The sequence below is a fragment of the Glutamicibacter sp. genome, from assembly GCF_050701915.1.
Classification (GTDB): Bacteria; Actinomycetota; Actinomycetes; order Actinomycetales; family Micrococcaceae; genus Glutamicibacter.
In genome coordinates, this window is the sequence record NZ_JBOGEG010000002.1 from 287,700 (window position 1) to 332,032 (window position 44,333).

The window sequence follows — 44,333 nt, forward strand, 5'->3', positions numbered from 1 at the left end:
GTCCATCATCCACTCGATGGTGGAGTTCATCGACGGTTCGGTGATTGCCCAGGCATCGCCGCCGGATATGCGCCTGCCTATCGCTTTGGGCATCAATTGGCCGCATCGGGTTGCTGGTGCTGCGAAGGCTTGCGATTTCTCCACCGCAGCAAGCTGGACCTTTGAACCACTGGATGAGGAGGTCTTCAGCGCTGTTAAGCTTGCCAAACAGGCTGCTGCGTCGTCGGGAACGCATATGGCTGTCTATAACGCTGCCAACGAGATTGCAGTGGATGCCTTCCATGATGGAAAGATCCGCTTCACCGACATTGTTGAGACCGTGGAACGCGCCTTGGATGAGTACACCCCGGTGAGCGCCGCGCTTTCGGTCGAAACAGTGCTGGAAACGGACCGTTGGGCCCGCGCCCATGCAACGAAGATCATTGGGGCGAAAGCATGAGTGCATTGCTGTTCATCGGCGGCGTCCTATTCATGGTGGTAGCCGTCGGGCTGTCCATTGCACTGCATGAAATCGGGCACCTGGTACCCGCGAAATTGTTCAAGCTGCGCGTTCCGCAGTACATGATCGGTTTTGGCAAAACGCTGGTTTCCTTCAAACGAGGTGAAACCCAATACGGCATCAAGGCCCTGCCCCTGGGCGGCTACATCTCGATGGTGGGCATGTACCCTCCACGTGACCAGGTCGCCTCGGGTGCTCCGGGGAAGAAGCCGAATCTCTTCCACAAGGTCTTCGGCCAGATGGTCGATGACGCGCGCTCCCAGGCTAACGAGAACGTCCTGCCAAGCGATGAAGGCCGATTGTTCTACCAGCTGCCGATCTACAAGCGCGTCATCATCATGCTCGGTGGCCCATTCATGAACCTGGTCATCGGGTTCGTGGTCATCGCCATTGTGCTGACTAGCTTCGGCCAGGCCACGCCGACCACCACAGTCTCCGAGGTGTATCAGTGCATTGCCAGCGCACAGGACGCAGAACAGACCGAATGCACCGACAAGGATGTCCCGGCGCCGGCCTATGAAGCCGGTCTCCTGCCAGGGGATACGATTACTGCCGTAAACGGCACGGCTGTCGCAGAGGCTGAATGGAATAAGCTCACCGATGTCATCCGCGATCATCCAGGAGAACCTATAACCCTGGAGTATGCTCGCGACGGGCAGAACCGCACTACTGAGCTGACCCCGTACCTGACGGAACGCCCGGCGACTGACGAAAATGGTTACGTACTGCTCGACGAGCAGGGCGAATACATCATGACCAAGGTCGGTTTCGTCGGGATGGGCTCCTTGCAGCGGGACCTGACCCAGCCCCTGAGTGCGGTTCCCGGCGTGATCGGGGATCAGCTGCTGAGAATTGGCGATGTCATCTTGCACTTGCCCCAGCGCATGGTGGATGTCGCCCAGGCTGCCTTTGGCAGCGAGGAACGCGATCCCAACGGGCCGGTGTCCATCGTGGGCGTAGGACGCATCGCCGGAGAGATCAGTGCGGAGGAATCCATCTCGGTAGCTGATAAATTCGCAACCTTGCTGTCACTGGTAGGCGGTTTGAACTTGGCCTTGTTCGCCTTCAACCTGATCCCGCTGTTGCCGCTGGATGGCGGGCATGTGGTGGGCGCGCTGTATGAGGGACTGAAGCGCACGGTTGCCCGGATCTTCAAGATCAAGAAAGTCAGGCCCGTCGACACGGTCAAGCTCTTGCCGCTGACTTATGTCGTGGTGGTAGCGATGCTGGTCATGGGCGGGCTCTTAATATACGCGGATATCTTCAAGCCGATACAGCTGTTCTAAGCAGGGAGAAATATGCTGTAGGCATGACTGTTTATGCTGTTGAATACGCGTACGCCGAGAACTCCACCGAGCTGCGCAATGAACACCGTCCAGCACACCGCGAGTACCTCAGCGGTTTCCTCGGCGAAGGCGCGGTACGCCTTCTTGCTTCGGGGCCAACCCCGGTCAACGACGGCGCGCTGCTGGTCTTCGCGGCAGAATCGCAAGCGGCGTTGAACGAAGTGCTTTCCAACGATCCGTTCCAGAAGGTTGGCGGAGTCGGCTCGGCCACCGTCACCGAATGGAACCCGGTAATGGGCCTGCTAAAGGATTTCGCGTCCTAGGCGATAGTTCCCTTGCGCCAGCCTCTGCTGTTCTTCTCCAAGAGCGGCGGAGGCTGACTGCATTAAACGGCTTGGATGGCTCAGACTGGTAGGGGAGAGGAAGTGGAAACCATCATGGATGTGCAGATCACGTCAGCGCTGGCGATCCCTGCAGCAGAGCTGAACTGGCATTTCTCCCGTTCCTCGGGCCCCGGCGGGCAGCATGTGAATACCTCTGACTCCCGGGTGGAACTTTCCTGGGTCATTGGCGCTTCACGGGCCTTGTCCGACTGGCAGCGTCAGCGCTTGCTGGGGAAACTCGGCCCTCGCTTGGTGGCAGGGGCTATCGTCGTGACTGCCGCCGAAGAACGATCGCAATGGCGCAACCGCCAGCTCGCCCTAGAGAAGTTGGGGCGCATCGTAGAAAGAGCGCTGGCACCGGATGCACCGGCGCGCAAGGCAACAAAACCTACCCGCGGATCTCACCGGCGCAGGCTGAATGCCAAAGCTAATCGCTCGGCCACGAAGCAACTTCGTCGCAAACCAGGGATGGATTGATCCCCAACGCTCAGCGGATGTGCCTCATGTCACTTTGCTGTGCGGAATGCTTGGGGTGGTGAAACGGTTGAAAGTAGGTGAAGCGTCAGCTTTCTATTTTTTCTGCCTTTAGGAGAACACCCTATGACCACCAAGGTCCTCACCCTCGTCGGTTCCCTGCGCAACGGTTCGACCAACCAGCAGCTGGCCGAAGCAACTTCGCACAACGCACCTGAAGGCATGGAAGTTTCCGTGTTCAGCGGCTTGGAGAACATTCCTTTCTACAACGAGGACCACGACGTGGAAGGTGGCGTTCCTGCCGCCGCCCAGGCCCTGCGCGACGCGGCAGGCGACGCCGATGCGCTGATGCTGGTCACTCCGGAGTACAACGGCACCATGCCAGCTGTCCTGAAGAACGCCATTGACTGGCTGTCCCGCCCCTTCGGTGCCGGTGCACTGAAGGACATGCCTACCGTGGTCGTCGGCACCGCCTTCGGACAGTACGGCGGCGTCTGGGCGCAGGACGAAGCGCGCAAGGCACTGAACATTGCCGGCGCCAACGTGCTGGAAAACGTCAAGCTGGCTATCCCTAACTCGGTAGTACGCTTCGCTGAACTGCACCCAAAGGATGACGCTGAAGTTGTCGAGCAGGTCTCTGGCGTGCTGAGCAGCATCAAGGAAATCGCCGAAGCCAACTAGGCTTTCGCAGCCCCCCAGCAGCTCAACAGTGCAAGAAAGGCCACGGTAACCGTGGCCTTTCTCGCATGAGTACCCGCTCACCGCGATACGGTGACATACTTGGACTAGAGAAATACCCACAACCTATTCGGAGGCGTCCATTGACTTCGGTCAGCCTAGGCATGCCGGCAGGCCCACCGCCGGTACTCGCACCACGTCGCAAGACTCGCCAGTTCCAGGTTGGATCCGTAGGCGTCGGCTCCGACTCGCCGATTTCGGTTCAGTCGATGACCACCACCAAGACCTACGACATCAACGCCACCTTGCAGCAGATCGCTGAGCTGACCGCTGCCGGCTGTGACATCGTGCGTGTTGCCTGCCCAACGGACAAGGATGCGGAAGCGCTGAAGATCATTGCGATGAAGTCGCAGATCCCGGTGATCGCAGATATCCACTTCCAGCCAAAGTACGTCTACGCTGCCATCGAGGCAGGCTGTGGCGCGGTGCGCGTGAACCCAGGCAATATCCGCCAGTTCGATGACCAGGTCAAGGAAATCGCACAGGCCGCCAAGGACCACGGCACCTCCATTCGCATCGGCGTCAATGCTGGCTCGCTGGATCGCCGCTTGCTGCAGAAGTACGGCAAGGCCACCCCTGAGGCGCTGGTTGAATCGGCTGTTTGGGAAGCTTCCCTGTTTGAAGAGCACGGCTTCCATGACTTCAAGATCTCGGTAAAGCACAACGACCCTGTGATCATGGTCCGTGCCTACGAGATGCTGGCAGAACGTGGCGACTGGCCACTGCACCTGGGCGTGACCGAAGCCGGTCCAGCGTTCCAGGGCACCATCAAATCCGCCACCGCTTTCGGTGCACTGCTCTCGAAGGGCATTGGCGACACCATTCGCGTATCGCTGTCCGCTCCACCGGTAGAAGAGGTGAAGGTCGGCAACCAGATTCTGGAATCGCTGAACCTGCGCCCTCGCAAGCTGGACATCGTGTCTTGCCCATCCTGCGGCCGTGCCCAGGTGGATGTCTACACCTTGGCCGAGCAGGTTACCGCTGGGCTCGAAGGCATGAAGGCTCCACTGCGCGTGGCCGTAATGGGCTGCGTTGTCAACGGACCGGGCGAAGCCCGCGACGCTGACCTCGGTGTTGCCTCCGGCAATGGCAAGGGGCAGATCTTCGTTAAGGGTGAAGTCATCAAGACCGTCCCAGAAGATCAAATCGTCGAGACTTTGATTGAAGAAGCCAACCGTTTGGCAGCAGAAATGGGACTGGACAATGACGAGAATCCTTCCTCGGGTTCTCCCGTGGTCTCCGTCAGCTAGAACTAGCCGACGAAGCGTCGAGGGAGAGCCGCGCATCTTGGGCCGTCGTGATACGACCGCCCTCATTGAGCTGCTCGATCGTGACCCCGTCGCCAATATATTCACCCGTTCGCAGGTGAGCATCCACCGGTCAGCGGTCCCAGATGGGTTTGCCCATATCGTTGGCTTGGACGGCAGCGAAGGCCTTGAATCGGCATGCTGGGTGGGCGCCAATATGGCGCCCACCGCCATGCCGGAGTCCGATGCCCAGAAATACGCTATGCATGCCATCGATTCCCGACAGCGATTCGCCTCGGTATTCGGACCGGCAGAAACCGTTCTGGCCATGCATGATGTCTTGCGGGACGGTCCGCAAGAAATTTTTGATGTCCGGGAAAATCAGCCATTAATGGCCATCACCCAAAACCCTGCGGGAATTCGCCGTAACCGGCTTCGCCCGGCTCAGGTACAAGAATTCGATCTGGTCTTGCCCGCCAGTGCTGCCATGTTTGAAGAAGAACTTGGATATTCACCGTTGGAAAACGGGGGAAGCTTCTACCGCAACCGTGTACGCCAGTTAATTCGTGAGGGGCACACGCTGATGGACTGCGACCAGCGGGGCAACGTGATTTTCAAGGCTGATTTAGGCACCGTCACCGAGGAAGTAGTGCAAATCCAAGGTGTTTGGGTGAACCCGATGTACCGCGGCCAGGGCTTGGCTGCCGGCTATATGGCCTCCACAGTGGACTACGCGATGCAGTTTGCGCCAGTCGTGAGCCTTTACGTCAACGACTACAACACCGCTGCAATCAAGACTTATCAGCGCATCGGCTTTGAACAGGTCGGCACCTTCGCGACGATCCTGTTCTAGCGTACCGCTGGTTAAACGTCCCTGAGGCTTCTTAATACGCGGCATGCGCACCCGAATCTCATAGACTCGTAGGTGTTGTAACCACGGACAGGGAGAATAGTGCCAGCAGCGATCGCTACCAAGAAGATTCTGGCCGTGCTCGCGTTGCTGGCAATACCGATGCTGGCATCGTGCTCCGGTGGAGGAGAAAGCTCTGCATCTCCAAGCCCGCTGCCCGTGGTGCAAATGGATGCCCAGCAACTTAAGGCCAAGCTTGCCGAATTCGGAAAGGGCTTGCCCAAGGCCAAAGTCTTCGATGACCGGGCGCTCCGTTCCAGCATTCCCGCAGCGCAAGAATGGATGGAAAACATGGAAGTCACGCCCAGCAAATGCGGCGTGACCTTTGCAGCTCCGATTACAGAGCAGTTGAAGAACTCCACGATGGGAGCCATCGAATATCAAGATGGCTATTTGACCGTGGCCCTGTTCAAGGACGAGGAAACCTTGAAGGAACAGTGGGAAGCCAAGTTGGAAGAGAACGCCGGATGCTCCCGGTACACCGTGAAATCCGGCAATGAATCGCGAGCCTACCACCTGGCGAAGCAGCCGATCGATTCTCCAGCCGAGATGAATGAAAGCTATGTCGTAACGAGCAGCAACGGCTCGTCGACGGAACAGCAACTGATTGTCCGTTCGGCAACGTCGAACGTGTTGATCGGCCTGCAAGAACCGACTTCGAAGGACTCGGCGGCCGAGCAGCTGAAGGCGGCAACTGAGACCATGCAGGCGTTGCTTGAACAATTGAACTAGAGCGCCACGCTGATCTTCACACGGATGTGCCGGACGGCAACGACAGGAAGAAAACTATGATTAAGCGTTCAGCCTTCTGGGCACTGCCTTTGGCCACTGCGATGGCTTTGACCGGTTGCTCTTCGGGATCGAGTCCAGAGCCCTCCGCCTCCCTGGAATCGCAAGCACCATCGGCGGATCCCAGCCAGCCAGCGGAGCAGTCCGTCGGGGATGCGCTGTCGGCAGAGGAAGTTGAGAGCATCGCCTCCCAGATTGTAGAAGGCGACAAGGCTGTGCAAGTCATTGGCAACGAGCAAATGCAAAAGCAGTTGGCTGTTGCCAAGGATGCGAACTTGCCGAGCGGCATCAAGCCTGAGAAATGCGCCGACATGAATGCCGAATATTCGGTCACGGATCTAACTGGCTCTGTCGCAGCCACTGCAACCAGTTCCTCGGAAGCAGTGGGCAAGGTGGTGCAGGTGTTTTCCCTGACGGACGAGGCGACGCGAAAGAGAGTAGCCCAGGCCTTGACGCTCGATGATCTCGAAGACTGCAAGACGGTCACCATCGATCAAGGCGGCCAAGAGATCCAAGCCGAACGCCAGATCCTAGCGCTGGATGTGCAAGCAGAGCAGTCGTTGACCATGTCCACGCAAATGGATGCCGGTGGCGGCCAGATTTTGACCTCGGTTGCCGTGCAGGCCTTGGACGGAAACAACTTCGTCCTGGTCACCTTGCAAACCGGCTCGCAGCAGCCTGCAGAATTGGCTGGACAGGCAGTAGAACTGGCGGATCAGGCATTCGCTGAAATCGAATCGGTGCAATAAGACAGCGCTGAAGGCACCCCCAGTGGTCCCAAGCACAGCAGCGTTGATGCATCTTTTGCATTGACTCAAGCCATGGTTAAAGCAGCGGGGTCCAGCGTGAGCGCAACAGGCCCCGCGCAGGCATGGTCTTCCCTGGCCGTGGCTACGCCAATGCTTTGCCGTGCGACACGGCAAGTGCTTCTGCACCCTGCCCGGGGGAGAGGTTCGCAAATCCCCGAATCACCAATGCCGAGCAGAACCAGGAACTCGTGCCTGGTCCATGCTCAATGCTTTCGCGATGCGTTCCCACCCAGCCGCCGGGCGCTGACTGCCGCCCGCGGCGGGTGACAGGTTTTGGCGACATGCCTTGCCGATCGTCTTCCCGCGTGCTGAAAGCGCCAGCAACGGGGGTGAATCCGTGCTCAAATCGAATCGCGGCATTACTCCCCGAAAGTACTTTTATTTCCAACGTCTTGTGAAATACTGAAGATGATCAATTGTCATCGACGTGAGGAAGTCACCATGAAGAAGAGCTCACTTTGGGTGTTGCCCGCAGCAATTGCCCTGGCCTTGACCGGTTGCGCCGGTTCAGACACCGAAACCGGCGGCACTGCAGAATCCACTGGAACCAGTGAATCCGCGGGGGCATCCGGTAAGGCCCTCGATGCCGCGCAGGTCAAAGCCGTCATCGACAAGGTGATGGAAGGCCAAGACGGCGCGCAGGTGCTCGACAACGACACGCTGCAGCAGCAGCAGGACAGCTTGGACCTGAGCGCCTTGACTGAGGGCATCTCGCCCAAGGAATGTGCCGATCTGCAGAAGGAGAACAGCTTCACTGATCTCAGCAAGGCCTATGCGGCAGCAGGGGTCGTGGCCGAATCTGCAGGCAGCACCACGGTGCAATTGCTGTCCTTGAAGGACGATGCAACAAGTCAAACCATTGAAAGTCTGCTGGAGTTCGATGACTTCGGCAAATGCTCCACGATGCAGGTGGAGTCCGGAGGCCAGCAACTCGATATTGAGTCCATGGTGCTGGACGTCGATACGCAGGCTCCACATGAACTGGCCATTTCCACGACCACTTTGACGGGCGGGAAGGCAGTCCAGGACAGCGTGAACGTCCAGGCTTTGGACGGCTCGACCTATGTCCTGGTCAATGTCATCGGGCAGCCAGGCGCCGAAGGACTGCAAGAGCAGGCAACACAATTGGCCGAGAAGACTCTGGCTGAAGCCAGGAACGCCCAATAATCGGTTTCGGCGCCGAAGCGTCGCTGTTGGGGCCGCAGGCCCCGGGATCCTGATCCGGCATCAGCATCTCGGGGCCTTCGCCATGCCATGATTTGGAAGAGATTTGGCCGAGTTCCTTTTCATCGCTTCTTCGGCATGGCATTCTCAATGAATGACCCTGGAACACAGTGCGCCGCGCAAAGCCATCGAGGCTGCCTTGATTGCGGGCGAGGACCCGACGCTCAAAGCCCGGAGCTTGAAGTCGCTGCACCAGCTCTGGGCTGAAGGCGCGTGCATTCCTGACGTCGTTCGGCCGGTGGTGGCGCGTTCGTGGTCCCGAGCCGGCAAACTTGGCAAAGACATCATTCCATTGGAATCTGCGGAAATACTCGAGCGCAGGCAGGCCAACGAAGAACTCAACGGGCTGGTCGAGCTCTTCAAGGATCGCTTGCTCTCCTTGGCCACTCAGGCGGGGAACCAGCTGGTCATCTCCGACGGGCAAGGATTCGTGCTCTGGGTACTCGGGCCCTCTGCGGTGCGCCGACGAAGTGACGGCATCGGATTTGTCGCCGGTGCACGCTGGCGCGAAAGCGACGTGGGCACCAATGGGATCGGCGCGGCGATGGCCGAGCGTGCCCCGGTGCAGATTTTTGGCCCGGAGCATGCCCGGGAAGAACAGCACAACTGGGTCTGCACCTCAGCGCCGGTCATGAATCCTGCCACCTCGGCGTTGATTGGAACGATCACGCTGGCAGGATCGTTCCGCACGGCGCATCCGCACTCCTTGGCTCTGGTCTCATCTGCGGCTCAAGAAGCAGAAGTATTCCTGCGGACCGAGCATGCCTTGAAAATGCAGAAACTCCAGCTTTCCACCCAACTGCCCGAAGGCGAGTACGTTTTAGTCGACGTGCAAGGCTCCATAGCCGCCGCCCAAGGCTACAGTGTTGGATCCAAGCTCAATTTGCCGACCTCCATGGATGAAGGGCGGAACTGGATTTCCGGGCTGGGGTCAATCGATGCGCGGCGGACACCGGGAGGTTGGCTGCTGCAAAGGGCAGAAGGCCAGGTGAGCCTCCAGCTGTACGCAGGCGCTTCGCTGCAAGCCATTGTCCATTCGCCCAGCGGGGCAACGCGCATCAACTTGAGCGCGAAGCATTGGCAGATCCTTGAGCTGCTGGCGGCGAATCCTCACGGAGTGAGCTCAGGCCAGTTGGCGAGCCTGTGGCCTGCAAGTACGCCCAACGTCACCATCCGTGCCGAAATATCCCGTTTGCGCTCCAAATTGCGTGGCCTGATTGCCTCACGTCCCTACCGGATCGTGGTCCCGGTGAGCAGCCACTAGCAGTCCCGGAGCAGCTGCAACCTATTGCAACGCTTTTCTTTTGTGATGCAAATCATATTCTTTCATTAGTGGCGGAGGGCCAGAATGGCCATCCATTGAATCCCGATGAAGAGATGAGATGAAAATGCCTGACAACGATTGGCGGATGCAAGCCCAGAGCTGGTTCCATTCCTTGCAGCTAGCATTGGAAGCAGGCGATGCGCCAGCAGCCGTGCAGCTATTCTCAGAGGAATGCTACTGGCGGGACCTGGCCTCGATGACATGGAACCTGCACACCAGCGAGGGCCGTGACGGGATCGAGAAGATGCTGCTTGGCGTCGAGCGCGGCGCTTGGCCGCGGAACATCGAAGTCACCAGCGCACAAGAGGCTGACGGCGTCATTGAAGCCTGGTACACGTTTGAGAACGACTCATTCAACGGGCTTGGATTCCTCCGCTTGCGCGATGGCAAGGCCTGGACCCTGCTGAGCACCGCGCAGGGCCTGCGCAAATTCCCCGAGCCTGCTGGACCGCGCCGCGAACTGGGAGCTGAGCATGGCTCGGCGATGAGCAAGGAAAACTGGCTGGATCGGCGGATCGCGCAGCAGCAGTCCCTGGGAATCACCGATCAGCCCTACACGCTGATTGTCGGCGGCGGCCAAGGCGGCATAGGCTTGGCCGCTCGGCTCAAGCGCATGGGTGTTCCCGCCCTGGTAATCGATAAGCATCCGCGTCCCGGTGACCAATGGCGCTCGCGCTACCATTCCTTGGCCCTGCATGATCCGGTCTGGTACGACCATATGCCCTATATCGATTTTCCCGACCACTGGCCGGTGTTCACGCCCAAGGACAAGATGGGGGATTGGCTGGAAAGCTACACCAAGCTCATGGAGCTGGACTATTGGTCCCTGACTGAAGCCACAAGCGCCCGGCAAGATCCAGAGGGAGAGGGCTGGATCGTCGAGGTGGAGCGCGACGGAGTTCCGCTGACCCTGCGTCCCACCCAACTGGTGCTGGCCACTGGCATGTCCGGCATTCCGAACGTTCCCCAGTACCCGGGAGCCGAGATCTTCGAAGGCGAGCAGAATCATTCCTCGAAGCATCCAGGCGGAGAGCGGTATGCGGGCAAGAACGTTGTGGTTATCGGCGCCAACAATTCCGCACACGATATCTGCGCGGATTTGGTGCAAAACGGCGCCAAGCCGACGATGGTGCAACGCTCCAGCACGCATATTGTGCGCTCCGAATCGCTGATGAAGCATGTGCTCGGCGGACTGTACTCGGAGGAAGCCCTCGCTTCCGGCATAGATCACAACAAGGCAGACCTGATCTTCGCCTCCATCCCGTACAAGGTCCTCCCGGAATTCCACAAGCCGGTCTTCGAGAAAATCCAGCAGGAAGATGCAAAATTCTACAAGTCGCTGGAAGATGCGGGATTCGCGCTGGACTTCGGCGACGATGGCTCCGGGCTGTTTCTCAAGTACCTGCGCCGAGGCTCGGGGTACTACATCAACATCGGTGCTAGCGAGCTGGTGGCCGACGGATCGATCGCGTTGGCCCATGGCGAGGTATCGCACCTGACCGAAGATTCGGTAGTGCTGGCCGATGGAACGCAGCTGCGGGCGGACGCGGTGGTCTACGCCACCGGGTACGGCTCGATGAACGGATGGGCTGCGAAGCTCATCTCCCAGGAAGTCGCTGACGAAGTCGGGAAATGCTGGGGCCTGGGTTCGGGGACCGCTAAGGATCCGGGCCCATGGCAAGGGGAACTGCGCAATATGTGGAAGCCCACCAAGGTCAAGAACCTGTGGTTCCACGGAGGCAATCTGCACCAGTCCAGGCACTATTCGAAGTACCTGGGCTTGCAGCTCAAGGCACGATACGAGGGAATCGAAACTCCGGTATATGCACTCGCCGAAACCTATCATCAATCCTGATAAACCGGTTCCCTGCCCGTGAACCGGATTCCCGGACCCGGAGCAAGCGCTGTTAGGCGCTTCCTCCGGGTCCGCCGTGGGTCCGCCGTGCGCGCGCTTTCGCGCTATATCCGGAATTTCTCTTGAACTAGCGCGGCGAGACTATCGAATACCGAAATGAACGGAAACTGAGGTGAATCGGGGATTTCCAGGACCGGGGCATCAGTGCAGTTGTTGAATCAGGTCCGGACCCAGTTGCCGCAACGGCGTCGGGGAACCAGCCTGTGCGCCACAGCCAAGCCAGCTGCCCGATGCTTCCGGGAAAGCCGCGCCGCGGGTGCTGGCAAGGCAAATCGGCGCTGAACTGGCACCGGACTGGGATGTCCTTGGCTGCCAGTGCCTCAACGAGACGGAATCTTGCAGCGCACTCCATCCATCCAGTGGCACGTGTCCAGCCCCATATACGCAACACGGTTCCGCGCAAGCCCTTGAATTTATTGGGAAGTCGCCGAAAGCTGTAGCATTGATTAAGGCCAAATTTGCGGCCAAAACCCATTTGATTTTGCATAGCTAGTCGGCATCCGAAAATATTTCTGAAGTCGACGGACGGAAAAGGACACCCCGAGTGGTTTTGAAGCTTTCCACTACCTTCTTGCGCACCTTGCGTGAAGATCCGGTTGACGCCGAAGTCGCCAGCCACAAGTTGCTGGTACGCGCTGGTTACATCCGTCGTGCGGCCCCGGGTATCTACACCTGGTTGCCGTTGGGTTTGAAGGTCCTTGCGCGTGTTGAAGCTATCGTTCGCGAGGAAATGAACGCTATCGGCGGCCAGGAAGTTCACTTCCCAGCGCTGTTGCCACGTGAACCTTACGAACAGACCGGCCGTTGGACCGAATACGGCGAAGGCCTGTTCCGTCTCAAGGACCGCAAAGATGCAGACTACCTCTTGGCGCCAACCCATGAGGAAATGTTCACCCTGCTGGTGAAGGATCTGTACAACTCGTACAAGGATCTTCCGGTCTACCTGTACCAGATCCAGAACAAGTACCGCGACGAAGCACGTCCGCGCGCAGGCCTGCTGCGCGGCCGCGAATTCATCATGAAGGATTCCTATTCCTTCAACATCGATGATGAAGGCCTGGACGAGGCCTACATGGCTCACCGCGGCGCCTACCTGAAGATCTTCGAGCGCCTGGGACTGGAAGTTATTCCGGTCTTCGCGCAGGCTGGTGCCATGGGCGGTTCCAAGTCCGAGGAATTCCTGCATCCAACGGCTATTGGCGAAGATACCTTCGTCCGTTCGGCCGGCGGCTACGCAGCTAACGTCGAGGCCGTGACCACCGTGGTTCCAGCGTCCATCGATTACGCCAACGCACCTGCGTTCGATGTTGTCGATACCCCGGATACCCCGACTATCGAGACCTTGGTTGCTGCGGCCAACGAGCTGCGCCCACGCGAGTCCGGCGTTTGGGAAGCCAAAGACACCCTGAAGAACGTTGTTCTGGCGGTGACCGACCCAGAAGGAAACCGCCAGTTGGTAGTCATCGGTGTTCCAGGTGACCGCCAGGTGGACCTCAAGCGTGTCGAAGCTACCGTAGGTGCCCCACTGGGCATCATCGGCGAGGTCCAGGTTGAAGCCGCCAACGGTGAAGACTTGGCTAAGCACCCGGAATTGATTGCCGGCTACATCGGCCCAGGCAACGGCCTGGATCAGGCTGTTCTGGGTACCGAAGGCACCAGCGGCATCACCTACTTCGTTGATCCACGCGTTGTATCCGGTACCCCGTGGATCACCGGCGCCAATGAGAAGGGCAAGCACGTCTTCGGCCTGGTGGCCGAGCGTGACTTCGGCTTTGACGGCACCATCGAGTCGGTCAACGTGCTCGAAGGCGACCCGGCACCGGACGGCTCCGGCCCATTGCGCACCGAGCGCGGTATCGAAATGGGTCATATCTTCCAGCTTGGCCGCAAGTACGCTGAGGCACTGGATCTGCGGGTCCTGGACCAGAACGGCAAGCTGAAGGTTGTCACCATGGGTTCCTATGGCATTGGCGTCACCCGTGCGGTAGCCGCACTCGCTGAGGCATACCACGACGACAACGGTCTGGCATGGCCAAAGCAGGTTGCTCCAGCCGACATCCACATGGTTGTCACCGGCAAGGGCCCAGAGCTGCTCGAAGCTGCTGAGAAGCTGGCGTCCGAGTTCGAAGCGGCCGGTTTGGAAGTTATCCTGGATGACCGTCCAAAGGTTTCGGCGGGCGTGAAGTTCTCCGATGCAGAACTGATCGGCATCCCAACCATCGTTGTTGTTGGCCGAGGCCTGGCAGAGGGCGTAGTTGAGGTCAAGGACCGTACCTCCGGCGAACGCCGCGATGTCAAGGTCGAGGACGTTGTCGCTGAGCTGTCCGCCTAAACAGCGGCAGCCGAAAACTGAATAGGGGAGTAGCGCGGTGCAAGAGTTCTTGGAATTGCTGTCCGTCAACGGTGAACCCGTCTCCTTCTGGCCCCTGGTCTTGCTGTTTCTTGCAGCCTTGGGCGCTGGATGGATTGACGCGGTTGTTGGCGGCGGCGGCCTGATTCAATTGCCCGCGCTGCTTCTTTTCCCGGGCATCACCCCGGTGCAAGCGCTGGCCACGAATAAGCTGGGTTCAATCTTCGGAACGGCTACCAGTGCGGTGACGTATTACCGGCGTACCAGCCCGGATTTGAAAACCGCGATACCGATGGCATTGACTGCTATGCTCGGTGCCTTCGGCGGAGCCGCGCTGGCGACCATACTCCCCGCTGAAGCCATCCAGCCCATCATTATCGCAGCGCTCATTGCGGTGCTGCTGTTCACGATCCTCAAGCCCAAAGCCGGGGAGCTGTCGCGCCTGCGCTACACCGGGCATGGGCATTATCTGCGAGCCGTCCTCATTGGGCTGGTGATTGGCGGCTACGACGGGATGATCGGTCCCGGGACTGGATCGTTCTTGATCATCGCCATGGTGACGGTGCTGGGCTACAACTTCTTGCAGTCCTCCGCCAAAGCCAAGATCGTTAATCTTTGCACCAACGCCGGTGCTCTGCTGCTCTTCATTCCGACCGGGCACGTCCTAGTAGCATTAGGCCTGGCCATGGGCCTGATGAATATGCTCGGAGGCTATCTCGGGGCGCGGATGGCCATCTCAAAGGGTAGTGCCTTTATTCGCATCGTCTTCGTGATAGTCGTTTCGGCACTGATCATCAAGCTCGGCTCGGATCTGATCCTTGCCGGCAACGGATAGCTTTAGCGACCGCTAACTGCTGATGTGTCGATTGGCGGGTATCCGGCATAGTGCTGGACATGTTGCGGTTCGATGGCATGGACCATGGAACTGGCCGCCATTTGCGCGATCCTGAAGGTCAGGAAGCTAGAACCCATGGCTGCTTTGTAGAGTTGGGAAATCGTCGTGTGGCTTTCCAGCGGATCAACAACCTTCAACGCTGTGCAACCGATGGAAACGTACAGGAACCACAAATCGTTGTTCGCCGGATCGAGCGTAGCGATCAACGCTGGCGGCTGATGCGCTGCGACGAGCGACATGACGTCGTTGACGGTTTCTTCGGGTTGCGCGATGACAATAGGCATTCCCTGAATCCAACCATGTGAACTGAGTTGCGCACGACCTTGCCTTGAACCGATCACTTCGCTGACCAGTTCAGCTGTCTTCGAACGCATGAATCGACCTGACATTACCCAACCTCCAATTGACGACCTAGCCACATGTTGATAGTTCCCCAATAAGTGGCAGAAAGCGGAGAATTCGACTCCGAGCTATCGGAGTTAAAAGCCGTACCTCAAGCACTTGTAATTCACGATAGCTCCTTTCCCTGCGAATATCGAGAGCAGGGGAAGAGGAACGAAGTTCATATGGTTTTGAACTCATTCCATGGCGGAGAGAAAATACGAATGCCGATAAATCGATTCAAGGACTAACCGCGCAAAACCTGCATGGATTATGCCAGTTTCGCCATGCCGTACGGGCGGAAAATACTGATCAGCCATGAATTGGGCGCTCTTCGCGGAACCGTGAGCCTGCCCGAAGCCTTACCCTATTTGGACTGAGGGCAATTAATCGTTGTGATTATTTCGTGATAATTCAACGAAGTGTGAAATTCGGTCAAATGACAGCCGAATCCAAAGCTATTTCTTGGACCCGTCAGTTTCCAAGATGCGGTATTCACTATTTGATCCCTGATGGGCCGTGAGAGCATGGAAAGCCACGGCGGAGATTTTAGCGCCGGCCGCACCATCGGTATTTCCCGCTGCTACGACCAATGCATCAGCAAAATCCTCTTCGGCCGCCGCGGTTAGGGCGGTCAGCTCCTCCAGGCCGCCTTCGGGCAATGCGTAGGCAGGTGCCCGCAGGTCTGCGCACTGGGCATCAACGGCCGCACGCAGGCCACGAAGCTGGCGTCCCAACTCGCTGCGTCGAGCTTCAATGGCATCCTTGGATGCATCGGCACCACGTGCAGCCGTGAGCTGCAATAGGAAATCCAGTGCGTAGCCGCGGTCCAGAGCCCGGGCGACAGCCGTTGGCTCGATGTTCTGCGCTTCGGTGATTACCTTCGCGGGATCCAACAGCTCCCCATGAGGCAGGCAGGCTACTGGCTGGTCTTTCTGCTCTTCTTCACCCGAGACCTTGCTCAGCGGCAAGGCCAAGTCGAGATCACGCTCTTTTCCCAAAGTTGCCACGGCGCCGCGGGCATCCAGATTGATTTGGAAGGCAATCTGGGCCAGGGCCGAATCCCTGGACAGCGACGGCTCTGCAAAGGCAGGCATCGCTGCCGAGGCATCGGTGACATTCGTGACAAGCGCCACCACTGCGTCGGGGGAGAAGCTGCGCGGCAGCGCTGGGGGCTCTTGGCCATCGAACCGCAATTCGCCGAGCAGCGCCGACCCCTGCGACAGGGAAGCGGCCAGCGTGGACAGCCTTGAAGCACTTTCTTCGGGTGCCAGCGTGGACAAAGCCTGGGCTTGGGAAGCCAGATCTGCCAACCTTGCTCCTTGTTCCCACATCATGCGCGCATCGGCGCTGGCCTCATTGACCTGTTCCGGAAGGCCCCGCTCAACCAGGGCGCCGCGGAAGAGAGTGCTGCCAATGCCCCACGTCACGGCAATGGCAACTGCACCAGCCAAGGCTGGAGCTATCCAGCCTGGAGCGCGGCGTACTTGCCTGTCGGTACGACGGGAGGAATGAGGCGATTTTTCAGTCATAGCGTTTCGATCATGCCATGATCAATGCAGGTAAAGAGGGCAATGGCGGTGTCGCGCGCCACGATGAATAGAAAATGGGCGTGAGTTCCTTCACCTGTGCCCGTTTAGATGTTCTCAATGAGCGGAACGCAATATAGGCTTAACGGACAACATCGAATAGCGTGGGAGGATATCCATGACCGGAATGCCGGCCGATACCGAACAGGAAGCGCAGCGTCTGACTGCATTGCTCTCCAAGGAAGTAGAATCCCACGGGCTTCTCCTAGAGGAAGTCGCCTTGCGTCCCTCCGGCAAGCAGATGATTGTGCAGATCATCGTCGACAAGGCCGACGGACATGAAACGCTGAATCTCGATGAACTTGGTGAAGTTACCACCACTATCTCCAACGCTCTGGACAAGGACTCCGTCTACGCATCGGCGGCTCCATACGAACTCGAAGTCAGTTCCCCAGGACTCTCCCGCCCATTGACTGCCCAGCGTCACTGGATCCGCGCCATCAACCGCATGGTCAAGATTTCGCTGGCCGACGGCACGAAGCTTCGCGGGCGCCTGCTTGAGGTCAACGACGGCGACGTGTTGGTTGCTGAGCACCGCGAGCCGGCCAAGAAGGGCATGAAGGTCAAGGTGCTCGATCCTGCGGCCCATGCCTTTGAAAATATCCGTAAAGCTGTTGTCGATCCAGAGCTGAACTTCGATGACGCACTACTAGACACTGCCGATACTGAAGATTTGGAGGGCTAAGCGTGGATATCGATCTGAATGCGCTGCGCATCCTGGAAAAAGACCGCGACATCCCAATGGATGTTTTGATTCCAACCATTGAGTCGGCCCTGCTGCTTGCTTACAACAAGACCGAAGGCGCCATGCCTGGCGCTCGCGCGCACATTGAGCGCAGCAACGGCCACGTAGCGATCCTGGTAGAGGACCGCGACAATGCCGGCGTGCTGCTGGGCGAATTCGACGACACCCCGCACGGTTTCGGTCGCATCGCTGCCTCCACTGCCCGACAGGTGATTATGCAGCGCCTGCGTGAAGCTGAAGATGCGCAGGTTGTCGGCGAGTTCGCGGCCCGCGTTGGTACCCTGATCTCGGGCGTCATCCAGCAGGGCTACTCCTCGCATATGGTGCAGGTCAAGATCGGTGATCTGGAAGCGCTGCTGCCACCAGTTGAGCAGTCCCCAGGCGAGAAGTACCAGCACGGAAACCGCCTGCGCGCCTACGTTGTTTCCGCCGAGCGCGGCAACAAGGGCCCAGCTGTTACCCTGTCCCGTTCCCACCCGAACCTGGTTCGCCTGCTGTTCGAAATGGAAGTTCCGGAAATCGCTGACGGCACCGTCACGGTTGAGGCATTGGCTCGTGAAGCTGGCCACCGCACCAAGATTGCCGTACGCGCAACCAAGGCCGGCGTCAACGCCAAGGGCGCTTGCATTGGCGAAATGGGAACCCGCGTGCGCGCCGTGATGAACGAACTGAACGACGAGAAGATCGACATCGTTGACTACAACGAGGATCCAGCGAAGTTCATCGCCGCGGCCCTGTCCCCATCGAAGGTAGTCTCGGTAGAAATCCTGGACGAAGACGAACGCCGTGCCCGCGTGGTTGTTCCTGACTCCCAGCTCTCGCTGGCTATCGGCAAGGAAGGGCAGAATGCTCGCCTTGCTGCCAAGCTGACCGGCTGGCGCATTGACATCCTGGCTGCATCGGGCGGCAAGGAACCGCAGCTCTAAGCAGCTGCCGGCAAAATTCCAGTTCAGCGTGTTGGATGCCTAGCTGCGTGTGAGCCACAACTCATGCGTGCTATGGCGTCCAAACGCGCTAGACTAGTAGATGGCTCGTAATAACTAGGGAAGGTGGCGACGGCGCTCGCATGAAGCTGCATCAGCAACGCACGTGCATTGGCTGTCGAACCGTAACCAGTAAGAATGAGCTACTCCGTTGGGTCCTGAAAGACGGTACACCGCTGCATGCGGTGAGTTTGGATCATCAAGGTTCCGCTTTCGGGCGGGGCACTTGGACCCACGGGACCGAAAAGTGTGTGCAGCAAGCGGTGCAGCGCCGGGCGTTCGCGCGGGCCTTCAGGTCTGCGGTTGACGATTCGCAGGTACTGCAGGAATTCGCTGCATACGAAGATCAGCTGGCAACAAACCAGCTATCTGGCAAACATGATGAAAGCGGGTCAGAAATCTGATGGCAACCCGATGAGTCGGCAATGCTGAGCGCACAACGATGAACTATCAGTTCTGCGTGATCCACCGTGCGACGGAAGAATTTCACGAATTACACAGCTGATCTGCCAGACCGCTGATCTAAAGATTTATCTTTTGATACCGGGGTTTGAGCAGATCACATCGACACAGGAGAGATGTGGCTAAACCCCGCGTTCACGAGCTCGCTAAAGAGCTCGGAATCACTTCAAAAGAAGCACTAACCAAGTTGCAGGACATGGGCGAATTCGTTCGTTCGGCATCCTCGACCGTTGAACCACCAGTAGCGCGCAAGCTGCGCGACGCATTCCCAGGTTCCAACGGTGCCGCTAAGCCAGCAGCTGCTGCCAAGCCAGCCGCCGCCAAGCCAGCGACTCCTGGAGCACCGAAGTCGGCCTCCAAGCCGGCTGCTACCCCAGGTGCCTCGGCTCCAAAGCCAGGCGTGAAGCCAGCTGCGGCAGCTCCGGCTCCTGCAGCACCAGCTACGCCAGCAGCACCGGCCGCACCGGCCGCGAAGGCAACCCCTGGCGCTCCATTGCCAGGTGCAGCCCCAGCTCCGAAGCCAGGTGCCAAGCCAGCTCCAAAGCCAGGTGCTCCACGCCCAGGCAACAGCCCGTTCTCTTCCCAGCAGGGTATGCGCGGCGCTGAGTCCGGCGAACGCCGTGGCGGAGGCAACCGCGAAGGCGGTCGTGCCCCACGTCCAGGCGCACCTCGTCCGGGCGGTCCACGCCCAGGCAACAACCCGTTCTCCTCGCAGCAGGGTATGCGCGGCGAAGGCGGCCAGGGCGGTCCCCGCCCAGCACGTGACGGCCAGCGCGGTCCACGCCCAGCAGGTGCTGGCGGTCCACGCCCGGCACGCGACGGCCAGGGCGGCCCACGTCCGGCACGCGATGCCCAGCGCGGTCCACGCCCAGCAGGTGCCGGTGGCCCACGTCCAGCAGGCCAGGGTGCTCCACGCCCAGCCGGCGCAGGTGGCCCACGCCCAGCAGGTGCCGGCGGTCCACGCCCAGGCGCTGGCGCGGGTACCACTGCAACCCCACGCATGATGCCTAACCGCACCGATCGTCCAGCGCCAGCAGGCGGCGGACGCCCAGGTGCAGGTGCCGGCGGTCGCGGACGCCCAGGTGGCGGCAACGGCGGCGGTACCGGTGGCGGTTTCCGCCCAGGTGCACCACGCGGTCGCGGTGGCGTTGGCGGTGCTTTCGGCAAGGGAGGCGCCGGTCGCGGCAAGCAGCGCAAGTCCAAGCGCGCAAAGCGCCAGGAATTGGAGCAGATGAGTGCTCCGTCATTGGGCGGCGTGAATGTTCCACGCGGCAACGGTGACACCGAGATCCGTCTGCGCCGTGGCGCGTCGATCACCGACTTCGCTGACAAGATTGGCGCGAACCCAGCGGCACTGGTAACCGTACTGTTCCACCTCGGTGAAATGGCTACCGCTACCCAGTCGCTGGATGAGGCAACCTTCGAGGTGCTCGGCGAAGAGCTGGGCTACAAGGTACTTGTCGTCTCCCCTGAGGACGAAGACAAGGAACTGCTCGAAGGCTTCGGCCTGGACCTGGACGCCGAACTCGAGGCTGAAGGCGAAGACGTGCTTGAAGAGCGCGCCCCAGTCATCACCATCATGGGCCACGTCGACCACGGTAAGACCCGACTGCTGGATGCTATCCGCAAGTCGAACGTTATCGAGGGCGAGCACGGCGGCATCACCCAGCACATCGGTGCCTACCAGATCAACCACATCCACGAAGGCCGCGATCGCGCAATGACCTTCATCGATACCCCGGGCCACGAGGCGTTCACCGCCATGCGTGCCCGTGGTGCCGAGGTCACCGACGTGGCCGTGCTGGTTGTCGCAGCGGACGACGGCGTTATGCCGCAGACCGTGGAAGCACTGAACCACGCACAGGCTGCCGGCGTGCCGATCATCGTCGCAGTGAACAAGATCGATAAGGAAGGCGCCAACCCTGACAAGGTCATGGGCCAGCTGACCGAATACGGTTTGGTTCCAGAAGAATACGGTGGCGACACCATGTTCGTGAAGGTTTCGGCACTGCAGAAGGAAGGCATCGATGAGCTGCTGGACGCTGTCCTGCTGACCTCCGATGTCCTGGAGCTGAAGGCCAACCCGGACAAGTCCGCTCGTGGCGTGGCCATTGAAGCGAACCTGGATAAGGGCCGCGGTTCGGTTGTTACCGTCCTGGTCCAGTCCGGTACCCTCTGCGTTGGCGACACCATGGTTGTGGGTACCGCCCACGGCCGCGTGCGTGCGATGTTCAACGAGAACGGCGAAAACCTCGACGTGGCACTGCCATCGCGTCCGGTGCAGGTCCTGGGCATGTCCTCGGTTCCACGTGCTGGCGACGGCTTCCTGATCACCGAAGACGAGCGCACCGCCCGCCAGATCGCTGACAAGCGCGAAACCGCAGAGCGCAACGCAATGCTGGCCAAGCGCCGCAAGCGCATCACCCTGGAAGACTTCGACAAGGCTGTTGCCGACGGCAAGATCGATACCCTGAACCTGATCCTCAAGGGTGACGCTTCCGGTGCTGTTGAAGCACTGGAAGACTCGCTGATGAAGATCGAGGTCGGCGACGATGTGCAGCTGCGCGTTATCCACCGCGGTGTCGGTGCGATCACCCAGAACGACGTCAACCTGGCAACCGTGGACAACGCCATCATCATTGGCTTCAACGTCCGCCCAGCCGAGCGCGTGGCAGAACTGGCCGACAAGGAGGGCGTCGACATGCGCTTCTACTCGGTCATCTACTCCGCTATCGACGACATCGAGAATGCGCTCAAGGGCATGCTCAAGCCGGAGTTCGAAGAAGTGGCCCTCGGCACCGCCGAGATCCGCATGGTCTTCCGCTCCTCGAAGTTCGGCAACATTGCCGGTTCGATCATCCGCTCGGGCACCATCAAGCGCAACACCAAGGCTCGCCTGGTACGCGACGGCAACGTCGTGGGCGACAACCTGAACATCGATTCGCTGCGCCGCGAAAAGGACGATGTCACCGAGGTCCGCGAGGGCTTCGAATGCGGTATCGGCCTGGGGTCGTTCAACGACATCAAGGAAGGCGACATCATCGAGACCTTCGAGATGCGCGAAAAGCCACGCGACTAATTGCCGACAAGCAATTAGCAGTGTGACTCACTGATTCGTGGGCGCTTGACCGATAAGCTTTGGTCAAGCGCCCACGAGTTTTGAACCATTAGGAGAAAACCATGGCTGATTCAGCCCGCGCCGCACGCCTGGCTAAGCGCGTACAGGTCCTCATGGCCCAGTCGCTGCGCAACGTCATCAAGGACGAGCGCATCGACAACGTCACCGTGACCGACGCTCGCGTCACCAACGACCTGCAGCACGCTACGGTGTACTACACCGTCTTTGGCGATGACGAGATGAAGAAGGACATCGCAACCATGCTGGAAAAGCGTGGCGGTGCCCTGCGCAAGGAATTGGGCCGCAATCTGACCATCCGCCTGACCCCGACGCTGGCATTCGTCGCTGACGAAATCCCCGAGGGTGCTTCGCACCTGGAGGAATTGCTGGCCAAGGCCCGCGAGAAGGACGCTGAGGTTGCAGCTCTGCGCGAAGGCAAGGACTTCGCCGGAGACCAGGACCCGTACAAGAAGGACGAGGACGCCGAAGAAGCCTAAGGGCTTCTGGGCTTCACTCTGCCTGGATCAACGCCCCGGCTGGCACGCATTGCGTGCTAGCCGGGGCGTTGTGCGTTGGCCTCGATTACCCTCACAGCGAAGCGGGAATCCCTGCCGAAGGCTGGTCGCCGGGCAGATGGTGGGATAGCGTGATCAGAAACCGCCGGATCCGACCAAAGGTGCAGCACATGCCAGAATTCACCACAACATTGAGCGCAACTGGCGGGAACAACGTGGGCATCGTGGTTCCCGATGGCATCGTGCTCGGATTCGACCGCGGCAATCGTGTCCCGGTCATCGTGTGCATTGACGGGGACTACACGTACCGGAACAGCATTTCTCCCATGCACGGGCAGTTCCTCATTTCCTTCAACTCCGAGACCCGTGCTGCCACGGGCAAGGGCGCGGGCGATGAAATCAGCGTGAAACTCGAACTGGACGAAGAACCGCGGACCGTCGAAGTCCCTGAACCGCTGGCGGTGCTGCTCTCCGCAGAGCCAGAGCTCCTTGAAGCCTGGAACAAGCTGTCCTACAGCAAGCAGCGAGGTCACGTGGACCCCATCGTGGCTGCCCGCGGCGAGGACACCAGGACGCGCCGGGTCGAGAAGGTCATCAAGGTGCTGCGCAGCCAATAGGCCGCTGGCTCGATGCCGGATGCGCCATGCTGGAACATAGGGCAGCGTCCGGCATGCCAAGCGGGCCCGTCCGGATCATGCCGTGGTGGCCCCCGACCGGCTGATCCCTGAGCGGCTACTGCACGGTGAATTGCAGACGCTGCCAGCCGCTGGCACCATTGGGCACCGGGTTGGCCTTCTCGCTGGTCTGCAGCTTGCCCTGCGCATCATAGGCGCGCACTGTAGCCGAATGCGTGCCAGGTGCAGCATCCTTCCAAGCGAAGCGCCACTGCCGCCACGTGTCCAGCGAGGCTTCGGCAGCTAGCTGGGCATCCTCCCAGGGGCCGTCATCGATCTGCACCTGCACGCGCGAAATGCCTCGGGTCTGCGCCCATGCCGTTCCGCCCAAGACGACTTCTCCTGCCGGCACCTTGGCGAACGGACGAGGCGTATCGATGCGGGAAGACATCTTGATCGGACCGCGTTCGGACCAACCGCGGGTAGTCCAATAGGCCGCCTTGTCCTGGAACCGCGTCACTTCCAAATCAACCACCCACTTGGTGGCCGACACGTAGCCGTAGAGACCGGGAACCACCATGCGCACCGGGAACCCATGCTCGAACGGCAACGGTTCACCGTTCATGCCGACGGCCAGCAAAGCCATCCGGTCATCGGTCAGGGCTTGGAGCGGGGTGGAGGCACTGAAACCGTCTTGCGAAGTCGAGAGCACCATATCGGCGCCGGCCTGCGGAACCGCACGCTCCAGCAGGTTACGCAGCGGGTAGCCCAGCCATTTCGCGTTGCCCACCAGATCGCCACCGACCGGATTCGATACACAGGTCAGCGTCAGATAGGTTTCCACGAGTTCTTCGCCCAGCAGCTCGTCGAAGTTCACGGTGAATTCGTTCTCCACCATGCCGTGCACGCGCAGCGACCACTGGTTCGGGTCGATTTGCGGCACCGAGAGCGCGGTATCGATGCGGTAGAAATTCTGGTTGGGAGTCACGAAGCGGGGCATATCCGCCACCTCGACCTGCACCCCTTCGGGCAGGGGTTTTGCCTTGGTCCGGGCCGCTGGCAGGCGCAGGGCCTTGCGTGCGGCAGCGGCCATATTGCGCGAAGCGGACAGCGAAGTGGAAACGCCGGTGGCTATGGCCGCGGTGGCCAAGGACAGGGCCGCGCTGAGCAGGAATGTTCTGCGGCTCGGCCCGGAGCCTTCAGCATCTTCGCCCTGCCCTGGGGCCGTGGCCGCAGCCAGCCGGGTCAGCCACTGCAGAACCCCGATGCCGGCGATCGCGCCCAGGACCGTAGGGGCAATATCGAGCAGGCTGGTAGCGGCGCGAGAGGCCACGGCACTGGAGAGCACCAGCGCCAAGGCAATGATGGCGGTGCAGGCCAGTGCAAAGCTGCGCTTGGCCAGCAGGCCGATCAAGGCGGACAGGACCGTTGCCACCACGCCGATGGAAATGAACAGCGCCAGCTTGTCATTGGTCCCGAAGGCCGCGATGGCGAAGTCCTTGAGCCATGGGGGCGTGAAATCGATGATGGCCGAACCCAGCGCGAAGAACGGCGAGGATGCGTTGTTGAAAAATGCCGAGACGAACTGGGCGACGGCAAACATGAGCGCTGCCGAACAAATCCCAGCCACCGCGTGGAATACGAGAATCCTGCTGCTGCGCTTCTGCCAACTGCCCACTGCCACTCACCTCATGCGTTGCGATCCATGTTCCCTTGCGGAGCGCAGGGGAACAACCACTCACAGTGTTTTCGGAACGGGCAGCAGTACGGATTGGAATGGGCTACGAGAATTTCTGCACTCTCACAGCGATTGGACCATGATGGGATCTGTTGTCGGGGCGGGGGAGCCGGTGGCTGGCTCGACAGTGATCCCGAAATGCGTGATGTCCTGCATCGGATCGGAAACCATGATCATGCCATTGGCATCGCCGCCCGTGAGCATTCCCGCAGGAACCGCACCGTCGGCCGAAATCAGCCACAGCTCGTAGCCCTTGTCGCTGGACAGCGCCGGCATGCCCGAGGTAGAAACGGCCATCAGTCCTTCGTCCGCGGAATAGGACAGCGTGATTCTAGCCCCGTCGTCCAAGGTCTGCGTCTTCGATTTGGCATCGGGTGCCCCCAGGATCCGGGTGAGTTCCTCTTGATGCGAGGCCATGGCAGCCATCTTGCTTTCCAGCTCGCGCTGCTGGGAATTCTGGTTGATGGCCAAGCCGCCCAAGGCCACGGCTGCCAGCAGCAGGACGCCGGCGGCCAGGGCGAAGAAGCGCTGCCTGCCGCGTGCCGCACCGGGCGGCGGCGCTGGATGCGCTGCCGGGGAACCGGTTTCCTGTTCGGCCGCGGCAGATGGGTCCAGTGCCGCGGCGCTGCCTTGGCCGGGCTCCTGCTCCTGAACGGGAGGCAATTGCTCGGTGGCGCGGACTGCGGCCATGATGTTGTTCTTGAGCCGAGCCGGAGGAGCGACCGGCTGCGCTGCCAAGCCGAGCAGTCCCGCAGTTTCCTGCAGGGCATCGAGCTCATGGCGAGCCTGAGCGGAATCAGGAGCCTTGCTCAGCAGCTCTTCGCGTTCCTTGTCTCCCAGAGCATCCAGGGCGAAGCTGTCGGTCCGCTCGTTCTCATGCTTTTCCATTACGCCACTCCCATCAGTTCTCGAAGCTTGCCCATTCCATCGCGTATTCGCGTTTTAGCGGTTCCCACTGGTATTTTCAGCAGCTCGGCGACCTCCATGTGGGTGTATCCGCCGAAGTAGGCCAGATGTATGGCCTCGCGTTGCGGCGCGGTGAGCCGCTGCAGGGCCTGGGCTACGCGCAGGGTCTCGTCGTGCAAGATGGCATTCTCTTCCACGTCTTCGTAGCTGCCTTGGAATTCCTTGATTCCAATGCGCAAATCCCTGGCCTGGCTCGCTTGGCTTGAGCGCACCCGGTCCACGGCCCGGCGGTGGGCAATGGTCAGCAGCCACGATGCTGCGGTTCCGCGGGCCGGATCAAAGCGCTTGGCCTGCTGCCATGCTTCGACAAAAACTTCCTGGGTGACCTCTTCGCTCTGCGCTTTATCGCGAAGCACCCGCAGCACGAGTCCGAAGACCCGGGATGCCATGGCATCGTAGAGCGACTCGAAGGCAGATTCCTGTCCCAGCGCGACCTGTCGCAACAGGTCGTCTGGTGTTTGCACGGAATCGTCTTCCATGGCGTCGAGTCTATTGGAACTCATGAATCCTAGAGTCTCATGCATCTGTGCCTAAGCGGCGATCTGCGGTGGCGTGGCGTTCTGGGAATAGATCCTCCGTGGGGAACCAGATTCCCGTTGCACGGGCGAAGGTGGTGCCTGGAGGGTATTCCACGCACCACCTTCATGCCAGTGGCCCTGGTGATTCTGGCGGTGCTACTTCTTTGCCGGCGGCATCAGGACGGTGTCCACCAGGTACACGGTTGCGTTGGCGGTCTGCACGCCGCCGCAGATGACCGAGGCCCCGTTGACCTCCAGATCGTCACCGCTTCCGGTGACTTCGACTTCCTCGCCCTGGACCGTTGCGTGGGTTCCGGGAAGGTCAGCTGGTGCGATCTGCCCGGAAACCACATGGTAGGTCAAGACGCTGGTCAGGGTGTCGGTGTCCTTGGCAACTGCGGCCAAGTCGTCCTTCGGGATTGCCGCGAATGCGTCATCAACCGGTGCGAAGACGGTGAATTCGCCGCCGTTGAGGGTGTCGACGAGGTCAACATCCGGGTTCAGCTCGCCGGATACTGCAGAAGTCAGCGTGGTCAGCAGCGGGTTATTCGAGGCGGCGACGGCAACTGGATCCTGGGCCATGCCGGCTACCGAGCCCTCACCTGTCGGGACCGCTTCGGCGTAGGCGGCGCAACCGGCGCCAACGAGATTGCTTGCTGGATCCATTGCCGATTCGCTGGCCATGGTCGAGCTGCTTTCCGAGGCGGACGCCGAGGGCGATTCCATGGTTTCCGAACCGGTCGAGCAGGCACTCAGTCCCATGGCGGCGACTGCGATGAGCCCGAAAGCTCCAGCGACTTTGCTGTAGGTGCGCTTCATGATTTTCTCCTTGCTTCGCCGCGACAATTGTCGTCGGTCCTTTTCCTGTCCGAGCGGAGCAGGCTGTCATGGAGCATTCGGCGCAGGACGCCAAACGGATTGGAATCTCTTTAAAATATTTTTCGCCTCCAGCCGCCAAGGCCCGCGGAGCTGGCGCATCTGCGTTGCGGCAGGCCTGCTGCCCGGATCCCCGGCCCCGAAGCAGGCAGGCTTTGCGGGGGTTGGGGGCATTGCTCGGCCGGGGCCGCGGTTGGCACGTGGGATCTGCCACGCTTGGATCCAACGACAGGCTTATTTTCTGCACAGCCCATATACTGGAAGGCGTGAGTAAAGCCGGGCAGAACACTGAAGAGCAGGCCTCGGGCCTCGTATTAGTCGACAAAGACCAGGGAATGACCTCCCACGACGTGGTAGGCCGCATCCGCCGACTTGCCGGGACCCGAAAAGTGGGCCATGCAGGCACCTTGGACCCAATGGCCACCGGCGTGCTGGTGATTGGCGTGAACAAGGCAACCCGCCTTCTCACCTACATCGTGGGCCATGACAAGACCTACACCGCCACCATCCGCCTGGGACAGAACACCGTCACCGACGATGCCGAAGGCGAAATCATTTCCGAGCGCATCGCTGCGGCCGTCAGCGACGAAGACATCGAGCGCGAGATTGCCCTGCTGCGCGGCGACATCGAGCAGATTCCGAGCTCGGTCTCGGCCATCAAGGTCGACGGCAAGCGTTCCTACGCTCGCGTGCGCGCCGGCGAACAGGTAGAGCTCAAGGCCCGCCCGGTGACCATTTCGCGTTTCGAAATCCATGAAGTGCGCCGCGAAAACGGCGGCAAGATCCTCGACGTCGACGTCACCGTATCGTGCTCTTCTGGAACCTACATCCGTGCGTTGGCCCGCGACCTGGGCGAAGCGTTGAACGTTGGCGGGCACCTCACCGCGCTGCGCCGTACCGAGGTGGGCCCGTACAAGATCGAGCTCACCCGCACCTTGGAGCAGCTGTCCCGGGAATTCGAAATTCTCCCAATCGAAAAGGCTGCTGCCGCGCTGTTCCCCAACCGCACGGTCAGCGTCGACGAAGCCGTGGAACTGTCTTTCGGCCGCACCATCCCCGCCTCGCATCTGGGCATGGACATTGCTGAAGGCCAGACCGTTGCCGCTTTCGCTCCCAATGGCGTGCTCGTCGCGCTGTTGGAAGACAAGGGCGACAAGGCTCGTACCGCCTTGGTCTTCACCGCTAAGTAATCCCGAAAGGACCTGGCTTGATTGCCGTCAATGGATTCTTCATCGCCGGTGCGGTGGTCTGTGCACTGGCATTGCTGGTGGCAGTTATCGCAACCGCTATTCGCAAGCACCCGGATGACTGGGCGCTGATCGGCGCGGTTGCCACAGAGCTTTTTCTGGTTGCCTACGGCATCGCGGCTGCGATCCGCCAGGTTGGCGGCAACGTGGTGCAAGGTGACCCGGTGGAATTCTGGGGCTACTTCATCACGGCGCTGATCATGCCGCCGGTGGCCTTCTTCTGGGCCATTAGCGAGAAGAGCCGTTGGTCCAATGCCGTGCTGGCCGCATCGGCCGCCGTCACCTTCGTAATGTTGTTCCGCATGGAACAGATCTGGCAGCAGTAGTAGGAGTACTCACATGGGTGAAAAGCCGCGCAACTCGCGAATCATGCAGGCCGCTCAGGCTCGCAGCACCAATAAGGCGCCCAAGCCGAGCCGGTCCACCGGTCTGGGCCGGGTGATCATTGCCGTGTACGGCATCCTCGCGCTGGCAGCGAGCGTGCGCGCGGTGTACCAGATCATGAGCAAATTCGACGAAGCGCCGATCGCCTATAGCCTGTCGCTGATTTCTGGCCTGGTCTATATCCTTGCCACGTTCTCGCTGTCTTCAGCCAAGCGTGGTGCCTGGTTGGTCTCGCTCTATGCGGTAGCCGTTGAATTGGTGGGCGTTATCGTGGTCGGCATCTTGTCGCTGACCCACCCCGAAGTCTTCGCGCATCCATCGGTGTGGAGCGGTTTCGGCGAAGGATACGGATACGTTCCATTGGTGCTGCCAATTGTCGGTTTGTGGTGGCTATACCGTAACCGTAATGAGCGTCACGCCTAAAGACGTGCAAGAATTACTACGGTGGGTTTTCCATCCACCGCAGCAGAATTTTCTGAAGGAGCAAAGTGCACTATTGGAAGGGCTTGGATGCCGTCCCCGCGGATATGGCTCCCACTGTCGTGACCATTGGCAACTTTGATGGTGTCCACCTGGGCCATTGCGAAGTGCTGGATGCAGCTGTCGCACAGGCCAAGGCGCGCTCTGCTCAATCGGTGGCGATCACTTTTGATCCGCACCCGGCGCTGGTGCACCGTCCCCACGATGCTCCTGAATTGATCATGGGCATCGCCGACCGCGTTGACACCCTGGCCAGTGTTGGCCTGGATGCCACGCTGATGATTCACTACACGCTGGACTTCGCGGATCAAAGCGCTGAAGAGTTCGTTCGCTCCATCATCGTGGAGAAGCTGAATGCCATAGCTGTTGTTGTCGGGCATGATGTGCGCTTTGGCCGCGGCAACTCCGGGGACTTCAGCTACATGCAGGAGCTGGGAATCAAGTACGGTTTCGAAGTTATCGGTGTTGAAGACGTAGGGGACAAGCGTCGATTGTCCTCGACATGGGTTCGTGAAGAACTGGCCGCAGGCAACGTCGAAGCGGCCGCCGCGATCCTCGGCCGGCCGCACCGCATGCGCGGCGAAGTAGTGCATGGCCACGCCCGCGGACGCGAGCTTGGATTCCCCACCGCGAATCTGGATACCGAAGCCACCGGTATCATCCCAGCCGATGGCGTCTATGCCGGCTGGGTCATCGACGAGGCCGAGGTGCGTTGGCCAGCGGCAATTTCCGTCGGGTCGAACCCTACCTTCGATGGCGTCTCCCGTGTGGTTGAAGCCCATGTGATTGACCGTCCCGAAGAAGGCGTGGAAGATTTCGACCTGTACGGACAGCAGATCATCGTTGAGTTCATTTCCCACCTGCGCCCGATGGTCGCCTACCGTGGCATCGAAGCCTTGATTGAGCAAATGACCGAGGACGTTGACCAGGCCCGTGCGGTACTGGCCATCGAACGCCACTAGGGATCATGGCTGAAATTCCGTCTTTGCCGCAGCGGGCCTTCGTTGTGGGAGCTCAGCGACGCGATGAATTAGCCTCGGCTTTCCAAACGGATGCCGAGAGCTATGACCGGATCCGTCCTTCCTATCCGCAGGAAGCCTTGGAATTCACGTTGCAGCACCGACCGATGAGTGCGATTGATATCGGTTGCGGTTCGGGGATCTTCACCGAACAACTGGTCTTTGCAGGTCTGGACGTCAGAGCCGTGGACCCGTCGGCGGAAATGCTCTTGGTCCTGTCCAAGCGGCTGCCGACGGTTGAGGTAACCTGTGCCTCAGGTGAAGCCACCGGCTTAGTCGAGGACAGCGTTGACTTGGTGACCTACGCGCAGGCGTGGCACTGGGTTGACCACCCACGAGCCAGTGCCGAAGCGGCTCGATTGCTCCATGATGGCGGTTGGCTGACCCTGCTGTGGAATCAGCTGGATGTCGCCGTTCCGTGGGTGCACCGCTTGGCGCGCATCATGCATGCCGGCGATGTGCACCGGCCAGAGCTGGAACCGCCCCTGGGACCGCAGTTCCAGAAGCCGGAACATGGTATCTGGCATTGGTCCATGGACCTGGATTTCCACGACATCGTCGAGCTGACCAAATCGCGTAGCTACTACCGCAAGTCTTCAGAAGCGACGCGGGCCAAGGTGGAGGCGAACCTGGCTTGGTACTGGAATGAGCACTTGGGGCATGAGCTGGACGAGAAGGTGCAGGTGCCGTATCTCACCCATGCTTGGAGGTCCCGCCGACGCACCCGTCGGTGATATGATTGACGATGGTTCTCGCTGCAGTCCGCGGTTGCGAGTTTCCCCTGTGGATGCCTAGGCGTTCGCACTGACTTATGAACGCGGTCCAACTCTAGGAGTTTGTTATGGCATTGGATGCCACTATCAAGAACGAAATCATCAAGGCTTACGCTACCCACGAGGGTGACACCGGTTCGCCTGAGGTTCAGATTGCCGTCATGTCCCGCCGTATTTCGGACCTGACCGAGCACCTGAAGATGCACAAGCATGACCACCACACCCGCCGTGGCCTGATGGCTCTGGTTGGTCGTCGTCGTCGTATGCTCGGCTACCTGAAGAACACCGACATCGAGCGTTACCGTTCGCTGATCGAGCGTCTGGGCCTGCGCAAGTAGTCCTCTGCTTCAGAGCAAGAAAATCCCCGCCTCCGTTTCAGGAAGCGGGGATTTTTCTTGCCCGTTATCGCCCGAATCCGCCCGGCCCCGACTGTTCCAAGCGCATTTCGCGTGACTTCTGGCTACGTTGCGCCTTCGGTCATTCAGCTTCGGCTTCTGCTTCGGCTGCCGCGGCCTCCTGGGCCTTTTCCTGATGGATCACCTCGGCCAAAAGCTTTTCCATTTCTTTGGCGACACCTGCGGCGGAGGCAGGGTTCTGCCCGGTCACCAGGCGTTCGGAGACCTGGACATTCTCTTCAAAATTATCGGCGGCAATATGCGTGGCTCCTTGCTCGGAGAGCTTGTCTGCCAGGAAGAACGGAATGATCTGATCCTTGCCAACGGCCACTTCCTCGTCGTTGGTGAACGCGGCCACGGTCTTGCCACTCAAGAGCTTCATGCCATGATGCAGCTCGACATCAAGCAGACCGGCCGGGCCGTGGCAGACGGCGCCGACAACGCCGCCCTTGTTGTAGATGTCGCTGATCAGTTTCTGCAGGCCCGCATTATTGGGGAAGTCCCACATGGTGCCGTGGCCTCCCACGAGGTACACCGCGTCGTACTGCACGGGATCCACCACATCAACGCGCGCGGTGTTGTACAAGCCGGCGCGGGTAGTTTCGTCCTGGGTGAACTGGACCTGGATCGGGTCGTCCTGGTCCACGGTGTCGCGCGGGGGCTGTCCGCCCTTAATGGAAGCGAAGTCGACGAAGTGCCCGGAATCCCGGAACACCTTCCATGGATGTGCCGCCTCGGCGACGTTGTATCCGGTAGGTTCCTTGTCCTCACCGATTTCGGAAACGCTGGTCAGGACCATGAGGATTTTCTTCAAGGTGTGCTCCTTTCGCATTCGTCCTTCCAGCCTTGTACAACAGGCAGGCTGCCGCAAGGGCGATGCGCAAGTTGCCAGTTTGCTATCCGGAACCGTGCCCGGGAAGGAGGGCGCATGGACCTGCACCGGCATGCGGGCCCGGTGCCACTTTGGCGTGCTTTGCCAACCAAGCATGCGCTTAAAGCCAATGCCCCTGGGGAAGACTTTGCGAGAATGAATGCACCAGCCGGGATATGCCGTGCATCACTTCTTGGGCCTTTGGCAGCCATCCCGGATAGGTACCGATCGAAAGGATTGCACTCGTGAACACCGCCCCTAGCCTGCTCATGGTCAACGGCACCATCCATACGCTGGATCCGCATGAACGCATAGTCGATGCGATGGCGGTCCGCGCAGGAAAGATCGTCGCGCTCGGAGAGGACGCCCTGGCGCTGCGCGGACAGGAAACGGAGTTGATCGATCTGGACGGGGCCACGATCATGCCCGGGCTGATGGACGTGCACAATCATCACATGCTTGCCGGGCAGATGGACCTGTTCGAACTCAACGTGCCACCGACGCTCAGCCTGGACGAGTTCCTGGAGGCGGTAGCGGCCTGGGCGGATAAGCTGGCCGCGGACCAATGGGTCATCGGCGGAAGCTGGGGCTCGGGCCTGTTCAGCGAGATCAACACGCCCCAGGCTCTCGCGCGGCTGGACCAGGCCACCGGCGGGCGGCCGGCCTTGCTCAAAGACGATGCTAAGCACAACCGGTGGGTGAACAGCCGTGCCTTGGAGCTTGCGGGCATCACCGGCGCGACCCCTAACCCCGAAGGCGGGGAGATCATGCGGGATGCCGAAGGCCGCGCCACCGGCGTGCTGCTCGAAGCCGGCGGCGTCATTGTCGAACAGGCCCGCGAATCAATGAGCCCCACACCGACGTGGCAGTTGGCCGAAGCGGCATCGCGGGGCATGGAAATACTGCATTCCTACGGCATCACCGGTTTTCAGGATGCCGCAGCCTCCTTGCAACTCATGCAGGCCTTGAAAGAACTCGATGAATCCGGGAATCTGCACGCCTGGGTGGTTTCCAGCATGCAGGCCAACGACTTCATTTTCGGGACCCATCCTTTGGGCGAGGGGATTATTGCCGAGCGCGAGCAAACCAGGTCAGCTCATCACCGCCCGGATTTCATCAAGATCTTCCTTGATGGCGTTCCGCCGGCAGGAACCGGAGCCTTCATCGAACCGTATCTGGACGGTGCGGGTTTCCCTGAATGCCATTGCGGCAGCACCACGATGCCTCCAGAAGAACTCGCGGGCTGGCTGATGAGCACGGCGCGGCGGGGCATTTCCGCGAAGATCCACTGCACCGGCGATGCCTCGGTGCGGCTGGTCCTGGACACGGTCCAGAAGGTGCGCGAGGCAGGTCTGGGCGAGCCGAAGTACCATATCGCCCACGGCCAGTTCATTCACCCGGATGACCTGCCGCGCTTTGCAGAACTGGGCGTCACGGCGGATATCTCGCCGTCATTGTGGTTCCCCGGGGTGATTACCGAAGCGATGAAACTCGTCCTTCCCGCCGACCGGGCATCCAAGATGCACCCGAACAAGACCTTGCTGGCCACCGGGGCGCTGGTTGCCGGCGGCTCGGACTGGCCGGTGAGCGTTTCCCCGAACGCCTGGGAGGGAATCTACGGGCTTATCACCCGCAAGGATCCTACCGGAGCGTTCCCCGGAACCCTCTGGGAAGAGGAAGCAGTGACCTTGGCTGATGCCTTGCGCATCTACACGATCAATTGCGCCAAGGCGATGGGGCTGGATGATCTGACCGGATCGCTAGAGATCGGAAAGTCAGCTGACTTCATCATGCTCTCGGCAGACCCGTTTGAGGTGCAGCTCGAAGAGCTGCCGCAGATCACTGCGCAGCAGACCTGGTTCAGCGGACAGAAAGTCTACGACCGCCTCGGATCCTTGAGCGTGCCGGTGCGCTAAACGCCAGCCCAGCCCGCTGTTCTTCCCCGGCCAGGGTATCGGCCGGAGCATCCATTATTTACCCGCGGCAACTCGCCGCTGTCTTGAAGGAAACCCATGGACTCGATACTGGCTGGCGCGCGCACAAAAACAGGCGGCGAGCGCGGAACCTACATCTACATTGGTGCCTACAGCGCGGTGCTGTACATGGTGCTGCTGACCGCACCGGTGGTGGCCTCCAAGCTGGTGGCGCAATTCGACCTGACAGCCACCCAAGTAGGCGGGCTGCTGTCCATGGAGCTCGGGGCCTTCAGCCTGGCGACCATCCCCGCCTATCTGTGGCTCAAGCGCGTCAACCTCGTGACGGCAACTCGTGTCTTCACGCTGGTTGCCGTGGCCGGAAACGTGGTCTCGGGCTTTGCCGACAACTACGCGCTCTTGGCGGTGTGCCGCATTGTGACGTCCCTGGCTGCCGGGTCGATCACGGTGGTGATCCTGAGCCTGAGCGGCAGGAGCGCGAACCCAGGACGGGCCTATGGGCTATTCGTTGCGGCCCAGCTGGTCATGGGCGCCGTGATTCTGGCGCTCTTCCCGGTGCTCTTCGCGGATTCCGCGGTGTCTGCGATCTACTGGACCATGGCTGGGCTTGCCCTGTGCTGCTTGGCGGTTGCGCACCGCATCGATGGCAACGTGCTGCTGAGAAGCGCCACTGACCCGGCTGCCAACAGCGCCAGCTACGGGCACCGGGCGGCCCCAAGAGCCAAGGCGTTCCTGGCCCTGGCGGCGGTGATGCTTTTCTACGTTGCGTTGAGCGGAGTGTGGTCGTTCATGGGGCAATTCGCGGCGGCCGCGCAGATCGATTTGGGTACGACGAGCTTGATTCTCGCGGTCGCGACGGTCCCAGGAATTGCTTCCTCCTTGCTGGCCACATTCCTGGGCGATCATCCGCGCCGGCCGCTGCTGCTCATGCTCGGCTATCTGGCGATGATGCTCTCCATCGGCTTGCTGTTCGGGTTGAGCGGAGCCGTGCAGTTCGCGGCCGCGGCGATCATCTTCAAATTCGCCTGGACCTTCATCCTGCCCTACCTGCTGTCCACGGTTTCCGACTTGGACTCCAGCGGCCACCTGATGAATTCCACGAACTTGATGATCGGCACCGGGTTCGCGCTTGGACCGGTTCTGGGCGGCATGCTCATCGAAGCTGCCGGTGGCTTCGATGTCCTTCTCGCCGCCTGCGGCGTTGGCGTGTTCCTGTCCATGATCTGCGTTGCTCTCGTCCAGGGCCGCAAACAGCCCATCTTGTCCCGGCAGGCCGTTTCAATGGGAATTCCTGAATAGCAGTGCCCGGCCCGCCACCGGCGCAACCGGACCAATGGAAGTCGACGACCTTCCAGGACCTGCGCCGCCGATAAAGATGCCGAGGCATCTTCATGGGCCCATGCGATTGGCCCCAGAGCGCTATGAAGCCCCAGCCGGAGTCCTCGATCCTACTGGGATCACGGACACCTGCTGGGGCCGAAGCGCGCTTTTCCGATTGGCGAGGAGCTAGACTGCCAGCTTGCGGCGGATGAAGCCTGAAGCCTGGTCAACCACGATGATCAAGAGCAGGACGATGATGATGTGCGTGAGCATCGTATCGAACTGGAAGGACTTGATCGCCTGGTTGATGAGCAAGCCGATGCCACCGGCGCCCACCAAGCCCAGGACCAGCGAGGAACGGACATTCACGTCGAAACGGTACAACAGCAAGCCAACGAACTGCGGGATCACAAGAGGCAGCGATCCATGAGTCAGCTGCTGCACCCGTGATGCACCGGTGGTGGAGAGCGCCTCCTGCGGGCCCTGATCGGTTTCTTCCAGGGATTCGGCCCAGAGCTTTCCCATCACGCCTGTATTGTGGCAGATCAACGCCAGCACACCCGCGAATGGACCCAAGCCCACGGCAGTGACGAAGATGAGCGCAAAGACGATATCGGGTACCGCGCGGAAGAATGACAAGATGCTGCGTGATGCTTGGTAGGCCAGCGGATGCGGCGTCGTGGTTCGGCATGCCAGGACAGCGAGCACCAAGGCCGTAGGAATGGAGAAGGTGGTGCCCAGCAGGCCGATCCACAAGGTGACCAGCGTTGCCTCCAAGCCAGGAAGAATGACTTTGTCCCAGCTCAGATCCGGCGGGAACGCATCGCTGATGAAGCGTGCCATCCCGCGCCAGCCATCCACGAGCAACGCCGGATCAAAATCAGTTCCCGCGATGGCCAGGAGGTGAAGGACGGCAATCACTGCAACTGCGGTAATCCAAAGGGTACGCCGGGCCGCCTTGTGCGGGTCTCTGGGCAGTGCTGGCGCGGTCTTTCCAACGACCATTTGCGAGGTACTTTCCACTGCCTGCTCCTTGATGCGAGTCTGGGTATGAAGGCTCATGCTGCAATCCTCTCGGGAGAGTAGAGGACATCCAGGAAGTCGTCGCCGAGATTCTGGACCGGACCATCGAAAGCGATACGTCCATGCAGCAACCCGATGGCTCGGTCTGCATACCGCTGTGCAAGCTCTGGTTGATGCAAGACCGCTGCAACGGCAAGGTTTTCTTCGTGTGCCAGGGTAGCGAGCAGTTCCATGATGTTCTCGGCCGCATGCGGGTCCAGCGCAGAAACCGGCTCATCGGCAAGCAACACCGAAGCACGCTGGCACAGGGCCCGGGCGACGGCCACGCGCTGCTGCTGCCCGCCAGAAAGGCGCCCGACCTTGTCCAGGGCCCGGTCGGCCATGCCAACCCGGTCAAGGCAGGCCATTGCTTCTTCACGCAATTCGCGGGAGAAGAAGGCGGGGGAGAACGAGGCCAGGCCGGAGACGCGGGCCAAGGCGCCTGCGCAGACATTGTCCAATGCTGTGCGGCGGGGCACCAGATGAATCTTTTGGAACACCATGGCTGCCCGGGATCGCGCACGCGCTAGATCGCGGCCATGGAGATCAGCCAGGTGGGTGCCATCCAATTCGATGCTTCCCGAATCCGGGATGGTCAATCCCGCGACGCACTTGAGGGTGGTGGATTTTCCGGAGCCGTTGGCACCCAGGAAGGCTACGAGCTCGCCACGGTTGACGGTGAAATCGACGTCATCAAGCACGCGGCGCTGGTTGAAGGTCTTGGCCAGGGACTTCACCAAGAGGGCCGGGCGGGTGATTTGCGTGGTGGCCATGGTTAGATATCGTCCTCGGTGAGGCCCATTTTGGAAGCCAGATCGAATAGCGGGGCATAGGTTTCCTTGGTGACTTCCAGCAGTGGGCCCGGAGGGGTCACATCCAGGAAGGCTCCTACCTGGGCGATATCTTCCTTGGGCAGGTTCAGCAGCGCGTGCTTTACGGCCTTCTTCAATTCGGGATCGGCATCGGCGCTGATGGTGATCGGGTCATTCGGTATGGGATCCGAAGTCCAGATCTGGCGGTATTCTTCCGGGTTGAAGGTGCCTTCTTCTTCGGCGACTGCCTGGGTCTGCGAGTTGAGCTGGGCGGCGTCGACGGTTCCGTTGGCCAGGGCCAGCAGCGCTTCGGGATGGCCGCCCGCGTAGTTCAAGTTGACTTCCGACTCGGCAATGCCGGCAGTCTTCAGTGCGTAGCGGGGCAGGACATCTCCGGAGGTTGAGCCCACGCCGCCAAGTGCGAAGTCCTTTCCGCGCAGATCTTCGAGGGTCTTGATTTCCGAATCCTTGGCAACCCAGATGCCGCCGGTGTAGGTGCTGAGCTCACCTTGGGAGGTTCCGAAGGACACCAGCGGTTCAGCGCCGGCCTGCTGGCTGGCGAACACGTATCCCACGGGACCGAACTGGCCAAGATCCAGCTTTCCATTGCGCATTGCCAGTACCTCGGCGGCGTAGTCCTCGACAACTTGTACCTCGACTTCGCATCCGAGCTCGCGCTCCAATGCGTCGGCGAGCACCCCGTACGCCGGTTCCAGCTTGGCTGGTGCTTCATAGGGCTCGATACCGAAATTGATTGGTCCATCGGCGCAGAATGCCGGGGCCGCGGAGTTGGCTTGCTCATCTGCCTGGGCGGACCCGCAAGCGGTGAGGGCCAGCAGGCCCAGCGAGACGGCAGAGAATTTAAGTGCCTGGGAGATCTTCATGGTTTGCTCCAATGCGTGGTGTAGCTAAGTTAGGCGGTAATCGACGAAGCCAGTGCCGGCTTGGCGAGGTCCTTGATGTTCTTATCGGCCAGGCCGAAGGACAGGGTCATTCCGACACCGGCGGTGACGGAGACGATTGTGATGGCGTCGGTGACATTGCGGATGAGCAAGGGCCCGGTAGCGCTCGAGGCATAGATTCCTTGCCAACGTTCAATGACTTTCAGTTCGGTGCCTCTGAGGTAGCCTCCGATGGCTGAGAGCAATGTTTGCGAGGTCGCTTCCTTGAGGAAAGGTGCTTGGGTTGCGGCGTAGCTGTGCGAATCTCCCATGAGCAGGGTGCCGTCAGGGCGCTGGGTGAACATGACATTCGCCTGGATATTCAGCAGTTCTGGGTGCTCGGCGAGAACTTCTGCCTGCAGGGCCTTGGCCGCTGGCACTTCGGTGAAGGCCTCATAGCGCAGCATGGAGGTGGCGGTGAGGACGGCCGGCTTCAATTCCAGGTCTTCGGATGCCTCTGCGCGGAGCATCTGAAGCGCGCACCGGGTGATCTGGTGGTCCTGCGCGATCTGCGGGAAGAGGTAGTCCACGTCGTGCCCGACGCAAACGAAAACCTGGTCGGCCTCGAAGGTGCCGCGATTAGTTTGCACGCTGGCTCGTCGCTGCTGGCCGGCACCAAATCCCAAAGCACTGGTGTTGAACTGGACGCTGCCAGCAACATGGGCATCGACCCACTGGGCCAGCTTGGCCACCGTGGTGCGTGGATCGACGCGCAGGTCATCACGCAGGAAAGCGCCGCCGAGGATTCCTTCGGGACTTTGGCGTCCGAGCTGTTCTGCGACATCCTGCGCGTTGAGCATCTCGACCTGGCCGGTTTCTCGGCGTGCGGAGAGTTCGCGCAGTACCTGCAATTCTGTTTCTGTCGCGGCCACCACGACAGCTCCCGATTCAACGGCCCAGAAGCCAGCGCGTTCAGCGTAGTCAAGCCACAAGGGGCGACCTGACTGCGCCAGGTCGTAGAGTTCGCCGGACTGTGCGGTGATGCAGCAGTGGCCGAAGTTGCGGACCGATGCGCCGACGGCCTCATGGTCACGATCAATGACGATTACGGAGAGGCCAGCGTCCAGGGATCGAGCGGCATGGGCCATGCCGACAATGCCGGCTCCGATCACCAGCACATCTGCCTGGTTGGCGATTGGCTGGGTCTGTGGGGAATTTTTTTCGTTGCTCACGACAGTGATCATCCATGCTCGGGATGAGCGGAATCAACCCGAAATGACACTTGTTTGAACAAGTTTGCCCAGAGTTCAGAATGAGGTCTGGTTGTTCACTTTCAGTTCACTGGAATGTCTCATGAATCGCTGATTCCACGATGAAACGACTTGTATGATCAAGTGGTGATGGAGAACAAGAAGCAACCCAAGTACCAAGCTCTCACCACCTGGTTGCGGCAGGAAATCGCGGCCGGTACATGGCACGAAGGAGATGTCCTGCCCAGCGAGGCAGAGCTCTGTGCACGCGCTAATGCCTCGCGTGGCACGGTCCGGCATGCGCTCGCCCAGCTGCGATCGGAGGGCCTCATTGCAGGGGGACAAGGCAAGCCGCCAATCGTGGCTCAGCAAGTGCAATCCCAATCGTTTACAACCTTCATGTCCTTTACCGATTGGGCGCGCTCCATCGGATTGGAGGCTGGCCAGGAAACGCGGGAATTGGCGCAGCGCCCGGCCGATGCCCTCGTGGCCGAGCAGCTCGAACTCGAAGAAGGAGCCAAGGTGGTGCAGATCCTGCGCCTGCGCTTGCTCGACGGGAGCCCGGCGATGCTGGAGAGAACAAGCTTTTCCCAAGAGGTTGGCCGGTTGCTCTTCGATTTCGATGCGGATAACGGTTCGATTTTCGAGTACTTGCGGGAGCAAGGCGTAGACCTCTACCGCGGCAAGCACACCATTGACGCGGTTGCGGCCGATGAATTGGACGCGCAGCTGCTGGGTGTTCCCCTCGGTGCCCCGCTCTTGCGCGAACGGCGAGTCACGTCCTCCAAGTCGGGACAGAAGCTTGAGTTCTCCGATGACCGGTATTTGCCGAACCTTGCCAACTTCACCATTGAAAACACCAGCGAGCATCGCGCCTCACTGAGCCGTGTGCGAAGCATTGCTGTCTGAACAAGAAAACACGACGAAAAGAGAAGACATGTTTGAACTCATTGCCTGCGATATGGCTGGAACGACCATTGACGAGCATGCCGATGTGTACCGAGCTCTCGAGAATGCGGTTTGCGAATTCGGTGTTGAGGTCAAGGAGGAGGATCTGCAGCATTGGATGGGCGCCGAGAAGAAGGAAGCAATCAAAGCGCTGATTAAACTTGGCGGCGGTACTGCCAGCGATGAACAGGTGCAGGTGCAGTTTGACCGTTTCCGCCATTTGCTGCTGGGGTATTACCAGGAGAATCCGCCCGTCGCACTGCCAGGTGTCGTGGAAGCGCTGGAACGCTTGGCTGCCAGCGGCAAGAAGATCGCATTGACAACGGGGTTCTCGCGCGATGTTGCCGATATTATCCTCGATGGCTTGGGGTGGAAGGTCGGTCCTGGCGAACTTCTCGACGCAGTGGTTGCCGGCGATGAAGCCGCAGCGGGACGCCCTGCGCCGTACATGATTCATCGAGCCATGGAGTTGACGGGAATTCGCGATGTAGCCAAGGTCGTTGCCGCTGGTGATACCGTCAATGACTTGCTGGCCGCGCGTAATGCGGGAGTGCATGGGATCGGCGTGCTGACCGGGAAGCTGGGCCGCGAAGAGCTGGACCGGTTCCCTCATGCCGCAATCCTCGAATCGGTGGCCGAGCTGCCGGATTATCTCAAGGCGGTCGAGCCCGCAGCCGTTTAGCTCGGTCCGAATAATTTTGCAATGCGGAAGATATGTTTCGTTTCGGATTCAGATGCGGGATAAGCTGGGCTCTAGTTGGAACATCCCATTGAGATGAAAGAGAGTCGTCATGAGCAAGACTGTTCTTCAGCGTCACCTATTCGGACCAGGTCCATGCAACCCGTATCCGGAGGCAACAGCAGCGCTCGGACTGCCGCTGCTGGGGCATCTGGATCCGGAGTTCATTGCACGCATGGATCGTGTTGCTGATGGTTTGCGTACCCTCTGGGGAACCGGGAACTCCCGGACCTTGCCATTGAGCGCTACGGGCTCAGCTGGCATGGAAGCCGCGTTCGTCAACACCATCAACCCAGGTGACGTAGCGGTCATCGCGATCAACGGCTTGTTCGGCGAGCGCATGTGCGAAGTTGCTTCGCGCGCTGGCGCTGAAGTTGTCCGCGTCGACCATGAATACGGTACGCCAATTGATGTGCAGCGAGTTGCGCAAGCGCATGCGAACCCTGCTGTAATCGCAGGTGTGCATGCTGAAACCAGCACCGGTGTTGTTTCCGATATTGCCGCGCTGGGAGCGATCAAGGGCGATGCTCTGCTGATCACCGATGCGGTGACCTCCATTGGCGGCATGCCGGTGCTGGCTGATGAATGGGGGATCGACGTTGGCTATGCGGGCACGCAGAAATGCCTCGGCGTTGCTCCGGGCCTGGCGCCATTCACCATTTCCGACCGTGCTTTCGAGCGCCGCGTCCAGAAGCCCCAATCCTGGTACCTGGATCTGGGCTTGCTCGGCGGCTACGCCACCGGTTCCACCGGGGGCCAACGCACCTATCACCACACCGCACCGGTCTCGATGGTCGCTTCGCTGGAAGCCGGTATCGACCGCATCCTGGCTGAGGGCCTGGATGCAGTGACTGCGCGCCATCAGGAAGCCGGCGCCCTGCTGCAAGATGGCTTGCAGGAAATGGGCCTGGAGCTATTCGCCCAGGAGGGGTACCGCCTGCCGCAGCTGACAACAGTCTACGTTCCCGAAGGCGTTGACTCAGCGAAGGTCCGTGGATACCTGCTCGACCGCTTCAATATTGAAATCGGGGGCGGTGTTGGCAAGTACGCGAGCACCGTGTGGCGCATCGGCATGATGGGCCCCAACGCTAATCCGGGATCGGTGGCGCTGCTGCTGGCTGCGCTGAAGGAAGCGATCGGCAAGGCCTAGGCGCGCAAGGGCCGTGGTCCTCTGAATGCAAAGCGAGGCGGGACTAACCAGGAGATTCTGGTTGGTTCCGCCTCTTGCTGTTGCCCATGGGCTAGCTCAGCTGGTCCTGTGAATGCGCAAAGTGCAGCTGCACTGAATCAGCACTGGTCGAAATCATGGCGTAGCCGCCAATCGGCAACGTGAACATCGGGGAAGTATGGCCGAAATCGAGGTTGGCCACAACCGGGATGCCCTGCAGGATTGGGTGCTTTGCGATAACTTGCTCCAGCAGGCTACGGGTGATTCCGGACTGCTGCTGGAAGCGCCCAATGGCCAGCCCGGTAATGCCAGCCGCGCTGGGGGACTGCAGGAACGAGGCGAGCTTTCGAGCGATTTCGTGGATGTCTTCTGAGGAGTCTTCCTCGATGAAGAGCATTGCCCCGTCCAAAGATGGCATGAATTCGCCACCCAGCAATAAATGCAGCGTGCCCAGATTCCCGCCAATCACCTTGCCCGTGGCCACCCCCTGATTCAGGATCCATGGTCCGCCGGATGCTTGGACGGACCTGTTGTCTTGATCCATGAACCACAGATCGTCGGTGAATTCGCTGGCGTGCTCGATGGTCCACGAGTGCTCGTGGGTTGCGGTCCGGAACCACTGGCCGGTCGGTTCAAAATGATCGCGCATGCCGAAAGAGGACCAATGCGCACCGACATAAGTTACCAGGCCGGTCTTGGCGTGCACGGCGTTAGCCAGGGCGGTGAAATCCGAATAGCCGCAGAAGACCTTGGGATTGGCGGCAATGAGATCCCAGTCGAGGTAGGGCAGCAGCTCGTTTGAATTGAAGCCGCCAATTACTGAGATGATTCCAGCGACGGTTGAATCGGCAAATGCGGCGTGCAGATCGGCCACGCGCGACCGGATCGGGGAGCTGTCGAAGTCATCGTTCTCATCTACATGATCGCCGAATTCCTGCTTGAGCCCCATGGCCTCGAAGCGTTCGTCGATCCACTTCGTATTGTCGAATTCCATCACGAAGGTGCGCGAGCAAGATGGAGCAATGACCCTGACGGTGTCTCCGGATTGCAATCGGGCAGGGACAATAGTCGGCTTCACTTGGCTTGTCATGCAATCAGTCTAGGCTCTGGCTTGGCTGGGGAGAATAACCCATAGAAATTCATTGGTGACTAGTTGACGAAATTTTCGCAACAAATGAAGCTATTCCACCCCAGCTACTGTGAGATTTCTGAGAAATTCGATAACGTGGGCGTGACAGCACGATTTCTCTAAAGAAAGAAGGAAATAAGGTGAAGTCCCTCTTCGACTTGGAATTTAAGAAATTCATAACGCCATCGATCATCAAGATCGTCTACATCTTGATCATGATCCTGTTGGCGATCGGCTACATCGGGATCGTGATTTCCGGGTTCATGGCCGATGCAATGCTCGGCTTCTTGATGCTCTTGATCGTGGGTCCTTTGGTGTCCCTGGTCTATCTGGTTCTGGTCCGTGCAAGTCTCGAATCCTTGCTGGCACAGATCCGCACTGCGGAGAACACCACTGAACTCGTTCGTCTGGCCGGTGGCATCCCGCCGGCAGAAGGCGGCTACCGCCCGCACCCGGGTAACCCTCCTGCTCCGCAGCAGCCGCAGGATCCAACCGCCAATGGCGGCAGCACTCCGCCAACTAATCCTTACCAGAAGTAAGTGCTACGGCCGATGGCCCGCACCTGTGGTGCGG

General features: G+C 60.1%; 44 protein-coding genes (1 of these 44 only partly in view). 32 read left to right on the plus strand and 12 right to left on the minus strand.

From position 1 onward, the window contains the following. The 14 genes from dxr to ACRDT3_RS03480 all read left to right on the plus strand — a co-directional run. Nucleotides 1-439: the 3' end of a 1-deoxy-D-xylulose-5-phosphate reductoisomerase gene (dxr, locus tag ACRDT3_RS03415; RefSeq protein ID WP_431491621.1), read on the plus strand. The gene continues 785 nt to the left of window position 1, outside the view; 439 of the gene's 1,224 nt are visible here — the last part of the coding sequence; its start codon lies off the left edge, out of view; it ends in the stop codon at nucleotides 437-439. Continuing rightward, on the plus strand, nucleotides 436-1,785 hold the full coding sequence (locus tag ACRDT3_RS03420) for a M50 family metallopeptidase (RefSeq protein ID WP_431491622.1): 1,350 nt from the start codon (nucleotides 436-438) through the stop codon (nucleotides 1,783-1,785). The genes dxr and ACRDT3_RS03420 overlap by 4 nt, the downstream gene beginning before the upstream one ends. A gap of 23 nt (nucleotides 1,786-1,808) precedes the next feature. Continuing rightward, nucleotides 1,809-2,108, plus strand: a complete 300-nt coding sequence (locus tag ACRDT3_RS03425) for a YciI family protein (RefSeq protein ID WP_431491623.1) — start codon at nucleotides 1,809-1,811, stop codon at nucleotides 2,106-2,108. A 114-nt stretch (nucleotides 2,109-2,222) separates the two neighbouring features. Next, nucleotides 2,223-2,645 (plus strand): alternative ribosome rescue aminoacyl-tRNA hydrolase ArfB, encoded by a 423-nt coding sequence (gene arfB, locus ACRDT3_RS03430; RefSeq protein WP_431491669.1) that lies wholly within the window; start codon nucleotides 2,223-2,225, stop codon nucleotides 2,643-2,645. A gap of 123 nt (nucleotides 2,646-2,768) precedes the next feature. After that, nucleotides 2,769-3,323 carry an NAD(P)H-dependent oxidoreductase gene (locus ACRDT3_RS03435; protein WP_105657266.1) on the plus strand — a complete coding sequence of 185 codons (555 nt, stop codon included), beginning with the start codon at nucleotides 2,769-2,771 and terminating at the stop codon, nucleotides 3,321-3,323. A 140-nt stretch (nucleotides 3,324-3,463) separates the two neighbouring features. Further along, the gene (ispG, locus tag ACRDT3_RS03440; RefSeq protein ID WP_417365915.1) at nucleotides 3,464-4,630 is read left to right on the plus strand and encodes a flavodoxin-dependent (E)-4-hydroxy-3-methylbut-2-enyl-diphosphate synthase; all 1,167 of its coding nucleotides are present in this window, start codon (nucleotides 3,464-3,466) and stop codon (nucleotides 4,628-4,630) included. Between the two features lie 37 nt (nucleotides 4,631-4,667). Then, nucleotides 4,668-5,480 carry a GNAT family N-acetyltransferase gene (locus ACRDT3_RS03445; RefSeq protein ID WP_431491624.1) on the plus strand — a complete coding sequence of 271 codons (813 nt, stop codon included), beginning with the start codon at nucleotides 4,668-4,670 and terminating at the stop codon, nucleotides 5,478-5,480. Between the two features lie 99 nt (nucleotides 5,481-5,579). Beyond that, complete coding sequence (locus ACRDT3_RS03450) at nucleotides 5,580-6,269, plus strand: hypothetical protein (protein WP_431491625.1); 690 nt, start codon at nucleotides 5,580-5,582, stop codon at nucleotides 6,267-6,269. Between the two features lie 56 nt (nucleotides 6,270-6,325). Beyond that, a complete protein-coding gene (locus ACRDT3_RS03455) occupies nucleotides 6,326-7,075 on the plus strand; it encodes a hypothetical protein (protein WP_431491626.1) in 750 nt (249 codons plus the stop codon). A gap of 501 nt (nucleotides 7,076-7,576) precedes the next feature. Continuing rightward, nucleotides 7,577-8,302 (plus strand): hypothetical protein, encoded by a 726-nt coding sequence (locus ACRDT3_RS03460; RefSeq protein WP_431491627.1) that lies wholly within the window; start codon nucleotides 7,577-7,579, stop codon nucleotides 8,300-8,302. 151 nt (nucleotides 8,303-8,453) lie between these two features. Next, nucleotides 8,454-9,623: a GAF domain-containing protein gene (locus ACRDT3_RS03465; protein WP_431491628.1), complete on the plus strand. Its 1,170-nt coding sequence runs from the start codon at nucleotides 8,454-8,456 to the stop codon at nucleotides 9,621-9,623. 124 nt (nucleotides 9,624-9,747) lie between these two features. Further along, nucleotides 9,748-11,538, plus strand: coding sequence for an NAD(P)/FAD-dependent oxidoreductase (locus ACRDT3_RS03470; RefSeq protein WP_431491629.1), 1,791 nt, complete (start codon nucleotides 9,748-9,750; stop codon nucleotides 11,536-11,538). Between the two features lie 604 nt (nucleotides 11,539-12,142). Continuing rightward, entirely contained in the window at nucleotides 12,143-13,930 is a 1,788-nt protein-coding gene (locus ACRDT3_RS03475) for a proline--tRNA ligase (protein ID WP_431491630.1), read from the plus strand. A gap of 58 nt (nucleotides 13,931-13,988) precedes the next feature. Next, complete coding sequence (locus ACRDT3_RS03480) at nucleotides 13,989-14,783, plus strand: TSUP family transporter (RefSeq protein ID WP_431491670.1); 795 nt, start codon at nucleotides 13,989-13,991, stop codon at nucleotides 14,781-14,783. Between the two features lie 2 nt (nucleotides 14,784-14,785). Here the strand turns inward: ACRDT3_RS03480 and ACRDT3_RS03485 are convergent, their stop codons facing one another. Further along, nucleotides 14,786-15,217 carry a hypothetical protein gene (locus ACRDT3_RS03485; RefSeq protein WP_431491631.1) on the minus strand — a complete coding sequence of 144 codons (432 nt, stop codon included), beginning with the start codon at nucleotides 15,215-15,217 and terminating at the stop codon, nucleotides 14,786-14,788. A gap of 465 nt (nucleotides 15,218-15,682) precedes the next feature. Continuing rightward, nucleotides 15,683-16,756: a hypothetical protein gene (locus ACRDT3_RS03490; protein ID WP_431491632.1), complete on the minus strand. Its 1,074-nt coding sequence runs from the start codon at nucleotides 16,754-16,756 to the stop codon at nucleotides 15,683-15,685. Between the two features lie 175 nt (nucleotides 16,757-16,931). Between ACRDT3_RS03490 and rimP the strand changes: the two genes are divergently transcribed. The 6 genes from rimP (at nucleotide 16,932) to ACRDT3_RS03520 (ending at nucleotide 23,253) form a co-directional block, all read left to right on the plus strand. Further along, nucleotides 16,932-17,498, plus strand: a complete 567-nt coding sequence (rimP, locus tag ACRDT3_RS03495) for a ribosome maturation factor RimP (RefSeq protein WP_431491633.1) — start codon at nucleotides 16,932-16,934, stop codon at nucleotides 17,496-17,498. A gap of 2 nt (nucleotides 17,499-17,500) precedes the next feature. Beyond that, complete coding sequence (gene nusA, locus ACRDT3_RS03500) at nucleotides 17,501-18,484, plus strand: transcription termination factor NusA (RefSeq protein WP_431491634.1); 984 nt, start codon at nucleotides 17,501-17,503, stop codon at nucleotides 18,482-18,484. Nucleotides 18,485-18,624: 140 nt separating this feature from the next. Continuing rightward, a complete protein-coding gene (locus ACRDT3_RS03505; protein WP_431491635.1) occupies nucleotides 18,625-18,945 on the plus strand; it encodes a YlxR family protein in 321 nt (106 codons plus the stop codon). Nucleotides 18,946-19,121: 176 nt separating this feature from the next. Then, the gene (infB, locus tag ACRDT3_RS03510; RefSeq protein ID WP_431491636.1) at nucleotides 19,122-22,082 is read left to right on the plus strand and encodes a translation initiation factor IF-2; all 2,961 of its coding nucleotides are present in this window, start codon (nucleotides 19,122-19,124) and stop codon (nucleotides 22,080-22,082) included. A 101-nt stretch (nucleotides 22,083-22,183) separates the two neighbouring features. After that, nucleotides 22,184-22,618 carry a 30S ribosome-binding factor RbfA gene (gene rbfA, locus ACRDT3_RS03515; RefSeq protein WP_105657282.1) on the plus strand — a complete coding sequence of 145 codons (435 nt, stop codon included), beginning with the start codon at nucleotides 22,184-22,186 and terminating at the stop codon, nucleotides 22,616-22,618. Between the two features lie 188 nt (nucleotides 22,619-22,806). After that, nucleotides 22,807-23,253 (plus strand): YdeI/OmpD-associated family protein, encoded by a 447-nt coding sequence (locus ACRDT3_RS03520; protein WP_431491637.1) that lies wholly within the window; start codon nucleotides 22,807-22,809, stop codon nucleotides 23,251-23,253. Between the two features lie 115 nt (nucleotides 23,254-23,368). On the opposite strand, the gene ACRDT3_RS03525 is transcribed toward ACRDT3_RS03520, so the two are convergent. The 4 genes from ACRDT3_RS03525 to ACRDT3_RS03540 form a co-directional block, all read right to left on the minus strand. Next, nucleotides 23,369-24,853, minus strand: coding sequence for a molybdopterin-dependent oxidoreductase (locus ACRDT3_RS03525; protein ID WP_431491638.1), 1,485 nt, complete (start codon nucleotides 24,851-24,853; stop codon nucleotides 23,369-23,371). A gap of 198 nt (nucleotides 24,854-25,051) precedes the next feature. Beyond that, a complete protein-coding gene (locus ACRDT3_RS03530) occupies nucleotides 25,052-25,876 on the minus strand; it encodes an anti-sigma factor domain-containing protein (protein ID WP_431491639.1) in 825 nt (274 codons plus the stop codon). Beyond that, nucleotides 25,876-26,457 carry an ECF RNA polymerase sigma factor SigK gene (gene sigK / locus ACRDT3_RS03535; RefSeq protein ID WP_061954650.1) on the minus strand — a complete coding sequence of 194 codons (582 nt, stop codon included), beginning with the start codon at nucleotides 26,455-26,457 and terminating at the stop codon, nucleotides 25,876-25,878. Before sigK ends, ACRDT3_RS03530 begins: the two co-directional genes overlap by 1 nt. 171 nt (nucleotides 26,458-26,628) lie before the next feature. Then, entirely contained in the window at nucleotides 26,629-27,291 is a 663-nt protein-coding gene (locus tag ACRDT3_RS03540) for a fasciclin domain-containing protein (RefSeq protein ID WP_431491640.1), read from the minus strand. Nucleotides 27,292-27,614: 323 nt separating this feature from the next. Between ACRDT3_RS03540 and truB the strand changes: the two genes are divergently transcribed. The 6 genes from truB (at nucleotide 27,615) to rpsO (ending at nucleotide 31,589) form a co-directional block, all read left to right on the plus strand. Further along, entirely contained in the window at nucleotides 27,615-28,538 is a 924-nt protein-coding gene (gene truB / locus ACRDT3_RS03545; protein WP_431491641.1) for a tRNA pseudouridine(55) synthase TruB, read from the plus strand. A gap of 17 nt (nucleotides 28,539-28,555) precedes the next feature. Next, complete coding sequence (locus ACRDT3_RS03550) at nucleotides 28,556-28,921, plus strand: hypothetical protein (RefSeq protein ID WP_431491642.1); 366 nt, start codon at nucleotides 28,556-28,558, stop codon at nucleotides 28,919-28,921. A gap of 13 nt (nucleotides 28,922-28,934) precedes the next feature. Continuing rightward, nucleotides 28,935-29,402 carry a hypothetical protein gene (locus tag ACRDT3_RS03555; protein WP_431491643.1) on the plus strand — a complete coding sequence of 156 codons (468 nt, stop codon included), beginning with the start codon at nucleotides 28,935-28,937 and terminating at the stop codon, nucleotides 29,400-29,402. 65 nt (nucleotides 29,403-29,467) lie between these two features. After that, the gene (locus ACRDT3_RS03560) at nucleotides 29,468-30,421 is read left to right on the plus strand and encodes a bifunctional riboflavin kinase/FAD synthetase (RefSeq protein WP_431491644.1); all 954 of its coding nucleotides are present in this window, start codon (nucleotides 29,468-29,470) and stop codon (nucleotides 30,419-30,421) included. A gap of 5 nt (nucleotides 30,422-30,426) precedes the next feature. Next, nucleotides 30,427-31,212, plus strand: a complete 786-nt coding sequence (locus ACRDT3_RS03565; protein WP_431491645.1) for a class I SAM-dependent methyltransferase — start codon at nucleotides 30,427-30,429, stop codon at nucleotides 31,210-31,212. 107 nt (nucleotides 31,213-31,319) lie between these two features. Beyond that, a complete protein-coding gene (gene rpsO / locus ACRDT3_RS03570) occupies nucleotides 31,320-31,589 on the plus strand; it encodes a 30S ribosomal protein S15 (RefSeq protein ID WP_013348393.1) in 270 nt (89 codons plus the stop codon). A gap of 139 nt (nucleotides 31,590-31,728) precedes the next feature. On the opposite strand, the gene ACRDT3_RS03575 is transcribed toward rpsO, so the two are convergent. Further along, nucleotides 31,729-32,460 (minus strand): type 1 glutamine amidotransferase domain-containing protein, encoded by a 732-nt coding sequence (locus ACRDT3_RS03575; protein ID WP_431491646.1) that lies wholly within the window; start codon nucleotides 32,458-32,460, stop codon nucleotides 31,729-31,731. Between the two features lie 302 nt (nucleotides 32,461-32,762). Here ACRDT3_RS03575 and ACRDT3_RS03580 point away from each other — a divergent pair, with 302 nt between their 5' ends. After that, nucleotides 32,763-34,433 carry an amidohydrolase gene (locus ACRDT3_RS03580; RefSeq protein WP_431491647.1) on the plus strand — a complete coding sequence of 557 codons (1,671 nt, stop codon included), beginning with the start codon at nucleotides 32,763-32,765 and terminating at the stop codon, nucleotides 34,431-34,433. 96 nt (nucleotides 34,434-34,529) lie between these two features. Beyond that, a complete protein-coding gene (locus ACRDT3_RS03585) occupies nucleotides 34,530-35,750 on the plus strand; it encodes an MFS transporter (protein ID WP_431491648.1) in 1,221 nt (406 codons plus the stop codon). A gap of 207 nt (nucleotides 35,751-35,957) precedes the next feature. Here ACRDT3_RS03585 and phnE read toward each other — a convergent pair whose 3' ends face one another. Genes phnE through ACRDT3_RS03605 form a run of 4 tightly spaced genes read right to left on the minus strand, consistent with a single transcriptional unit; the run spans nucleotide 35,958 to nucleotide 39,758 of the window. After that, nucleotides 35,958-36,833, minus strand: a complete 876-nt coding sequence (gene phnE / locus ACRDT3_RS03590; RefSeq protein WP_431491649.1) for a phosphonate ABC transporter, permease protein PhnE — start codon at nucleotides 36,831-36,833, stop codon at nucleotides 35,958-35,960. Beyond that, nucleotides 36,830-37,606: a phosphonate ABC transporter ATP-binding protein gene (locus tag ACRDT3_RS03595; RefSeq protein ID WP_431491650.1), complete on the minus strand. Its 777-nt coding sequence runs from the start codon at nucleotides 37,604-37,606 to the stop codon at nucleotides 36,830-36,832. Before ACRDT3_RS03595 ends, phnE begins: the two co-directional genes overlap by 4 nt. A gap of 2 nt (nucleotides 37,607-37,608) precedes the next feature. Continuing rightward, nucleotides 37,609-38,529 (minus strand): phosphate/phosphite/phosphonate ABC transporter substrate-binding protein, encoded by a 921-nt coding sequence (locus tag ACRDT3_RS03600; RefSeq protein WP_431491651.1) that lies wholly within the window; start codon nucleotides 38,527-38,529, stop codon nucleotides 37,609-37,611. 29 nt (nucleotides 38,530-38,558) lie between these two features. Further along, nucleotides 38,559-39,758 carry a TIGR03364 family FAD-dependent oxidoreductase gene (locus ACRDT3_RS03605; protein WP_431491652.1) on the minus strand — a complete coding sequence of 400 codons (1,200 nt, stop codon included), beginning with the start codon at nucleotides 39,756-39,758 and terminating at the stop codon, nucleotides 38,559-38,561. A gap of 168 nt (nucleotides 39,759-39,926) precedes the next feature. Between ACRDT3_RS03605 and ACRDT3_RS03610 the strand changes: the two genes are divergently transcribed. From ACRDT3_RS03610 to ACRDT3_RS03620, 3 genes are all read left to right on the plus strand, one after another. Further along, nucleotides 39,927-40,685, plus strand: coding sequence for a GntR family transcriptional regulator (locus tag ACRDT3_RS03610; RefSeq protein ID WP_431491671.1), 759 nt, complete (start codon nucleotides 39,927-39,929; stop codon nucleotides 40,683-40,685). A gap of 28 nt (nucleotides 40,686-40,713) precedes the next feature. Next, on the plus strand, nucleotides 40,714-41,406 hold the full coding sequence (locus tag ACRDT3_RS03615; RefSeq protein ID WP_431491653.1) for a phosphonatase-like hydrolase: 693 nt from the start codon (nucleotides 40,714-40,716) through the stop codon (nucleotides 41,404-41,406). Nucleotides 41,407-41,515: 109 nt separating this feature from the next. Beyond that, entirely contained in the window at nucleotides 41,516-42,613 is a 1,098-nt protein-coding gene (locus tag ACRDT3_RS03620) for a pyridoxal-phosphate-dependent aminotransferase family protein (RefSeq protein ID WP_431491654.1), read from the plus strand. 91 nt (nucleotides 42,614-42,704) lie between these two features. Here the strand turns inward: ACRDT3_RS03620 and ACRDT3_RS03625 are convergent, their stop codons facing one another. Beyond that, on the minus strand, nucleotides 42,705-43,721 hold the full coding sequence (locus ACRDT3_RS03625; protein ID WP_431491655.1) for a S66 family peptidase: 1,017 nt from the start codon (nucleotides 43,719-43,721) through the stop codon (nucleotides 42,705-42,707). 179 nt (nucleotides 43,722-43,900) lie between these two features. On the opposite strand from ACRDT3_RS03625, the gene ACRDT3_RS03630 reads away from it, so the two are divergent. Then, nucleotides 43,901-44,299: a DUF4282 domain-containing protein gene (locus tag ACRDT3_RS03630; RefSeq protein WP_431491656.1), complete on the plus strand. Its 399-nt coding sequence runs from the start codon at nucleotides 43,901-43,903 to the stop codon at nucleotides 44,297-44,299. Nucleotides 44,300-44,333 lie beyond the last annotated feature (34 nt).

Bases quoted from the DNA above. Each gene is read 5' to 3' on its own strand.
- ACRDT3_RS03625 (WP_431491655.1), bottom strand. From the start codon at position 43,721: ATGACAAGCCAAGTGAAGCCGACTATTGTCCCTGCCCGATTGCAATCC.
- ACRDT3_RS03460 (WP_431491627.1), top strand. From the start codon at position 7,577: ATGAAGAAGAGCTCACTTTGGGTGTTGCCCGCAGCAATTGCCCTGGCC.
- ACRDT3_RS03595 (WP_431491650.1), bottom strand. From the start codon at position 37,606: ATGGCCACCACGCAAATCACCCGCCCGGCCCTCTTGGTGAAGTCCCTG.
- rpsO (WP_013348393.1), top strand. From the start codon at position 31,320: ATGGCATTGGATGCCACTATCAAGAACGAAATCATCAAGGCTTACGCT.
- arfB (WP_431491669.1), top strand. From the start codon at position 2,223: ATGGATGTGCAGATCACGTCAGCGCTGGCGATCCCTGCAGCAGAGCTG.
- ACRDT3_RS03540 (WP_431491640.1), bottom strand. From the start codon at position 27,291: ATGAAGCGCACCTACAGCAAAGTCGCTGGAGCTTTCGGGCTCATCGCA.
- ACRDT3_RS03525 (WP_431491638.1), bottom strand. From the start codon at position 24,853: ATGTTTGCCGTCGCCCAGTTCGTCTCGGCATTTTTCAACAACGCATCC.
- ACRDT3_RS03620 (WP_431491654.1), top strand. From the start codon at position 41,516: ATGAGCAAGACTGTTCTTCAGCGTCACCTATTCGGACCAGGTCCATGC.
- rimP (WP_431491633.1), top strand. From the start codon at position 16,932: ATGACCGGAATGCCGGCCGATACCGAACAGGAAGCGCAGCGTCTGACT.
- ACRDT3_RS03555 (WP_431491643.1), top strand. From the start codon at position 28,935: ATGGGTGAAAAGCCGCGCAACTCGCGAATCATGCAGGCCGCTCAGGCT.
- sigK (WP_061954650.1), bottom strand. From the start codon at position 26,457: ATGAGTTCCAATAGACTCGACGCCATGGAAGACGATTCCGTGCAAACA.
- ACRDT3_RS03505 (WP_431491635.1), top strand. From the start codon at position 18,625: ATGAAGCTGCATCAGCAACGCACGTGCATTGGCTGTCGAACCGTAACC.
- ACRDT3_RS03530 (WP_431491639.1), bottom strand. From the start codon at position 25,876: ATGGAAAAGCATGAGAACGAGCGGACCGACAGCTTCGCCCTGGATGCT.
- ACRDT3_RS03615 (WP_431491653.1), top strand. From the start codon at position 40,714: ATGTTTGAACTCATTGCCTGCGATATGGCTGGAACGACCATTGACGAG.
- ACRDT3_RS03565 (WP_431491645.1), top strand. From the start codon at position 30,427: ATGGCTGAAATTCCGTCTTTGCCGCAGCGGGCCTTCGTTGTGGGAGCT.
- ACRDT3_RS03610 (WP_431491671.1), top strand. From the start codon at position 39,927: ATGGAGAACAAGAAGCAACCCAAGTACCAAGCTCTCACCACCTGGTTG.
- ACRDT3_RS03470 (WP_431491629.1), top strand. From the start codon at position 9,748: ATGCCTGACAACGATTGGCGGATGCAAGCCCAGAGCTGGTTCCATTCC.
- ACRDT3_RS03435 (WP_105657266.1), top strand. From the start codon at position 2,769: ATGACCACCAAGGTCCTCACCCTCGTCGGTTCCCTGCGCAACGGTTCG.
- ACRDT3_RS03455 (WP_431491626.1), top strand. From the start codon at position 6,326: ATGATTAAGCGTTCAGCCTTCTGGGCACTGCCTTTGGCCACTGCGATG.
- ACRDT3_RS03465 (WP_431491628.1), top strand. From the start codon at position 8,454: ATGACCCTGGAACACAGTGCGCCGCGCAAAGCCATCGAGGCTGCCTTG.
- phnE (WP_431491649.1), bottom strand. From the start codon at position 36,833: ATGAGCCTTCATACCCAGACTCGCATCAAGGAGCAGGCAGTGGAAAGT.
- ACRDT3_RS03485 (WP_431491631.1), bottom strand. From the start codon at position 15,217: ATGCGTTCGAAGACAGCTGAACTGGTCAGCGAAGTGATCGGTTCAAGG.
- ACRDT3_RS03425 (WP_431491623.1), top strand. From the start codon at position 1,809: ATGACTGTTTATGCTGTTGAATACGCGTACGCCGAGAACTCCACCGAG.
- ACRDT3_RS03420 (WP_431491622.1), top strand. From the start codon at position 436: ATGAGTGCATTGCTGTTCATCGGCGGCGTCCTATTCATGGTGGTAGCC.
- ACRDT3_RS03490 (WP_431491632.1), bottom strand. From the start codon at position 16,756: ATGACTGAAAAATCGCCTCATTCCTCCCGTCGTACCGACAGGCAAGTA.
- ACRDT3_RS03585 (WP_431491648.1), top strand. From the start codon at position 34,530: ATGGACTCGATACTGGCTGGCGCGCGCACAAAAACAGGCGGCGAGCGC.
- ACRDT3_RS03520 (WP_431491637.1), top strand. From the start codon at position 22,807: ATGCCAGAATTCACCACAACATTGAGCGCAACTGGCGGGAACAACGTG.
- ACRDT3_RS03600 (WP_431491651.1), bottom strand. From the start codon at position 38,529: ATGAAGATCTCCCAGGCACTTAAATTCTCTGCCGTCTCGCTGGGCCTG.
- rbfA (WP_105657282.1), top strand. From the start codon at position 22,184: ATGGCTGATTCAGCCCGCGCCGCACGCCTGGCTAAGCGCGTACAGGTC.